Genomic DNA, 55567 nt, shown 5'->3' with positions numbered 1-55567 from the left:
GTGCAGCCGGGCCGCGGGCCGCGCCACCCGGACCGTCTTGCCCAGCGCGGCCGAGCCGTAGCCGAAGCGGCCGTAGATCGTCGGCTCGCTCGCGTGCAGGATCGCCAGCGGCAGCCCGCGCGCGGCGACGTCGGCCAGCTGGACGCGCATCAGCTCGGTCAGCACGCCGCGGCGGGTGCGGTCGGCGCGGACCCCGACTCCGTCGACCGCGGCGGCCGGCAGCGCGCGGCCGCCGGGCACGGTGAGATCGGTGTCGAAGGAACTGGCGATCCCGATCATGGTGTCGCCGTCGAACGCGCCGAACTTGTGCGCAGCCGGCCACGAAACCCCGAAGCGGGACCACAGCTCGTCGCTGACGCGGTTGCTGTGCAGTGAGCGGCCGAGCAGGTCGAACGCACCGCGGCGCTCGTCCTCGGTGATGGGGCGGACGTCGAAGGCGGTCATGCCGCCGATCTTGCCGCCCGGCCCCGGCCACGGCACCCCGTTTTAGAAGTGGGAGCCGCTCCACGGCACCGATCGCGTGCCGAACAGCACGTCCGCGGCGGCCGGCGCGGCGGGGTCGCGGACCTCGATCCGGCCCACCCCGGCCAGCGCCGACGCCTTCCACGTGCCGAGGTAGAGCATCGCGAGCGTGGTGACGTCCAGCCGGAGCGCGGCGGGCTCTCCGGTGCGCTCGGCGCCGTCCGGGCTGATCCGGTAGGTGCCGCTGTTGGCCGGCAACAGCGGATCGGTGACCTCGACCGCGACCGGCTCGGCGGCCCCGTATTCCCGCGCGGCCAAGGCCTTCGGGACGTCGACGAGCCGGACCCAGTGCTCGTCGCCGATCCGGTCGTCGCTCAGCAGGCGGTGGTCGGCCAGCAGCAGTTCGATCGGCTCGTCGAGCGGCCGCTCCTCGGCGACGATCCGGTCCACCAGGTCCACGCCGAGCAGGAACCGCCACAGCCCGGCGAACGCGGCGGGTGTGGCGGCGAACAGGTCCGGCACCTCCAGGTCCTTCGTCCACGGGTGCGCTTCCAGCCCTTCGACGAAGTAGGTCGCGAACCCGTCCGGCCCGTCGGGACCGTGGTGCACCACCGCCTTCATCGGCACGCTGCGGCGCCGGCACTGCGCCTCGTAGAGGCGCCACAGCACCTCGGGCCGGGACATCATCCCCGGCCGGTGCCCGATGCGGTCGTAGACACCGGGCAGGAGCTCCCAGGCCCGATCGGCGTCCAGCAGCTCGATCTCGCCGCCGACCGGGGCGTCGGCCCGCAGCCGGGCCCGTGACCGGTCGACGCGGTAGGTGCGGTTCCGCGTCGCCAGGCCGTACCCGAACCGGCCGTAGATGGCGGCTTCGGAAGCCAGCAGGTTCGCGCACACCACCCCGCGCGCGGCGAACTCCTCCAGCTGCGCCGCCATCAGCGCGCGCAGCACGCCACGGCGGGTGCGGTCGGCGCGGACCCCGACGCCGGTGACGCCGGCCATCGGCACCCGCGCCCCACCCGGGACGGTCAGCTCGGCGTCGAAGAACCGGGCCGTGCCGACGAGCTCCGGGTCGAACGCGCCGATCGCCCCACCGGGCTGGTACGCCAGGCCGGAGCGCTCCCACTCCGCGTCGGTGGCCGGGCGGACGTGCACGGTGTCCCGGAACAGATCGCTCGCGGCGCGGTGCTCGTCCGTGCGCAGCGTCCGGATCTCGAAGTCGCTCATCCCCGGATCATCTCCGGAAACGACGAAGTCCGGCCACCGGAATTCCCCGGCGGCCGGACTCCTCGCGAACTACTTGGTGGCGGGCGGGGAAACCTCGTAGTTCCCGCCCGTACCCTTGACCGTGATCTGCACCTGCTGCGGCTTGCCCGCGATCGTGGCGGTGCAGTCGAACTTCGCGCCGTCCTCGACCTTCTGCTCGGCCGGGCAGGTCACGCCGGTGACGCCGTCGATCTTGTACGTCTCGGTGAGCAGCTTCTGCACGTCGGTCTGCATCTGGGTGTTGTTGAAGACCTGCGTCTTGAAGAACCCCGGTGCGACGAACCCGAGCACCCCGACGACCGCCAGCACCACGACCAGCGCGACGACGCCGATCAGCAGGCCCTTCTTGGACTTCGCCGGCTGCTCGCCCTCCGGCGCGCCCGCGCCGGGGTACTGTTGCTGTTGCTGGCCGTAGTCGTACTGGCCCGGCTGCTGCCCGTACTGCGGCTGCGCCTGGGGCCCGCTCTGCGGGTACGCCCCGCCCGGCTGCTGCCCGTACTGGGGCTGGGCCTGCGGACCGCTCTGCGGGTACCCACCACCCGGCTGCTGCTGCCCGTACGGCGGCGGCTGCTGGCCCCACTGCGGCTGCTGCGGGGGCTGCTGCTGCCCGTACCCGCCCGGCTGCTGCCCATAGGGCGGGGGTTGCTGCGGCTGACCCCACTGCTGCTGGTTCGGGTCGTAGGAAGGCGGCTGCTGCTGGCCCCACTGGGGCTGCTCCTGCGGGCCGCTCGGCGGGTACCCACCGCCCGGCTGCTGCCCGTACTGGGGCTGCTGTGGGTCGTTGCCGCCATACGGCGTGCTCATCGTCTGCCTCCGCCTGCTTCGCTCAACTGGCTCTCCACCCCGAAACCGCCGTAAAGCCGCGTACGCACGGTGTTCCCCGCGATCCAACCACAGGTCGGACCCGAGCACACGTGTCCCACGCTCACCGTTGTGCCCCGTCCGAGCAGGCCTAACACGGAGTTCACGCGGCGCCCGCGGCCACGACACCACGGCGCAGCGCTTTCACCGCGTCGGCCGCCGCCGCGCCCACCGGGTCGGCCTTGCCCAGCACGTCCCGGATCTGGTCGAGCAGGTCGATCACCTGGCGCGACCACCGCACGAAGTCACCCGCCGACAGCTCCTGCCCGTTCGCCTCGGCCGCCGTGAGCACCTTCTCCAGCGATTCGCCGCGCGCCCACCGGTAGACCGGCCACGCGAACCCGGCGTCGGGCTCGCGCGTGCGGTCGAGCCGGTGGCGCCGCTCGTCCTCGGTCAGCTCGACCCACAGCCGCGCCGTCTCCTGCCACGCCTCGGGCACCGCGCCCCCGGGCAGCCGCGGCTCGCCCGCGGTGTCCCGGCGCGCCTCGAACACCAGCGTGGAGACGACGGCGGCGAGTTCGGCCGGGCCGAGACCACGCCACACGCCGTGCCGGATGCACTCGGCGGCCAGCAGATCGGACTCGCTGTAGAGCCGGGTCAGGCGCCGGCCGTGCTCGGTGACGCGGTCTTCGCCGTCCCCGGCCGACTCCGGGCCCAGGTACCCGCGCTCACCCAGCAGCGCCAGGATCCGGTCGAACGCGCGCGCCAGCGAGTGCGTGGTCGCGGCCACCTTCCGTTCCAGCTGCTGGGTTTCCGCGGTCAGCCGCTGGTACCGCTCGACCCAGCGCAGGTTCGCCTCGCGCTCGGCCAGCCCGTGACCCGGGTGGGCGCGCAGGGCCCGCCGCAGCGCCGCCAGCTCGCCGTCCTCGTTGGCCCCGGACCGCCGCTTCTGCCTGCCCGGCAACGAAATCCCGGCGTTGCGCAGCGTCGAAGCGATGTCGCGCCGGGTCTTCGGCGAACGCAGCTCGATGTGCCGCGGCAGCTTGATGTGCCCCAGCGCCTCGACCGGCGCCGGGAAGTCGGCCACCGACAGCGGCCCGGACCAGCGGTCCTCGGTCACCACGACCGGACGCGGTTCGCGGATCGGGTCCAGCCCCGGGTCCACCACCACGGCGAGCCCGGCGCGGCGCCCCGCGGGCACCGCGATGACGTCCCCCTTGCGCAGCTTCTCCAGCGACTCCGCGGTCCCCGCCCGCCGCGCCGACGTGTTCTGCCGAGACAGCGCCTTCTCCCGCGCCGAGATCTTCGCCCGCAGCTCGACGTACTCCAGCATCTCGTCGAAGTCGCCGGTGATGGCGGCCGCGTACCCCTTGAGGGCTTCCTTGTTCCGCTCGATCCGGCGCGCCGTGCCGACCACCGACCGGTCGGCCTGGAACTGCGCGAAGGACTGCTCCAGCAGCTCCCGCGCCTCGGCCGCGCCGACCTGCGCGACCAGGTTCACGGCCATGTTGTAGCCCGGCCGGAACGACGACCGCAGCGGGTAGGTCCGGGTCGACGCGAGCCCGGCGACCTGCTTCGGGTCCACCCCGGGCTGCCAAGCGACCACCGCGTGGCCCTCGACGTCGATCCCGCGCCGCCCGGCCCGGCCGGTCAGCTGCGTGTACTCCCCCGGCGTCAGGTCGACGTGCGCTTCGCCGTTGTACTTCACCAGGCGCTCCAGCACGACGGTGCGCGCCGGCATGTTGATCCCCAGCGCCAAGGTCTCGGTCGCGAACACGACCTTCACCAGGCCGCGGACGAACAGCTCCTCGACGGTCTCCTTGAACGCCGGCAGCAGCCCGGCGTGGTGCCCGGCGATGCCGCGCTCGAGCGCTTCCCGCCACTCCCAGTAGCCGAGCACGCCCAGATCGCCCTCGGGCAGCTCCGACGTCCGCGCGTCGATCACCCGGCGGATCTCCTCGACCTCGCCGGGACCGTTCAGCCGCAGCCCGGACCGCACGCACTGCGCCACCGCGGCGTCACAGCCCGCACGGGAGAAGATGAACACGATCGCCGGCAGCAGCCCGGCCCGGTCCAGCTGCTCGACGACCTCGACGCGCGAGGGCGGCCGGAACCGCGGCATCCGCGACGGCGCACCCCGGCGCCCGCGCGGCCCGCGGAACCCGGCCGGCGCGTACTGGCGGCCGATCTCCTCGGTACGGCGCAGCAGGGTCGGGTTGATCCGCAGCTCGGCGCCGGGCAGGTGGACGTCTTCGCCGGCGAACAGGTCCAGCAGCCGGTTCCCGACCAGCATGTGCTGCCACAGCGGCACCGGCCGGTGCTCGTCGACGACGACCGCGGTGTCGCCGCGCACCTCGACCAGCCACTCGCCGAATTCCTCGGCGTTGCTGACGGTCGCCGACAGCCCGACCACGCGGACGTGCTCGGGCAGGTGCAGGATCACCTCTTCCCAGACCGCGCCGCGGAACCGGTCGGCGAGGTAGTGGACCTCGTCCATGACGACGTAACCGAGGTCGGTGATCGTCGAGGAGCCGGCGTAGAGCATGTTCCGCAGCACCTCGGTGGTCATCACGACCACCTGGGCGTTGCCGTTGATCGAGGAGTCCCCGGTCAGCAGGCCGACGGCGTCGGCGCCGTGGCGCGCGACCAGGTCGGTGTACTTCTGGTTCGACAGCGCCTTGATCGGCGTGGTGTAGAAGCACTTGCGGCCCTCGGCCAGCGCCAGGTGCACGGCGAACTCGCCGACGACGGTCTTGCCCGCCCCGGTGGGTGCGCAGACCAGCACACCGTGGCCGCCTTCGAGGGCTTCGCACCCCCGGATCTGGAAATCGTCGAACTCGAAGGACGCCTCCGCGGCGAAGCGCGTCAGCTGGGGGTACTTCCCACGGCGCGAGGAGGCCGCATAGGCCTCGGCCGGGGACGGAGAAGGGCTACTGGCCACCTCGTCAGGGTTTCACATCTCCCTGTCGTTCCGCACGCCGCGTGACCGACGGCGTGGCGTGCGCCGCAGTATAGGGCGTTATACACATGGATGTTCACCGGGAACCGGATCGCCGGCGGGTGCGTCGGAGCGGCGGAAGGAGGTCCCGATGACCGAACCGTGCCCGAGCTGCGGGCAGCTGGACCAGGTGCAGCACGTGCCGGCGGTCTACCACGGCGGGCACTCCTTCTACCGTGGCCAGGGCCCGATGGTCGCCGTCCCCGCCGGCGACAGCGTCGTCTACACGCGCAGCCAGGTCAGCGGGATCTCGGTCACCGCGGTCGCCCGCTCCCTCGACCCCTTTCCCCCACCGCGCCGCAGCGGCGGCCTGATGGCGGCCGTGATCGTGCTGGCGCTGGTCGGCGGCTGTTTCCTGCTGCTGCCGTTCTCGGCGGCCGACGACCCGCCGCCCGGCGGGGAGGGTGCCCGGGCGCTGGGCTACGCGGTGCTCTCGCTGCCGGCGTTCGGGGTGTACCTCGCCGTGGGCGTGCTGGTCTGGCTCTACGTCCGCCGCGTGCGGGCGCACCGCAAGCAGCAGAAGGGCGTGCCGGCGGCCCAGCAGGTGTGGGAGCAGGGCTGGTTCTGCCACCGCTGCGGCGGGGTGTACTTCGCCGACACGGGGCGGCTGCTGACCCCGGCCCACTTCCGGCAGCTGGTGGCCCGCGCGGGCGGCTACGACAGCTAGGGCCTGTATCGATCAACGACCAAGAAGATCGAGAACACCGGGGACCTCGTGGTCGGCTCGCCCTGACGTGACGTCCCGCCCGCATCGGCTGCTGGCAAACCGTCTACGGCCTGTTCGGCGCCGGCAGCGCACCGGTGTGTGGGCGCTGATCCTGGCGGCGTTGCAGACCCGGGCGGCTGGACCACCAAGCTGCACCTGGCCACCGAGCAAGGACACAAACCACTCTCGCTGCTGGTGACCGTGGGGCAGCGAGGTGATTCGCCGCAGTTCGAGGCGGTATTGGCCGGGATCAAGATCACCCGTGCCGGCGGTGGACGGCCACCCACGTTCGATCCGCAGATCTACAAGCAGCGGCACGCGTTCGAGTGTGAGATCAACCGGGGCGTGGCCACGCGGTTCGACAAGCTCGCGGTTCGCTACGAGGCGACTGTGCACGTCGCGGCGATCAACGAGAAACTGGCCCTAAGCGAGCACGGTCAGGGCGCCCGCGACGCAGCTGACCGTTACCGGGACCGTGCCCTGGGGCTCGCCGTCGGCGTACGCGGGCCAGCTGTTGCCGGTCAGGGCGACCGAGCGGGCGCGCAGCGTGCGGACCGCCGGGTGGGTGACGTGCTTGCCCGTGCGCAGGCCCGGGAGCATCCGCATCAGGCCGCGGCGGGTGGCGTGGCCGATGATCGTCACGTCGAAGACGCCGTCCTCGGGGTCGGCCGTCGGGCAGATCGGGACGCCGCCGCCGTAGAAGCGCGTGTTGCCGATCGCGACCAGGGTCGCGTCGAGCTCGATCCGCGCGGTGCCGGTGTCGATGACCACCGGGCGGGAGCGGAAGGACGCCAGCTCGGCCAGGATCGCCAGGTCGTAGCGGCGGGGCCCGGACGGCCAGCGCATCCGGTTGGCGCGTTCGTTGACGCTCGCGTCGAAGCCGGCGCACAGGACGGTCGCGAACCAGGTGTCGCCGATCCGGCCGAGGTCGAGCCGTCGCCGCGCGCCCGATTTCAGGGCCGCCACCAGCGCGTCGACCGCCGTCAACGGCTCGGCCGGGACGCCGAGGGCGCGGGCGAAGTCGTTGCCGGTGCCCGCCGGGACCAGGCCGAGGGCCACGTCGTGGTTCGCGCAGAACTGGACGCCCTGGTGGGCGGCGCCGTCACCGCCGAGGACGATCAGCACGTCCAGGCCCGCGTCGTGGGAGGTCCGCATCAGCTCGCGGGACTCCTCGACGGAGTTGGCGACCAGCACGTCGAGCCGGTCCACGGCGGCCCGCAGCCGCTCCGCGACCGTGTCGGCGATCCGGGCGGCGGCGCCGTGCCCCGAGGCCGGGTGCACGGCGAGCGCGGCGTGGATCCCCACTACGTGACGTCGTCGGTGCTCGACCGGCCGCCGGAAGCGGTCGGCGTGGACGGCTCGTCGTCGACGGTGCTCGGCGTGTAGTCGAACGGCGCGGCCTCGTCGTCGGCCAGCTTGTCCCAGCCCTCGTCGCCGCGGGCCTTTTCGAGCTTGCGGTCGTGGAAGCGCGCCATCTGCACGGCGATCTCGAACAGCACGGTGAGCGCACCGGCCAGGCCGAGCATGGAGAACGGGTCCGAACCCGGGGTGGCGAAGGCCGCGAAGACGAACAGCGCGAACACGATGCCGCGCCGCCACTTCTTCAGCTGCGCGTACTTGACCACGCCGACGCGGTTGAGCATCACCACCAGCAGCGGGAGCTCGAAACTGATCCCGAAGATGATCAGCAGCGACAACAGGAACGAGATGTACTTGTCCGCGGTGAGCGCGGTGACGAACGCGTCCTGCCCGAAGCCCATGAGCAGCTGCAGGGCGTGCGGGAACAGGATGTAGGCGAGCACAGCGCCCGCGGCGAACAGCACCGACGCGAACCCGACGAACGTCAGCGCGTACTTGCGCTCCTTGCTGTACAGACCGGGCGCGATGAACGCCCAGAGCTGGTACAGCCAGGCCGGCGAGAGGAGCACGGCGCCGGCGGCGATGCCGACCTTCAGCTGCGTCATGAAGGCCTCGAACGGCACGGTCTGCAGCAGCCGGCACCCTTCGGCGCTGTCCAGCCGCCGGTTCGGCGGGATGGCGCAGTACGGGTCCTTGACGAGGTCGCCGAGCGACGGGATCGGGCCGACCTTGGTGCCGAACCAGATGAACCCGAGGATCCCGCCGATCACGACCGCGAGCATCGCGAAGCCGAGACGGCGGCGGAACTCGTAGATGTGCTCGATGAGCGTCATCGTGCCGTCGGGGTTGGTCCGACGGCTGCGCTTGCGCCGCTTGGACCGGCGGTTGTCACCGTTTCCGGAGGCGGATTCCGCCACGGGTTGTTCCGTTCTCGTCGGAGTCCGCCGGAGCGCGCCGCGACGGGCGCGCTCCGTGGACCGGGGACCGGGTGCGGCTCAGCCGCTCAGCTGGCGTTCTTCTGCGGCTGGTCGGCGGCCTGCTGCTTCTTCAGCTCGTCGAGCTGCCGCTGCAGGTCGGCGACCTGCTGGTCGGTCGAAGCCGGTGCGACGGGCTTGGCCGGGATCTGCTTCGTCTCGACCGGCTCCGCGTCTTCGGCCGCCGCGGCCTTGTCGCCGGTGAGGTCCTTGGTCTCGGCCTTGAAGATCTTCATGGACTTGCCGATGGACCGGGCCGCGTCGGGAAGCCTCTTGGCCCCGAACAGCAGCACGACGACGAGCACCAAGATGATCAAATGCCACGGCTGCAATCCGTTCAGCATGGTGGCCTCCTATCTGCGTCTGGTAGGGATGTTACTGGTTTTCGGGTTTCCGGCGGCGCTCCGCGAAAGCGACGCGCAGCGCGGCCGACCGGGCGCGGATCAATCCCGTCCGATCCTGGGTGTTCTCAGCCACCATGCTTGCGGTCCGCCGGAAGGCACGCAAGACCTTGACGGTCCGGACCAGCAGGACGACGAGCAGCAGCAGGCCGATCGCGGCGAGCACGACGGTGGGCAGGTACGGCACGCGGACCAGCCTAGTGGTCACAGGTTGACGGAAGGTGACGGGCTCGGGCCACCGCGTCGGCGGCGCGGCGGCCGACTTCGGACGCGAGGTCCGCCGGGCTCTCGACCAGCACTTCCCCGCCCTGGCCGAGCACCAGGCGCACCATCCAGGACTGGTCGGCGTAGCGCATCCGGATCCGCAGCCGGCCGCCCTCGAGCTCGTCGAGCTCCTCGCACGGGTAGTACTCGGCTACCCAGCGTGCGTCCGGGTCGAGGACCAGCACCGCCTCCCGCTGATCGGGACGCTGGCGGAAGACACCGTCGGAGATGTCGGTCGGGTGGGCGTGCGCGGGCGGCCGCGACGGCTCGCCGAGGACCGTGAGCTCGTCGATCCGGTCGAGCCGGAACAGCCGGACGCCCTCGGCGCGGCGGCACCAGGCTTCGAGGTAGCCGACCGCCTGGACGATCAGCAGCCGCATCGGGTCGACCGTGCGCTCGGTGATCTGGTCCTTCGACGCGGTGTAGTAGCGGATCCGCAGCGCCCGGCCGTCCTGCAGGGCCCGGGCGACCTGCTCGCGGGTCCGCGCGGTCTTCTCGCCCTCGCGCACTCCCCCGCCGACGACCACGCCGGCGGGCTGCGCCTGTCCCGCCGCGGCCTCGATCTTGGCGATGGAGCGGCGGACGGCGTCGCCGTCGACCACGCCCGGCGTCTCGGCCAGCGCCCGCAGCGCCACGAGCAGCGCGGTCGCCTCACCGCCGGTGAGCCGCAGCGGGCGGTTCATGCCGGCGTCGTGGGTGACGACGATCGTGTCGCCTTCGAAGGACAGGTCGATCAGGTCGCCGGGCCCGTAGCCGGGCAGCCCGCACATCCACAGCAGCTCGAGGTCCTTGCGCAGCTGCTTCGGCGTGACGTCGAAGTCGTGCGCCGCCTCGTCGATGCGGATGCCGGGGCGCGCCAGCAGGTACGGCACGAGCGCGAGCAGTCTCGGCATCCGGTCGGTGGACCCGCTCACAGCGCGCTCACCTGCCGGGCGACGACGGCTTCCAGCCGGTCCTGGACCGACTTCGCCAGCACGTCCGGTTCGAGGACGACGACATCGGGGCCTTGCGCGCTGATCCAGTCGGCCGCCGACTCCGGGTAGAGCAGGCCGATCTCGACCAGGTCGCCTTCATCGCCGTCGACGGTCGCGCGCCCGACCACGGTGCCGCGGCGGCGGACGCCCGCGGCGCGGCCGTCGGCGACCCAGACCCGGGCGGTGGTGACCGGCGCGGGTTCGCTGCCGCCGGTGGCCGTGACGAGCTTGAGCAGGTTGACGCCCTCGGGGCGGCGCACCTCGCCGGGCTTGCCGACCGGGCGGACCTGGCCGGTGACGCGGGAGAGGCGGAAGCAGCGGGTGGCGCCGCGATCGCGGTCGTGCCCGACGACGTACCAGCGGGCCCGCCACGACACCACGCCCCACGGCTCGAGCGTGCGCATGATGCGCTCGGGCGAGCCGCTGCGGCGGTACTCGAAGCGCACGGCCTGCCCGCTCTGCACCGCGGCCAGCAGCGGCCCGAACGCCGGTTCGGCGCGCACCCGCGGCTCGACGACGGTGGGCGCCTGGTCGTCGACCTCCAGGCCGGCCGCGCGCAGCTTCACGAGCGCGCCCTGCGCCTGCCCGGTTAGCTCCGGGGAGTCCCACAGCCGCGAGGCGAGCGCGACCGCGGCGGCTTCGTCGGGGGCGAGGTCGATCTCGCCGAGTTCGTAGTCGCGGCGGGCGATGCGGTAGCCCTCGATGGCGTCGAAGGCGGAGTTGCGGCCGGTCTCCAGGGGGATGCCGAGTTCGCGGAGCTCGGTCTTGTCCCGCTCGAACATCCGGAAGTAGGCCTCGTCGCTCGCCGCGTCGCCGTAACCGGGCACGATGCCGCGGATCCGCTCGGCGGTCAGGTACTGCCGGGTGGACAGGAGGGCCAGCACGAGGTTGACCAGCCGTTCGGCGCGGGCGGTGGACACCCGGTAGAGCCTAGCCCGCGCCGCCCGGCCCGATCGTGAGGTCCGGTGTACGCGCGTCGTAATCGGTGCGCGCGGCGTCGACGGCGTCGAAGTTCGCCTCCGCCCAGTCCTTGAACCCGGCCACCAGCGCGCGCAGCGATTCCCCCAGTGGCGTAAGGGAATAGTCGACGCGGACGGGCACCGAAGGCGTCACCTCGCGGTGCACGAGACCGTCGCGCTCGAGCACCCGCAGGGTCTGGGTGAGCATCTTCTGGCTGACGCCGGCGATGCGCCGCGAAAGGTCGCTGTAGCGCTGCGGCCCGTCACCGAGCGCGACCAGGATCAGGCTGACCCACTTGCCGGCGATCTCGTCCAGCAGCTTCCGGGTCGGGCAGGCGGCGAGGTAGGCGTCGTAGGCGGCCTTTTCGGCGTGCCGCCGCTGTTCCGCCGTGCGCGTGGGCACCGGGCGAACCTCCTGGTACGGGGGGGGGAACCTGCGAGTGCGTACTTCCCGTTGGAGAGTAGCTCCCCATACGGTCGCGGGGAAGGAGGTCCGATCGTGAGGGAGCAGAGGATGCGCGCGGTGGTGGTCCGGCGGTTCGGTGGCCCGGAGGTGCTGGAGGTGGCTGAAGTCCCGGTGCCGGAGCCGGGTCCGGGGCAGGTGCGGATCCGGGTGGCGGCGGCCGCGGTCAACCCGGTCGACCTCGCGACGCGGGCCGGGGTCCTGACCGCAGCGGGCGTGATCCCGCCGCGGAAGGTGCTCGGCCTGGGCTGGGACGTCGCGGGTGAAGTCGACGCCGCGGGCCCGGGCGCGCGGTTCCGGCCCGGGGACACCGTGCTCGGCCTGCGCGACCGGATCGCGCTCCCGCTCGGCGCCTACGCCGACTACGTCGTTCTCGACGCCTCCGCCGTCGCTCTCGCGCCCCCTGGCGTCTCCCCCGTCGAAGCCGCGACCCTCCCGCTCAACGCGCTGACCGCGGCCCAGGCGCTCGACCTCGTCGAGAGCACCGGGACCGTGCTGGTCACCGGGGCGGCGGGCGCGGTCGGCGGGTACGCCGTCGCCCTCGCGCACGCCCGGGGGCGCCAGGTCGTCGCCGTCGCGGGCGAAGCCGACGAGGCCATCGTCCGGGGGTTCGGCGCCGACGAATTCGTCCCGCGCGGCCGGGACCTCGGTGAACGCGTGCGAGCCCGGGTCCCCGGTGGGGTGGACGCCGTCCTCGACACCGCGCTCCTCGGGCTGGACGCGCTCGACGCCGTCCGGGGCGGCGGCGAGTTCGTCGCTTTCGCCGCCGGGGCCGCCCCGATCCCGCTGCGCGGCGTCCGCGTCCGCACCGTGTGGATCCGCGCCGACGGCGAACAGCTCGCCGGGCTGGCCACGACCCTCCGGCCACGGGTCGCCGGCGTCCTCCCGCTCGAGAAAGCCCCGGCAGCGCACGAACGGCTGGCCGCGGGCGGGGTGCGTGGCAGGCTCGTCCTGACTCCCTAGCCTGGACGGCATGGATGATCGCGTACTCCTCATCACCGGTGCCTCGCGCGGGCTCGGCGCCGCCACCGCGCGGCTGGCCGCCGAAGCCGGGTTCAAGGTCGCGCTCGTGGCGCGCAGGGCCGAGTCCGTCACGGCGCTCGCCGCCGAGCTGGGCGAAGACCGGGCCCTCGCGCTCGGCGCCGACGTCGGCGACTGGCCGAGCGTCTCCGGGGCCGTCACGCGGGCCGTCGAGCGGTTCGGGCGGCTCGACGCGGCCTTCGCCAACGCCGGGATCGGCGTCGGGACGTCGTTCTTCGGCGACGACGACCCCGATCCGCGGGCGTGGGAGGAGATGGTGCGCACCAACGTCCTCGGCGCCGCCTACACCGCCCGCGCGGTGCTGCCCGCGCTGAAGGGAACCGCCGGGCACCTGCTGATCACCGGCTCGGTCGCGGGCCGCTACATCCGCAACGCCAGCCTCTACTCGGCGACGAAGTGGGCGGTGACCGGGATGGCCGGCGCGATCCGCGAGGAGGCCGTCGGCACCGGCGTCCGGGTCACGCTGATCAACCCGGGCATCACCGACACCGACATCCTCACCGACGAGCAGCGCACGAAGCCGATGCTGGCGGCCGGGGACATCGCCCGCGCGGTGCTCTACGCCCTCCAGCAGCCGCCCTCGGTCGACGTCAACGAGATCATGGTCCGCCCGACCGGCCAGGTGCTCTAGCGGCTCAGGCGGGCGACGCGGCCTTGGACACCACTGGCCCAGCAGCCCGCGCCGGCGCAGTCGACGCTGTCGAAGCTGCCGTCGTCGAACCGGGTCCAGTGCCGGCCGCCGTCGGGGCTGAGGTCGCTGCCACCGGGGCCGACGGCGAGCACGGTCCCGCCGCGCCAGGCCAGCCCGGAGCGGTACCCCGCGGGGTACTGCCCCGGGGTGGTCCAGGTGCGGCCGCGGTCGCGGGTCAGCGCGACGGCCGGGCCGGGCGCGTCCGGGCTCGCGAAGTCGCCGCCGATCGCGACCCCCTGCGACGGCGAGCGGAAGGTGAGGGCGAACACGCCCGCCGAGGGACTGCTCGGCAACGGCGTGCCGGAGGCGGTCCAGTGGCGGCCGCCGTCACCGGAGTGCAGGACGCGGGCGGTGGCACCGCCGCCGGTCGCGAGCCAGGCGTCGAACGGCCCCGACGTGGTGATGCACTGACCGCTGGCCGCGAAGCCCGCCTCGCCGGGCAGCGCGGGCGGGAAGCCGCTGTCGGGGACCTGCCGCCAGCTGCGGCCGCCGTCGAAGGTGGCCTGCACGCGGAAGTGCCCGTCGACCGGGTCGCTCATCGCCAGGCCGCGCCACGGATCGAAGAAGGCGAGGCAGTCGTAGAACGCGGCCGCGTCGGTGTTCTGGAACGCAAGGCGCCAGTGCGCACCGCCGTCGTCGGTCCGGTAGACGCGCGAATCGGTGCCGGGACCGATCGACAGCGTCACGGCGTGGTCGGCGTCGAAGGCCTCGATGTCGCGGAACTGGAGGGTCTCGGTGCCGGGCGGCCCGACGGACTTCCAGGTGGCCCCGCCGTCGGTGGTGCGCAGGACGGTCCCCTGGGTCCCGCTGACCCACGCGACGCGGGCGCTGACCGCCGAGAGGCCGCGGAACTGAGCGGTGACGCCCGTCGGTTTCAGCTCCCACTTCGGCGGGTGCTCCCCCGCCGAAGCCGGTGCCGCGACGGAGACCAGCAGGGCGAGCACGAGCAGCACGACACGCATGAGGCGATCCTGCCGCACCCGCCCGGCGACTTTCGTAGGGACACCGGGCGGGTGCGCCGGACTAGAGCGAGCTGATCAGGCGTTCCACGCGCTCGTCGACCGAGCGGAACGGGTCCTTGCACAGGACCGTGCGCTGGGCCTGGTCGTTCAGCTTCAGGTGCACCCAGTCGACCGTGAAGTCGCGGCCCGCGGCCTGGGCGGCGGCGATGAAGTCGCCGCGCAGCTTCGCGCGGGTCGTCTGGGGCGGGGTGTCCTTGGCGGCCTCGATCTCGCCGTCGTCGGTGACCCGGCGGACCAGGCCCTTGCGCTGCAGCAGGTCGAAGATGCCCCGGCCGCGGCGGATGTCGTGGTAGGCGAGGTCGAGCTGCGCGATCCGCGGGCTGGACAGGTCCAGGTCGTGCTTGTGCCGGTAGCGCTCGACCAGCCGGTGCTTGATCGCCCAGTCGATCTCGGTGTCGATCTTGCCGAAGTCCTGCTGCTCGACCGCGTCCAGCGCCCGGCCCCACAGCTCGATCACGCGCTCGTTCGCCGGCGTCGTGCCGTTCTCCTTGAGGTGCTGGACGGCCCGGGCGTGGTATTCGCGCTGGATGTCCAGCGCCGACGCCTCGCGCCCGCCGGCGAGGCGCACCTGGCGGCGGCCGGTGAGGTCGTGGCTGATCTCGCGGATCGCCCGGATCGGGTTGTCCAGGGTGAAGTCGCGGAACTGGACGCCGGCCTCGATCATCTCGAGCACCAGGTTCGCCGAGCCGACCTTGAGCATGGTCGTCGGCTCGGCCATGTTCGAGTCGCCGACGATGACGTGCAGGCGCCGGTAGCGCTCGGCGTCGGCGTGCGGCTCGTCGCGGGTGTTGATGATCGGCCGCGAGCGGGTGGTCGCGCTCGAGACGCCCTCCCAGATGTGTTCCGCACGCTGGGAGAGGCAGTAGACCGCCCCGCGCGGCGTCTGGAGCACCTTCCCGGCCCCGCAGATGAGCTGCCGGGTCACCAGGAACGGCAGGAGCACGTCCGCGATCCGGGAGAACTCACCCGCGCGGGTCACCAGGTAGTTCTCGTGGCAGCCGTAGGAGTTGCCCGCGGAGTCGGTGTTGTTCTTGAACAGGAAGATGTCGCCGCCGATGCCCTCGTCGGCGAGCCGCCGTTCGGCGTCGACCAGCAGGTCCTCGAGGATGCGCTCCCCGGCCTTGTCGTGCGTGACCAGCTGGACGAGGTCGTCGCACTCGGCCGTCGCGTACTCGGGGTGCGACCCGACGTCCAGGTAGAGCCGTGAGCCGTTCGACAGGAAGACGTTCGATGAGCGTCCCCAGGACACGACCCGCCGGAAGAGGTAGCGCGCCACCTCGTCGGGCGAGAGCCTGCGCTGTCCGTGGAAGGTGCACGTGACCCCGAACTCGGTCTCGATGCCAAAGATCCGCCGCTGCATTCCACCAGAGTAGGCGCTGGACCCCCTTCGACGGTGCGCCGTTCGGGCGTCGACACGCCCCCGGTATGCCACAGACGGTGAAAACTCCCCGATTCAGGCACGATTGGAGCACTGCTCTTGACGTACCGGGGAAGGCGACTCCTTGACACACCAGCTCATCCAGGCCTTCCGGCGGGTCGGGCGCACCGACCGCGCCCTGATGCACCGCAGCGCCTCGCTACCGGCCACCACCGCCGACGACGCGCTGATGGTGCTGTCCAGATCGGCGAACAAGTCCCGCCTGTGGTGGGGCGTCGCGGCGCTGCTGGCCGCGCGGAAGGGCCCCACCAGGCGGGCCGCGCTGCGCGGGGTCGTCGCGATCGCCGGTGCCAGCGCCGTCGCGAACCTCATCGGGAAGCCGTTGTTCCCGCGCCGCCGCCCCGCCGAGGAAGAAGTGCCCATGCACCGCCGCCTGCGGAAACGCCCGACCTCCTCGTCGTTCCCGTCCGGGCACTCGGCGTCCGCGGCCGCGTTCGCGACGGCGGTGGCGCTGGAGTCGCCGCGCGCCGGGCTCGCCGTGGCCCCGCTGGCGCTGGCCGTCGCCTACTCGCGGGTGCACACCGGGGTGCACTGGCCCTCCGACGTCGGCGTCGGCCTGGCCATCGGCACCGGAGTGGGCCTGGCCACCCGGCACTGGTGGCCGCTGCACGACGACGTCCCCGCCCGCACGGCCCACGACGCCGACGCGCCCGAGATGGTCGACGGCGACGACATGCTCGTGCTGGTCAACCCGAAGTCCGGGATCGACGGCCAGGACCCGACCGAGGACGCCCGGCACGCCTGGCCGAAGGCCGAGATCCTCTACCCGGACCCCGAGCAGGACCTGATCGCCCAGCTCGAGAGCGAGATCGACGCCCGCGGGACGGTCCGCGCGCTCGGTGTCGCGGGCGGCGACGGCACCGTCGCCGCGGTCGCCGCGGTCGCCGCCGAACGCGACCTGCCGCTCGCCCTGATCCCAGCGGGCACGCTCAACCACTTCGCCCGCGACGTCGGCGTCAGCTCCATGCCCGACGCGGACGCCGCGACCGAGCTCGGCAACGCCGTCGGCATCGACCTCGGCGAGGTGGAGATCGAGGAAAGCGACGGAGACACCGCGCACCGCTGGTTCGTCAACACCGCCAGCCTCGGCGGCTACCCGGAGATGGTGCGGCTGCGGGAGAAGCTCCAGGAGAAGCACCCCAAGTGGCCGTCGGCGGCGATCGCGCTGGCCAGGACGCTGCGGCACGCCAAGCCGCTGACCGTCCGGCTCAACGGCAAGCTCACGCAGGTGTGGCTGCTCTTCGTCGGCAACGGCACGTACGCGCCGAAGGGGTTCGCCCCCAGCCGGCGGCCCGCGCTCGACACGGGCCTGCTGGACATCCGGTACCTGCGCGCCGACCTGCCGTACTCCCGCGCCCGGTTCCTGGCCGCGATGCTCACGCGCACGCTGGCCGCCAGCCACGTCTACCAGGAGCTCGACCTGCCCGAGCTGGACGTCGAACTGCTCGACGGCCACCGCCGCGTGGCCACCGACGGCGAGGTCGGCCCGCTCGGCAACCGGTTCCGCTTCCGGTCCCGCCCCAGCGCGCTCACCATCTACCGGCTTTGACGGCGCTTTACCTTCTCTCAACGAACCCACAGGCACCTCTGGCTAGCTTCGTGATCGAGGTGCGGGCGATCATGCCCGCGGCCAGGGGACGAGCGGGGACGCGATGGACGGGCACGGGGTGGCGCGCGCCTTTCACGGCGCCGCCACCGATCCGGTGCTGCCGGGCGACGTGACCGCGCGGGCCCGCGACCTGGGCCCGCTCGAGTCGCCGTTCATCTGGCTGACCCTCGCTTCGGCCGCCGTCGCCGTGCTCGCCGTGGTCGTCGCGCTCTGGTACCGCCGCCGGGTGCGGCGCTGCGGGTTCACCGCGTTCGGCGTGCTCCTGCTGCTCGCCGCGGTGACCGCGCTGAACAGCTACGTCGGGTACGTCCGCACGTCCGACGACCTCGCGCGCCTGCTCCAGAAGGGCCCCGGGCCGGTCAACCTGGCCGGGCGCCTGCTCGACGACGGCAAGGAAGCCCCGTCGGCGCCGCGGCCCAGCACGGCGACCGGGACCGCGACCACGGGCGCCGGCCAGCGCGTCGACGTGCTGAACGTGCCCGACCCCGCGCACGGCGTCCCGTCGGGCAGCAACTACGTCGTCCTGCCGCCGGGCTACGACAAGGACACCGCCCGCCGCTACCCGGTCGTCTACCTCATCCACGGCTACCCGTTCGGCGGCCCCCGCGACTGGCTCACCTCCGGCGACGCGCCGGGGACGCTCCTGGCGCTGCAGCAGGCCGGCGTCATCGAACCGATGATCGTGGTCAGCGTCGACCTGACCGCCGGCGTCCCCAGCACCGACTGGGAGTGCCTCGACGTCCCGAACGGCCCCCAGCTGGAGACGTACCTGACGGCGACCGTGGTCCCGGCCGTCGACCACCACTACCGCACCCTCGCCGACCGCGGCCACCGCGCGCTGGGCGGCATGTCCGGCGGCGGCTTCGGCGCGCTGAACATCGGGCTGCACCACGTCGACGAGTTCGCGACCCTGGTGATCGCCCTGCCCTACGACGACCTCAACGACTCGGTCGGCATCCTGGCCGGCAACCAGGCCGTGATCGCCGCCAACACCCCGCGCCGCTACCTGCCGACCATGAAGTTCACCGCGCCGATCTCGGTGATGCTGGCGGTCGGCACCGGCGCACCGACCGACGTGACGACGGCCCGCCGCATCGCGGACGCCCTGCGCGCCCGGGGCCAGGAGGCGGTGGTGCACGCCGAGCGCGGCTTCAACCACACCTGGCACACGGCGCGGGCGACGCTGCCGTACCTGCTGGCGTTCGCCGACCAGAACTTCCGGGCCTCCCCCGCGACGTCCTGAAAGCCGGTTGCGCCGCCCGAGACCCTGGAGCATGGACCTCGCGATGCACTACGCCACCGGACCCGACGAAGCCCGCCGCCTCACCCGCACCCCGCACGGCAGGCTCGAGTTCCTCCGCACCCGGGAGCTGATCCGCCGCTTCCTCCCCCCGCGCGCCCGGGTCCTCGACGCCGGGGGCGGGACCGGCGTCCACGCGGCCTGGCTGGCCGCCGACGGGCACGAGGTGCACCTGCTCGACCCGGTACCGGCCCACGCCGGCCAGGCACGCCGGCACCCCGGCGTCACCGCCGTGGTCGCCGACGCCCGCGCGCTGCCCGTGGCGGGTTCCCGCTGCGACGCCGTGCTGCTCCTCGGTCCGCTGTACCACCTCGTCGAGCGGGCGGACCGCGCTCGGGCGCTCGCCGAAGCCCGCCGGGTGCTGCGCCCGGGCGGCCTCCTCGTGGCCGCGGGCATCAGCCGCTACCTGTCCCTGCTGGAGACCGCCACCGCGGGCACCCTCACCCCGGACCGGGAGGAGCGGATCCGGGCGGTGATCACCACCGGCGCGTACGACGGCCACGCCGGGTTCGTCCCCACCCACTGGCACACCGCCACCGAACTCCACGGCGAAGTCTCGGACGCGGGGTTCACCGGCACGGCCGTCTTCGGCGTCGAAGGCCCCGCCTGGCCCGCGCTCGACGTCGCGGGCCTCGACCGCTTCGACGACCTGGCCGAGCCGGCCCTGCGCGCGGCCCGGATCGCCGAACGGGACCCGCACCTCGTCGACACGAGCGCCCACCTGCTCGCCTTCGCCCGCCGCTGAACGCGGAAGCGGGGCGCGGCCACCGGCCACGCCCCGCTTCCGTGCTTCTGAGTTACTCGCCTTCCGGCTTCGCCTCAGGCTCCTCGCCCGCCGGGTCCGGGACCGGGAGCAAGGCGTCCAGCGCTGTGCCGGTCAAGCGGCGGAACGCGCGGCGCGGGCGGTCGCGGTCCAGGACCGCCACCTCCAGCTTGATCGGGTCGGCTTCGCCGTTGCCGTTCGCCGCCGCCGCGGTCGACGAGCCGGACGAAGACGACGTCGCCGCCGTCGACGGCTGGGTCGGCGTGCGCAGCGCGGCCACCGCCACGCCGAGCGCCGCCTGCAGGTCCAGGCCGTCTTCGAAGGTTTCCTTCAGCTTCGCCGCGATCTTCTCGTTCTGCCCGCCCATGACCACGTACTGCGGCTCGTCGAAGATCGAGCCGTCGTAGGTCAGCCGGTACAGCTGGTCCTCCGCCGCGCTCGCGCCGACCTCCGCGACGCAGACCTCGACCTCGAACGGCTTCAGCTGCTCGGTGAAGATGCTGCCCAGCGTCGCCGCGTACGCGTTCGCCAGCGCCCGCGCGCTCACGTCGCGCCGGTCGTACTGGTAGCCCTTGAGGTCGGCGTGGCGGATGCCCGCCACGCGCAGGTTCTCGAACTCGCTGTAGCGCCCGACCGCCGCGAACCCGATGCGGTCGTAGATCTCGGACACCTTGTGCAACGTCGCCGACGGGTTCTCCGCCACGAACAGCACGCCGCCCGCGTACTTCAGCACCACCACGCTCCGGCCGCGCGCGATGCCCTTGCGCGCCAGCTCGGAACGCTCCCGCATCAGCTGCTCGGGAGAGGCATACAACGGCATCGTCACGGTGTGCGCTCCAGGTCTTCCGGTGTTCCCATGTTCACTGTCGGCTCCGCGTCAGGCGAGCCGGCGCTGCTGGCGCTCGATCCGGCCGGCCACGACGGCCTCGGCGACCGCCGCGGTCTCCGACTCCGGCAGCTGCACGGCGCCGTGCTCCGCGGTGATCGTCACGACGCTCGGGAAGATGCGCCGCACGAGGTCCGGGCCGCCGGACGCGGTGTCGTCGTCCGCCGCGTCGTACAGCGCCTCGACCGCCACCCGGATCGCGCCTTCGACGTCGGCGTCCGGGTCATGCAGCTTCTTCAGCGCCGACTTCGCGAACAGCGAACCCGAGCCGATGCCCGCGTAGCCGCCGTTCTCCTCGTAGCGGCCGCCCGCGGCGTCGTACGAGACGATCCGGCCCGCGTGCTTGGCGTCCTCGGCCTCGAGGTCGTACCCCACGAACAGCGGGATCGCGGCCAGCCCGGCCATCGCCATCTCGAGGTTCGCCTTGACCATGCCGGCCAGCTTGTTCGTCTTGCCGTCCAGCGACAGCGAAACGCCCTCGATCTTTTCGTAGTGCGCCAGCTCGACCGCGTACAGCCGGACCATTTCGACGGCCAGCCCCGCCGTGCCCGCGATGCCGACCGCCGAGTACTCGTCGGTGACGTGCACCTTCTCGATGTCGCGGCTCGCGATCAGGTTCCCCGACGTCGCCCGCCGGTCACCCGCGATCAGCACACCGCTCGCGAACGTGCAGGCCACGATCGTCGTCCCGTGCGGCACGCCCAGATCGGCCACACCGCCCGTCACGCGCCGCTCCGGAAGCAGCTCCGGCGCCTGTACCCGCAAGAAGTCCGCAAACGACGACGTCGCCGACGAGAAGTACGCGGCAGGCAGCGCGGGACCCGAGATGCCCCTGGTGTTGTCCATACGTGCTCAAAAGTCCCATCTGTGCGGGCCGGAGCCCCGCGCGCGCCAACGGCCACGCGGAACCCCGGCCGCCGGCTGAACGGTCGGCAAGGGCGCAGTGCCCCGGTGCGGCTACTCGCCGCCCTTCTGCACGTAGGCCCGGACGAAGTCCTCGGCGTTCTCTTCGAGCACGTCGTCGATCTCGTCGAGGATCGTGTCGACGTCCTCGCCTAGCTTTTCGCGCCGCTCCTGACCCGCCGCGCCGGTGTCGTCGAACTCCTCGTCGGAGTCACCACCGCCGTGCTTTTCGATCTTTTCCTGGGCCATCTCGCCTCCCGGTGTGGCTGATGTTTCCTAGCCTACCCAGCGGCCCCGACATTCGGGGTCACGCCGCGATCGCTGGTGCGTCCCGCCTAGTCCGAACCGGTGAGCGCTTCGACCAGCTCCTCGGCGGTCGCCGCGTTGTCCAGCAACTTGCCGACGTGCGCCTTCGTCCCCCGCAACGGCTCCAGGGTCGGGATCCGCACCAATGACTCCTTGCCCACGTCGAAGATGACCGAATCCCACGACGCGGCCGCGATCGACGCCGCGTACTTCTCCAGCGCCCGGCCCCGGAAGTACGCCCGGGTGTCCGACGGCGGGGTCGTGACCGCGGCGAGCACCTCCTCCTCGGAGACGAGCCGCTTCATCGAGCCGCGCGTCACCAGGCGGTTGTAGAGGCCCTTGGCCAGCCGCACGTCGGAGTACTGCAGGTCCACCAGGCGCAGCCGCGGCGCGCCCCAGGCCAGGCTGTCGCGCTGGCGGTAGCCCTCGAGCAGCCGCAGCTTCGCCGGCCAGTCCAGCCGGTCCGCGCACTCCTGCGGGTCGCGGGCCAGCGCGTCCAGCACCTCGCCCCAGACCCGGAGCACCTCTTTGGACGCCTGGTCGGCGTCGATGCGCTCCAGGTTCTGCGAGGCGATCTCGTGGTAGGCGAACTGCAGGTCGAGGCCGGAGTACTTCTTGCCGTTCGCCAGCGCGACCTGCACCTTCAGCGTCGGGTCGTGGCTGATCTGGTGCACGGCCTTGACCGGCTCGTCGAGCTTCAGGTCGTCGAAGCGGATGCCCGACTCGATCAGGTCCAGCACCAGCGCCGTGGTGCCGACCTTCAGGTACGTCGAGTACTCCGACATGTTCGCGTCGCCGATGATGACGTGCAGCCGGCGGTACTTGTCCGCGTCCGCGTGCGGCTCGTCGCGCGTGTTGATGATCCCGCGCTTGAGCGTGGTCTCCAGGCCGACCTCGACCTCGATGTAGTCCGCACGCTGGGAGAGCTGGAACCCGGCCTCTTCACTCTGCTGGCCGATCCCGACCCGGCCCGAGCCGGTCACGACCTGCCGCGACGCGAAGAACGGCGTCAGCCCGGCGATCACCGCGGTGAACGGCGTCGACCGCGCCATCAGGTAGTTCTCGTGCGTGCCGTAGCTCGCGCCCTTGCCGTCGACGTTGTTCTTGTACAGCTGCAGCTGTGGCTGGCCGGGGACGGACGCCGCCTTCAGCGCGGCCTCCTCCATCACCCGTTCACCCGCCTTGTCCCAGATGACCGCGTCGCGCGCGTTCGTCACCTCGGGCGCCGAGTACTCCGGGTGCGCGTGGTCGACGTACAGCCGCGCCCCGTTGGTCAGGATGACGTTCGCCGCGCCCAGGTCCTCGACGTCCGGGTCGTGGCCCGGCCCGCCGGGGCCGGTCAGGTCGAACCCGCGCGCGTCCCGCAGCGGGCTCTCCACCTCGTAGTCCCACCGCGCCCGGCGGGCCCGCGGGATGTCGGCCGCGGCCGCGTAGGCCAGCACGACCTGGGTCGAGGTGAGTACCGGGTTCGCCGTCGCGTCGCCCGGCACGGAGATGCCGTACTCGACTTCGGTTCCCATGATCCGCCGCATGTCCCCACCCTACGGGGTCGGCCTAGTGGAACGATGCACCCATGCCAGGCAGTGACGAACTCGTTGCCCTCTATGACCAGGCGGGCTCGGTGGTCGGCGAGACCACCCGCGCCCGCGTCCGCGCCGAGGGCCTGTGGCACGCCGCCGGCGTCGTCCTGGTCCGTTCGGGTGACGGAAAAGCCGTTTACGTGCACCTCCGCACCCCGGGGAAGGACGTGTTCCCCTCCACCTGGGACTGCTGGGCCGGCGGCGTGGTCGCCGCGGGCGAGACGCCGGCCGAGTGCGCCCGCCGCGAACTCGCCGAAGAGCTCGGGGTCCAAGGGGTGGAACCCGTTCCGCTGTTCACCAAGGTCTACGACGACGGCCGCAACCGCTGCCACAACTTCGCCTTCGAGGTCCGCTGGGACGGCCCGATCCACCACCAGGCCGAAGAGATCGTCGAAGGCCGCTGGATCCCGCTCGAAGAGCTGCGCGCCTGGATCGACGACCCGGCGCCGGCGCTGCCCTTCATCCCCGACGGCCGCGAAGGCGTCCAGGAGTGGTTCCGCCGCTACGGCTGAGCGGTGAGCTTCGCGGTCATGGCGGGCAGCAGGCGCTTGGCCGCGTCCACGGCCCGCGTCCCGGTGCTCGCCGAGACCGTCAGCTCGGACACGAGCGCTCCCTTGGCCAGCAACACCGTGCAGGTCTTGCCGTCGCTCCAGGCCTGCTGCCGCTCGACCCCGGGCTGGACGGGAACTCCCACCAGCTTGCCAGGGGGGCACTCGTTGTCCGCGACAGCCTGGGCGGCCGAGGAGTCCGGGAACACCACGACGCGGTGGCTCAGCACCGACCCGCTGGGGTAGCGCCAGGTCGCCGTCCGGCTCCCCGCCGACGGCCCGTCCGCCAGACATCCCGCCACCTCGTTCGAGGCCGGTTGCACACCTTCCTCCGCGACGTCCGCGTCGGACAGCAGCGCGGGCTCCGCGAGCAGACCGGGATCGGGTTCCGGCGGCGTGACCGGGACGGCTTCCGCGGGGCTCACCGGCGTTTCGACGGTCGTGACCGGCGCGGACGTCGGCGCCGGATCGTCGTAGTACGTCTCGAGGTTGTTCGGATCGGGCCCTTCGCAGGCCGTCAGGCCCACCAGCGCGACGGCGGCCAACGCGACCACCTGACGATGACGCACCCGGCCTCCTGTCGTCGGTTTCGTGCCTGCGAAGGGTAGTGCAGCCGCTCAGTCCCACTGCAACGAGGACCGGTGTCGCCAGTACTCCTGCGGATCCTCGGCGAGGTCCGCGAGCGCTCCTCGCTCCTCGGCGCTCAAGGCAAGCGTGGTGGCCCGCAGGTTCGCCGCCAGCTGGGCCGGGCTCGCCGGGCCGATGACCGCGCGGTCCGCCCAGTCCTGGCCCAGCACCGCGGCCACGGCGACCGCGTCCGGCCCCGTGCCGTGCGCCGCGGCGATCTCCCGCACCGCCGCCGGCGCCTCGACCGCGAGCCGGCCGTTGGCCAGGGTTTCCTTGACCAGCACCCGGTTTCCGGCCGCGTGCGCCGCTCCGAGGGCACGTCCGGCGGAGGGCTCCAGGAGGTTCCACGTCGACTGCACCGCCGAAAACACCGGCCGCCCGGCCACTTCCAGCGCGAACGCCCGCTCGATCGCGTCCGCCTGCCGCGGCCCGGACGTCGAGAACCCGACCGCCACGCCGTTCGCGGCGAGCTCCGCCAGCGCCTCCACCAACGGCTCGTCGGTGAACAGTGGACTGTCCACAGTGAGCGAATGGACCTGGTAGAGCCCGACCCGTTCCCCCAGCAGCGCCAGGGTTTCCGCCCACTGCGCGGCGAACCGCGCCGCCGAGTGCTCCTTCACCTCGTGCACTTCGGCGTCGAGCCGCCACTCCCCGACGTAGGCGTAGCCCCACTTGCTCGAGACCTCGACGTCGGCGTGGCCGCGCTCGGCGAGCCAGCCGGCCAGGAACTCCTCCGAGCGCCCGTAGGACCGCGCGACGTCGACGTGCCGGACCCCGGCCGCATAGGCGTCGTCGAGCACCTCGAACGTCGCCGCGCGCATCGATTCGACGTCCCGCGCCGGCGGCAGCGCCCCCTCGCGGCCCAGGTTGATGTACGCGGGCCTGCCGAGCGCCGCCAGGCCGAGCGCGATGCGGTTCACGCCGTGGCCTTGTGCCGGAGGATGGCCAGCCACTGGCCGGAGTTCTGCGCCTGGCGGTGGAGTTTTTCGAGCCGGGCGGCCGGGGCCCGGACGTAGCCCTTGCCGAACACGGGAGCGATCTGGCGGAGGCTCGCGCCGCCCTCCCGCGCGGCCAGGAGCAGCCAGTCCGAGGCGTCCGCGCAGGCGGCCGACGCGCGGCGAAGCTCCCCGAGCAGGTCGATGAGCTCCTGGGCGCCCACCTCCCCCGCCTCGACGGCGGCGGCCGTCGTCTCGAGCCAGGCCAGGACGTCCGATTCGGTGATGGGCGCGCGCGGCCGCCCGGTTTCTTCGCTCACGGCCCGGAAGTATAGGTCGTTATACGCCGGTATGGTGGGAGGGAAGCCATGACGACACGCACCGAATCCGAGCCCGGCGTCGAGCACCTGCTCGACGTCTTCAAGGCGTTAGCGAACCCCGTGCGGCTGCAGGTCCTGCAGTGGCTGCGGGAGCCGGAGCGGCACTTTCCGGTCGAGCGGGCGATCGCCGACCCGGTCGAGGTCGGCGTGTGCGTGAGCCACATCCAGGAGAAGCTGGGGCTCGCGCAGTCGACCGTGTCGGCCTACATGGCCTCGCTCCAGCGCGCCGGGCTGGTCCGGGCGACGCGCGTCGGCAAGTGGACGCACTACAAGCGCGACGAGGCCCGGATCGCCGAGTTCGTCGCCGTTCTCGGCCACTCCCTCTGACCTCTCCCCCGTCCGTTCGGCGACTCCCGTCGGCACGTCACATCGTAAATATGCGATACTTCGATTCATGGGTACGATCGAGGGCATGCGGCTCGGCCGCTACGGGATCTGGACGTTCGACTTCGAGGACCAGCCGGCAGGCCTGATCCGGGACTCCGTGCAGGAGCTCGAAGAACTCGGCTGGCCGGCGATCTGGGTCCCGGAACGGGACGGGCGCGAGGCCCTCACCCACGCCGGGTTCCTGCTGTCGGTCACCGAGCGGCTCACCGTCGTCAACGGGATCGCGCAGATCTGGTCGCGCGAGCCGCGCTGGACCCGGGCCGGCGCACAGCTGCTGGCCGAGGCCTACCCGGACCGCCACCTGCTCGGCCTCGGCTACGGCGCCGGCAAACCCGGCACCCGCCCGCTGCGGGCGATGAACGACTACCTCGACGCCATGGACGCCGTCCCCGCACCGGGAACGCGGCGCCTGCTGGCCGCGTACGGCCCGAAGATGCTGGAGCTGGCCCGCGACCGGTCGGCGGGTGCGCACACCTACCACGTGACACCCGAGCACACTGCCCAGGCACGCGAAATCCTCGGCGAGGAACCGTTCCTCGGCGTCGAACACGCCGTGCTGTTCGAGCCGGACGCGGCCAAGGCCCGCGAGCTCGCCCGCGCGCACCTGCACCCGTACCTGACCTCGGAGTACAACGTCGCGAAGTTCCGGCGCCTCGGCTACTCCGAGTCCGACATCGACGGCGGCCGCGGCAGCGACCGGCTCGTCGACGACCTCGTGTTCTGGGGCGAGCCGGAGCAGGTGATCGGCAAGCTGCGCGCGCACCTCGACGCCGGCGCCGACCACGTCGGCATCCAGATGATCGGCCTCGAAGCGGGCACCACCGCGATGCCGCACTGGCGTCGGCTGGCCGAAGCACTGCTGCCCGCGGCAATATAGGGCGTTATACACAACGGTGAGGTCCGAAAACCGCTGGCTTCGAAACCCGCTGTCCGGTTTGACTGCGCCCATGCGACTGGCGGGTTTCGGGGTCACGGTGCGGTTCGCGCTGCTGGCCGTGGTCTGGGGTGCGAGTTTCCTGTTCATCAAGGTGGGCCTCGGCGGCCTCTCACCCGCCCAGGTGGCGCTCGCCCGCGTCGCACTGGGTGCGCTCGCGCTGGCCTTCGTGCTGGCCGTGCGCCGCCGCCCGCTGCCCCGCGATCCCGTGCTGTGGGGCCACCTCGCGGTCGTGTCGGTGCTGCTGTGCGTGGTGCCGTTCCTCTTGTTCTCGTGGGCGGAACAGTACATTTCGTCCGGTTTGGCCAGCATCTTCAACGCCACCACGCCGCTCATCACGATGCTGCTGGCGGCCGCGGCGCTGCCCGAAGAACGGTTCACGCCCCCGAAGGTCGCCGGGTTGCTGCTCGGCTTCCTCGGGGTGCTCACGATCGTCGGCGTGTGGCACGGCGTCGACGTCTCGCACCAGCTGACCGCGCAGCTCGCCTGCCTCGGCGCGACGACCTGCTACGGCGCTTGTTTCGTGTACATGCGCCGGTTCGTCTCACCACGCGGGACGGACCCGGTCGTCGTCGCGTTCGGGCAGACCGCCTCCGCGACCGTCCTCTTGGGGCTGCTCGCCCCGGCCATCGCCACCGCGCCGGTGCACCTGGACCTCGCGGTGGTGGCGAGCATGGTGGCGCTCGGCGTGTTCGGCACGGGTCTCGCCTACGTCTGGAACGTCCGCATCATCGCCGCCTGGGGCGCGGCCAACGCCTCGGCGGTCACGTACCTGACACCGGTCGTCGGGGTGCTGCTCGGCGTGCTCGTGCTGGGCGAACCGGTGAGCTGGAACCAGCCGGCCGGCGCCCTGCTCGTGGTGCTGGGCATTTTGGCCGCCCACGGACGGCTACGGGTGCGCCGCCCCGCCGGGCCGGAACTCATCCGCCGCTAGACACGCCGATGGGACGGTCGCCGAAGCGGCCGCCCCATCGAGCGCTCGAACCTACAGGTACTGACCGGTGTTCGTGGCGGTGTCGATCGCCCGCCCCGAATCCTGGTTCTTGCCGGTGACGAGCGTGCGGATGTAGACGATCCGCTCGCCCTTCTTGCCGGAGATCCGGGCCCAGTCGTCCGGGTTGGTGGTGTTGGGCAGGTCCTCGTTCTCCGCGAACTCGTCGACGATCGCGTCGAGCAGGTGCTGCACGCGCAGACCCGGCTGCTGGGTCTCCAGCACCGACTTGATCGCCGACTTCTTCGCCCGGTCCACGATGTTCTGGATCATCGCGCCCGAGTTGAAGTCGCGGAAGTACAGGACTTCCTTGTCCCCGTTGGCGTAGGTCACCTCGAGGAACCGGTTCTCGTCGCTCTCCTCGTACATCCGCTCGACGGTGTGCTGGATCATCGCGTCGAACGTCGCCTTCGGGTCCCCGCCGAACTCGGCGAGGTCGTCGGCGTGGATCGGCAGGCCTTCGGCCAGGTACTTGGAGAAGATGTCCTTCGCGCCTTCGGCGTCCGGACGCTCGATCTTGATCTTGACGTCGAGCCGGCCCGGCCGCAGGATCGCCGGGTCGATCATGTCTTCGCGGTTGGAGGCGCCGATGACGATGACGTTCTCCAGGCCTTCGACACCGTCGATCTCCGACAGCAGCTGCGGCACGATCGTGGTCTCGACGTCGGACGACACGCCCGACCCACGGGTCCGGAAGATCGAGTCCATCTCGTCGAAGAACACGATCACCGGGGTGCCCTCGGAGGCCTTTTCCCGCGCCCGCTGGAAGATCAGGCGGATGTGCCGCTCGGTCTCCCCGACGAACTTGTTGAGCAGCTCGGGACCCTTGATGTTCAGGAAGTAGGACTTCCCGTCCTCGTTGTCGCCCCGCGCCGCCGCCACCTTCTTGGCCAGCGAGTTCGCCACGGCCTTGGCGATGAGCGTCTTGCCGCAGCCCGGCGGGCCGTAGAGCAGGACACCCTTCGGGGGCCGCAGCTGGTACTCCTGGTACAGGTCCGCGTGCAGGAACGGCAGTTCCACCGCGTCCCGGATCTGCTCGATCTGCCGGGTGAGGCCACCGATGTCCTCGTAGCGGACGTCCGGCACCTCCTCCAGCACCAGGTCCTCGACCTCCGCCTTCGGCACGCGCTCGTATGCGTAGCCGGCCTTGGAGTCGACCAGGAGCGAGTCGCCCGGCTTGAGCGGCTGCTCCGCCAGCAGATCGGAGAGCAGGACCACCCGCTCCTCGTCCGCGTGCCCGACCACCAGCGCGCGAAGGCTGCCGCCCTCGACGTCCGGCGCGAGCACCTCGCGCAACGCGCACACCTCGCCGGTGCGCTCGAAACCGCCGCCTTCGACGACGGTGAGGGCCTCGTTGAGCCGCAGCGCCTGGCCGCGGCGCAACGACGAGATCTCGACCGCGGGCGATACCGACACCCGCATCTTCCGGCCCGCGGTGAAGACGTCCACCGTGTTGTCCTCGTACGCCTCGACGAAGACGCCGTACCCGGACGGTGGCTGGGCCAGCCGGTCGACCTCTTCACGGAGAGCGAGGAGCTGTCCTCGCGCTTCGCGCAGCGTCTCGACCAGTTTGGTGTTGCGTTCGGTGAGCTGGCTCACCCGTTCCGAGGCCTCGGCGAGTCGTTGTTCGAGAACTCGGTTCTGCCGTGGCGAGTCCGTCAGTTTGCGGCGCAGCAGCGCCACTTCTTCCTCGAGAAAACGGATCTGCCGAGCCTGCTCGTCCGCCGTCGTCCCAGCTCCGGATGTTGCTGAAGGGTCGGCCTCCTCGCGCCGACCTCCGGGAAGGTCATGATGCATCGGGCACCTCCTCGGAGTGCTTTTCATTCCACGGTACCGGCGATCACCGACAAGAAAAGGCCTTTCCGGATCACAAGATCGGCGCGTCGCGGTTCGCCGGCCTTCCCCAGCACGGACATTCCCGCAGCGCAAGCGGCCATTTCGGTGCCGTGGCACGGGTGTGTCGCGGGTCTTTCCGGGCCGGGGTGAAGCAAGCACGCAGGGAGTACCCCGTCCCCGCGGTGCCCAACCGGCGGGACACCGGGCATTTCCGGCCAGTTCCGCCCTAACCGCGCGGCGGACGGGCCCGGTGGCTAGCATCGGGCCGACGTCGGCACCGTCTGCCGGGTCTTCGAAGGACGCTAGGGGGCACCACTCATGACCTACCCGCCGCAGCAGCCGGGCGGCTACGGCCAGCAGCCCGGGGGCTACGGGCAGCAGCCTGGGCCCTACGGCCAGCCCCAGCAGGGCGGCTACCCCCAGAGCGGACCGCAGCAGCAGCCGGGCTACGGCGGCACCCAGCAGTTCGGCCGGCCGGACCCGTACGGCCAGCCCCCGCAGGGCGGCCAGCCCGATCCGTACGGCCAGCCCCAGCAGGGCGGTTACCCGCCCCAGACGGGCTCTCAGCCGCAGCAGGGCTACCCGCAGTACGGCCAGCAGGACCAGTGGGGCCAGCCCCAGCAGCAGGGTTTCGGCGGCTACGACCAGTACGGGGGCGGCGGCTTCGGCGACGCGCCCCCGCCCAAGAAGAAGAAAACCGGGCTCATCGTCGGCATCGCGGTCGGCGCGGTCGTCCTGGTCGGCGGCGGCGTGACCGCAATCGTCCTGGCCACGAAGGGTGACGACACCACCACCGCCGCCCCGCCGGCCAGCAGCAGCTCGGCCGCCCCGACGTCGGCGCCCAAGACGTCCGCCTCGAAGCCCAAGGCCACCTCGCCGACCCGGCCGTCGACCAGCAGCAGCAAGCCCGCGGGCGGCCCGGCCCCCGCCGGCCAGGCCAGCTCGAAGGAGCTGTTCGACACGACGATCACGGCCTACAACGCCAGCGACGAGAAGGCGCTCGGCGACGTCATCTGCCGCAGCGTCTACGAGGGCACCACCGGCGACATCCCGAAGGTCACGGTCAAGCTGACCGGCGAGCCGCAGGAGACCGGCGACAAGGCCACCGTGCGCTACTCCGCCACCGACGGCAGCAAGACCAAGGTCGGCACCATGTCGGCGCAGAAGGAATCCGGCCTGTGGTGCCTGTCCAACGTGAAGGCGGACGGCTCGTGAGCCGCCGTCGTCGGTGAAGCGCGCGCTCGTCGCCGGGCTGGTCCTGCTCGGCGTGGCCGGCGCGGGTGTGGTGCTGGGACTGCTGCTCGTGGCGCCGTCCGGTGCCCCGCCCGCCCCGTCGAGCACGCCGCGGCCGGCCCGGCCGTCGGCGTCCCCCTCGCCCAGCGCGATGGACACCGCGGCGGTCGGGGTGCTGGCGAAGGCGATCGTCGAGGCGATCGTCCGCCACGACTCGGCGGCGTTCGGCAAGCTGACCTGCCGCCCGCAGAGCGCCGAGGCCCTCGCTGGGCTGCAGCGGACATGGGACGCGGCCGGCCCGGTCACCGCGACGCTCGCGGAACCCCCCGAGGTGCGCGGTGAGTCCGCGACCGCGAAGGTGCACGTCGAGGCGGTGGGCGGCACGAAGGACACGCCGTTCCCCCTGCACAAGGAGAACGGCCGGTGGTGCGTGCCGGGTTAGCCCTTGCCCTTCGCCGGACGGCGTGACACGCGCGGGGACACGGTGCCGTCGGCCAGCCGGCGCGCGGTGAGCAGGAACGCCGTGTGCGCGACCATCCGGTGGTCCGGGCGGACCGCCAGGCCCACGACGTGCCACGGGCGCATCAGCGTCTCCCACGACTCCGGCTCGGTCCAGCACTGCTGCTCGCGCAGCGACTCGGTGACCCGCGAGAGCTGCGTCACGGTCGCGACGTAGACTGTCAGTACGCCACCCGGTACCAGGTGCGCGGCCACGTTCGGCAGCTGCTCCCACGGCGCCAGCATGTCCAGCACGACCCGGTCGACCTCGCCCTCGTGCGAAGCCAGGTCGGCGACCGTGAGCGACCAGTTGGCCGGCTTCTCGCCGAAGAACTTCACGACGTTGTGCTCGGCGTGCGCGGCGTGGTCGTCGCGGATCTCGTAGGACTGCACGGTGCCGGCCGGGCCGACCGCGCGCAGCAGCGAGCACGTCAGCGCGCCCGAACCGGCACCCGCTTCGAGCACGCGCGCGCCCGGGAAAATGTCGCCCCACATCACGATCTGCGCGGCGTCCTTGGGGTAGATGACCTGCGCGCCGCGCGGCATCGAAAGCACGTAGTCCGGCAGGAGGGGGCGCAGCGCGAGGTACGTGGACCCGCCCGCGGACGTGACCACCGAGCCCTCGGGACGGCCGATCAGGTCGTCGTGGGCGAGGCCGCCGCGGTGCGTGTGGTACTCACCGCCGTCGGCCAGCGTCAGGGTGTAGTGGCGCCCCTTCGAGTCGGTCAACTGCACCCGATCACCCGCGCGAAACGGTCCGCTGACCGACAACACTTCCTCCTGTACCCCGAATGGCCGACGACAGATCTTCGCAGGCCGCCCGGGGCGCGGCGTCAGCGGGTGCGGCGGTTCAGCGCGGCCCGCAGGTCGTCCCGGCGCAGCACGCCCGCCGGGCGCCCTTCGTCGTCGACGACGAGGAACTGCCACGCGGCCGTCTCGCGGACCCGCTCGACGACGTCCTCCCCCGGCTCCGACGCCAGGAGCACGGTCTCGGCCCGGATCGGCTCGGCCGCCAGCTCGGCCGGCGCGTGCGGTGAGGTGCCCGCGAGCCGTTCGGCCGCACCGGTGTCCAGCAGCCCGGCGGCGACCCCGTCGGCGCGGACCAGCACCACGCCCCGGCCCGCCGACGCGGCCAGCGCGTCCGACACCGGGCTTTCGGCGGGCAGCTGCAGCACCGGCCGGACGAGTTCGCCGAGCACCAAGCCTTCGGGCCACGTGCGGCGCGCTTCGGCGGCCAGCTCCGAGCGGGCGCCGAGGATCACGAACCACGCCGTGACGACGCAGACGCCCAGCCGCAGCCAGCGGTCCGGGCTAGCCGTGGCCAGGCCCCACAGCGCCCAGACGAGCAGCCCGGCGGCCACGACCGCCCCACCGGCGACCGCGGCGCGGGTCCCCTTCGCGCGGATGCCGGTGGCCGCCCAGACCCCGGCGCGGACCAGCCGCCCGCCGTCGAGCGGAAGTCCGGGCAGGAGGTTGAACACGCCGACGGCGAGGTTCGCGACCGCGCATTCGGCGACCAGGAGCCAGACCGCGCCGTCCGACGGCACGGCGAACATCAGCAGGCCGCAGAACCCGCCGAGCAGCAGCGAGACGACCGGTCCGGCCGCCGCGACCAGACCTTCCTGGCCGGGGCGCTTCGGCGTGCGAGCCACTTCGGACAGGCCGCCGAGGAGGAACAGGCGCAGCCGCCGCACGGGGATCCCCAGCCGCAGCGCGACCAGGCAGTGCCCGAGCTCGTGCGCGAGCACGGAGAGCCCCAGCAGCACCGCGAACGCGCCGGCCAGCAGCCACGACGTCAGCCCCGAGGCATCCGGGAGCAGCCGCCCGACGAGCGGTGCGTAGAGAACTACGACGATCAGCGACCCGATCCACCAGGACGGCGCCAGCAGCACGGGCACGCCGGCGACCCGGAACAGCACGAGGCCACCGTCCGAGCGGACGGCCTGCCGGGTGCCCCCGGTGCCCTGCTCACTGGTCGCGGCCATGCGGAGAGCCTAGAGCCCCCGGTGTGGGGAGCGGGTGATCCGGCCCGGATGGTGTCGCACCCGCGTGTCCTGAGCGGTCCGCAGCGTCGTGGGGGATGTCGTGAAAGGGTCGTTCATGTCGTCTGGCGAGGTGAACGACCCTTTCATGACATGCGGGCGGGCGGCGCCGGGTCGCTTTCCCCACCTCGGCGCCGGTGCGGGCGTTGCGGTCGCCGGAACTGTCGTACCCCGGCGTTACGCTCTGCCCATGCCCGACGCCGACACCGTCACCACGGAACCCCCAGCCTCCGCCGTCGCCACGCAGGTGCGCCGGCGGCCCGCGTTGTCGCCGTCGAGGGCCAGTGACTTCAAACAGTGCCCGCTGCTCTACCGGTTCCGCGCGGTCGACCGGCTGCCCGAGGTACCCACCAAGGCGCAGCTGCGGGGCACGCTCGTCCACTCGGTGCTGGAGCGGCTGTTCGCGCTGCCCGCCGCCGAGCGCGTCCCCGCGCAGGCGCGGGAGCTGCTGGGCCCGGCGTGGACGGACCTGTCCGCGGACCGTCCGGAGTGGACCGAGCTGTTCGACACCGAAAAGCCCGACGACCACGCGGACTGGCTGCGCTCGGCGGAAAAGCTCCTCGACGCCTACTTCGAACTCGAAGACCCGCGGCGGCTCGAACCCGAAGCGTGCGAGCTGCACGTCGAAATCGAGCTCGGCTCCGGTGTCCTGCTGCGCGGCTACATCGACCGCCTCGACGTCGCGCCGACCGGCGAAATCCGGGTCGTGGACTACAAGACCGGTGCCGCGCCGCGGGAAATCGGCGAGGCCAAGGCGATGTTCCAGATGAAGTTCTACGCCGTGGTGCTGTGGCGGCTGCGCGGGATCGTGCCGCGGCAGCTGAAACTCATGTACCTGACCGACGGCCAGTCCCTCGCCTACACGCCCGACGAAGCCGAGCTGCTGCGTTTCGAGCGCACCCTCGAAGCCATCTGGCAGGCCATCCTCAAGGCGGGCAAGACCGGCGACTTCCGCGCCAACAAGAGCAAGCTGTGCAACTGGTGCGACCACCAGGCGCACTGCCCCGAGTACGGCGGCACGCCGCCCGCCTACCCCGGGTGGCCGGAGCCCGACGCGGGCGACGAGACGCCGCTGGACCGGGCCGACTGATGGCCGACGCGTTCTACGTCCCGCGCGGCGAAGGCCGCTACTCCGCGACCGCGCACACCGCCGGCCCGTGGTCTTCGGAGTCGCAGCACTTCGGGCCGCCGTCGGCGTTGCTGGTGCGGGCCCTCGAAACCGTCGAACCCGCGCACCCGGCCGAACTGGCCAGGGTCACCGTCGAAATCCTCGGGCCGGCCCCGGTCGCCGAGCTCACCGTGCGGGCCCGGGTGGAGCGCCCCGGCCGGTCGGTCGAGCTGCTGCAGGCCGAGCTGGCGAGCGCGGAGCGGGTCGTGGCCCGTGCGTCGGCGTGGCGGGTCGCGACTTCCGACACCGCCGAGATCGCCACCGACGGCGGCCCGATGCTGCCGGCGCCGGACAGCGTCACGGAGTCGCCGTGGCCGGAGGGCTGGCAGAGCGGCTACCTCGACGCGGTGGAGTGGCGCGCGGTCCGCGGCGGCATGGACGTGCCCGGCCCGGCGGCGGTCTGGGCCCGGCAGCGGGTCCCGCTGGTCGACGGCGAGGAGCCGAGCGGGCTGCAGCGGCTGTTCACCGTCGCCGACTCCGGCAACGGCGTGTCCAACTTCCTCGACCCGCGGCAGTGGTGGTTCATCAACTCCGAGCTGACCGTGCACGTGCGGCGGGTGCCCGAGGGCGAGTGGATCGGCCTGGACGCGGTGACGCTGGTCGGGCGGCACGGCACCGGCACGGCGACGAGCATCCTGCACGACGCGAGCGGCCCGCTGGCGACCGGCGCGCAGGCGCTGATGGTCCGGCCGCGACAGGCCGGGGGCGGATAGCCACCCACAACGGCCCCGGATCCAATAACCTTCGCGGAACGACCGACTTGAGGAGCGCTCCGGCATGCAGATCACCTCGGTGGTCAACCAGAAAGGCGGGGTCGGCAAGACCTCTCTGAGCGTCGGCACCGCGGCGGCGCTGGCCGAGCGGGGCCGGCGGGTGCTGCTGGTCGACCTCGACCCGCAGGGCCACGCGACGACCGAGATGCTCGGGCTGGCCGAGGTGCCACCGGACCGGCCGAGCCTGGCGAAGGCGCTGGCCAAGACCTGGAAGGGCGCGATCGAGGACCTGGTGGTCCCGCACCCGCGCAGCAACCTCGGCAAGGGCGGCGCGCTCGACGTCGTGCCGACGTCACCGGGGATGTTCGACCTGATCCGGCGGCTCGACTCGTTCCGCGTACCCGGCTGGCAGCTCGCGCGGGTCATCCAGTTCGCCAACTACGACCACTGCATCATCGACTGCCCGCCGGCGCTCGACGTGCTGACGAACAACGCGCTGGCGGCGTCGCACGGCATCCTCGTGCCGGTGCAGCCGGACAAGACGAGCATTCGCGCGCTGCGGCTGCTGGCCGACCAGGTCCGGTACGTCGAGCAGACCGTCGGGCGGCAGCCGCTGTCGTGGTTCGGGCTGGTGCCGAGCCTCTACCGGCGGCCGATCTCGCACTACGCGGCCGCGGCGCTGCAGGAGATGTACGAGTTCGGCATCCCGATGCTGTCGCACCTGCCGCTCGGCGTGGTGATGAACGAAGCGGCGGCGCACGGCGTCCCGGTGACGACCTACGCCCCGGAGACGTTGCAGGCGCTGTCGTTCCGCGAGATCGCGGGCACCCTCGACAGCTACCTGGCGCAGAACCAGGCCCCGGCCGTCGTCCCCGCCGACGAGGAGTTCGTCTTCGAGGACTTCATCTCCGAAGTCGCGGTGGCGCGCAACGTCAACGACAACGGCGTCCGCAAGGGCCTCTACGACCTGCTCCCGAAGAAGCCCAACCGGCCGCGCTCGTGAGTGTTCAGGCGGGTTAGAACCCGCCTGAACACTCACGAGGCTCAGAGGCGGCAGGAACGGATGTCGGACGCCAGGATCGCCTTGGCGCCGACCTCGGCCAGCTCGTCCATGACCCGGTTGACGTCCTTGCGCGAGACCATCGCGCGCACGGCGACCCAGTCGTCGTCGGCCAGCGGGGCGACCGTCGGCGACTCCAGGCCCGGCGTGATGGCGATGGCCCGTTCGACGAGCGTGCGCGGGCAGTCGTAGTCCAGCATCAGGTACTGCTGCGCGAACACGACCCCGCGCAGCCGCGCCGCGAGCTGCGACTTCGGCTTGCTCTCCCCCGTCCCCTTGCGCTGCAGCAGCACCGCTTCCGAGACGCAGATCGGGTCGCCGAACGCCACCAGGTTGTTCTGGCGCAGCGAACGCCCGGATTCGACCACGTCCGCGATCGCGTCGGCGACGCCGAGCTGGATCGAGATCTCCACCGCGCCGTCGAGGCGGATCACCTCGGCCTCGACGCCGTGGCGGGCGAGGTCGTCGCGGACCAGCCGCGGGTACGACGTCGCAAGCCGCTTGCCGTGCAGGTCCGCCGGCTTCCAGTCCTTGCCCGCCGGGGCGGCGTAGCGGAACGTCGAGCCGCCGAAACCGAGCGCCTGGACCTCCTCGACCGGCGCGCCGGAGTCGAGCGCGAGGTCCCGGCCGGTGATGCCGAGGTCGAGCTCGCCGGACCCGACGTAGATGGCGATGTCCTTGGGCCGCAGGAAGAAGAACTCGACCTCGTTCACCGGGTCGAGCACGGTCAGGTCGCGCTGCTCATGCCGCTTGCGGTAGCCCGCCTCGCCGAGCATCTCCGTCGCCGCGGCGGCGAGGGCTCCCTTGTTCGGCACGGCAACACGCAGCATTTCGCTTCTCTCCTCGTATCTTCGAGCGACAGTCACAGGTAGCGGTAGACGTCCTCGGTCGACAGACCGCGGCCGAGCATCAGCACCTGCACCCGGTACAGCAGCTGGGAGATCTCCTCGGCGAGGCGGTCGTCGGACTCGTGCTCGGCCGCGATCCACACCTCGCCGGCTTCCTCGAGCACCTTCTTGCCCTGGGCGTGCACCCCGGCATCGAGGGCGACGACGGTGCCGGACCCGTCGGGACGGGAACGCGCGCGCTCGGCAAGCTCCGCGAACAGCTCATCGAAGGTCTTCACGGTCTGCAGATCCTTCCACCCCGGGCCCGCGGGCGCCGCCCCGGGCTGGCCGGGATGCCGCGGATCTCACACCACCGTGGAACGTTGTTCCCGAAAGGTGGGATCAGAACAGCGAGCCGCGCTCGAAGTCGAGCAGGTACCGCTTGCGTTCCAAGCCGCCGCCGTAGCCGGTGAGCGAGCCGGTCGAGCCGACCACCCGGTGGCACGGGACGATGATGCCGATCGGGTTCTTGCCGTTCGCCAGCCCGACCGCGCGGGACGCGCCCGGGTTGCCGAGCCGGTCGGCCAGCTCGCCGTACGACGTGGTGGTGCCGTACGGGATCTCGCGCAGCTGCGCCCAGACCGACCGCTGGAACGGCGTGCCCACGAAGGCCAGCGGCAGCTCGAACCGCTCGCGCTGACCGGCGAAGTACTCCTTCAGCTCGGTTTCGGCGCGGGCGAAGATGTCCGCGCCGGGGTCGTGCGTGCCGAACGTCAGCTCGTCCGGGCGGTGGCGCTGCTCGGCCATGTACAGGCCGCACAGCGCGTCGCCCTCGGCGACCAGCGTGAGCGGGCCGCACGGGCTCTCGGCAACTGCATGGGTACGCATCGGTTCTCCTGACCTCAAGCCGCGGGCATCCGGTTGATCGCGTGGTCGCCGGTGGCCCACAGGTGCTGGGTGGCGTACGCCCGCCAGGGGCGCCACGCCGCGGACCGGGCGACGACGGCGGCCTGGCCGCCGAGGCCCAGGGTCTCGGCCGCGTACTTGATGCCGAGGTCGGTGGGGAGGAACGCGTCCGGGTCGCCGAGCGCCCGCATCGCGATGCTCTCGACCGTCCACGGCCCGAACCCCGGCAGCGCGGTCAGTGCCGCCCGGGTCGCGTCCCAGTCGCTGCCCGCGCCGAGGTCGAGGCCGCCGGTCAGCGCCTCGACCAGCGCGAGCAGCGTGCGACGGCGGCTGCGGGGCATGGCCAGCGTCTCCGGGTCCAGCGAAGCCAGCGCCTCCGGCGACGGGAACAGGTGGGTCAGGCCGCCTTCGGGGTCCTCGACCGGTTCGCCGTGCGCCACGACGAGCCGGGCGGCGTGGGTGCGGGCCGCCGCCGTCGAGACCTGCTGGCCCAGCACGGCCCGGACGGCGAACTCGGCGCCGTCGACCGTGCGCGGGACCCGGCGGCCCGGTGCGGCCGCCACCAGGGGCGCGAGCAGCGGGTCGGTGGCGAGCTGGTCGTCGACGGCGACCGGGTCGGCGTCCAGGTCGAGCAGGCGGCGGCAGCGGCTCGTCGCGGCAGGCAGGTCGCGGAGGTCGGCGAGGGTCAGCCGGGCGGCGATGTGGCCGTCCTCGGGCCGCAGCGCGACGACACCGGGGCCGTGCGGCAGCCGCAGCGTCCGGCGGTAGGCGCCGTCCCGCCACTCCTCCACCCCCGGCACACCGGTCGCCACGAGGTGCCCGAACAGGTTGTCCGGGTACAGCGGCTTCCGGTAGGGCAGCCGCAGCACGAGCGCGCCGGCGGCCGCGGGCTTGCCCTTGGCGCGCTGCCGCAGCTCGGTCGGCGAGAGGGCGAACACCTCGCGCACGGTGTCGTTGAACGTCCGGATGCTGCCGAACCCGGCGGCCAGCGCCAGCTCGGTCATCGGCAGGGCGGTCGTCTCGATCAGGATCCGCGCGGTCTGCGCGCGCTGGGCCCGCGCCAGCGCCAGCGGGCCGGCGCCGAGCTCGGCGAACACCTGGCGCTCGACCTGCCGGACGCTGTAGCCGAGCCGGGCGGCCAGCCCGCGGACGCCTTCGGTGTCCACGACGCCGTCGGCGATCAGCCGCATCGCCCGCGCCACCAGGTCGGCGCGCTCGTTCCACAGCGGCGAGCCGGGGCTGGCGTCGGGGCGGCAGCGCTTGCAGGCGCGGAACCCGGCCTGCTGGGCGGCCGCCGCGCTCGGGTAGAAGCTCATGTTCCGCGGCTTGGGCGGCACGACGGGACAGCTGGGCCGGCAGTAGATCTTCGTCGTCAGAACCGCCGTGTAGAACCACCCGTCGAAGCGGGCGTCCTTCGCCTGCACGGCCCGCACGCACCGTTCGAAGTCTTCATGCACGCGTCCCAGCATCGCCGAGCGCGGAGACGCGGGCTAGCGGAAATGCGACATGGGCGTGGGTCAGCCCAGCAGGGCCGCCAGCGCCGGGACGTCGACACCCACCAGCGAGTCGCGGAACACGCGCCGCTCCCCCGCCTCGACCGGGACGTCGTTGGGGATGACCAGGACCGCGCAGCCCGCGGCGACCGCCGACGCCGTGCCCGGCGGGGAATCCTCGACCGCGACGCACCGCGCCGGGTCGACGCCGAGCAGTTCGGCCGCCTTGAGGTACGGGCGCGGGTGCGGCTTGTTGAGCCCGTCGACCTCGTCGCCGCACACCGTGACGTCGAAGAAGCCGCGGCCGATCGTGTTCAGCGCCAGCTCGGTCAGGTCGCGCTCGGTCGAGGTGACCAGCGCCGAGCGCAGGCCAGCCGCCTTCACCGCGGCCAATGCTTCGCGGGCGCCCGGGCGCCACGGCAGCGCGTCGTCGAAGAGCCCGGCCGTGCGGCGGCGGATCTGGTCGCCGGTCGACGCGATCGCTTCGGGGGTGACGGGACGGCCGACCACTTCCAGGAGGTACTGCGCGGTGTCGTCCATGTTGGACCCGACCAGTGTCATCCGCTGTTCTTCGGAGAGCTTGCCGCCGAGGGCTTCCGCCGTCTCGTAGAGCGCGACGTCCCACAGCTTCTCGGAATCGACCAGGGTGCCGTCCATATCCCACAGCACGGCAGCGATTCCGTCCACAGTGGATTCTCCTCAGGTGTTGAAGTACTTCGCTTCCGGGTGGTGGCAGACGATCGCGTCGGTCGACTGCTCGGGGTGCAGCTGGTACTCCTCGGACAGCTTGACGCCGATGCGGCCCGGCTCGAGGAGCGCGACGATCTTCGCCCGGTCCTCGAGATCGGGACAGGCGCCGTAGCCCAGGGAGAACCTCGCTCCACGGTAGCCGAGCTTGAAGAAGTCCTCGACGTCCTCGGGGTCCGCTGAGGCGACCGCCACACCGCCGGGCAGGGTCAGCTCGCCCCGGATGCGGCAGTGCCAGTACTCGGCCAGCGCCTCGGTGAGCTGGACGCCGAGGCCGTGCGCCTCGAGGTAGTCGCGGTAGGCGTTCGCGGCGAACAGCTCGTTCGCGTAGTCGGCGATCGGCTGGCCCATGGTCACGACGGTGAACGGCACGACGTCGACTTCGCCCGCCTCCCGCGGCCGGTAGAAGTCGGCCAGGCAGAGCCGCCGGTCGCGGCGCTGGCGCGGGAAGGTGAACCGCAGCCGTTCGGGCGCGTCCGGCTCGGGCTCGGTGAGCACGACCAGGTCGTCGCCCTCGGCGACGCACGGGAAGTAGCCGTAGACGACAGCCGCGCCGGCCAGGACGCCGTCGGCGGTCAGCCGGTCGAGCCAGTACCGCAGCCGCGGCCGTCCTTCGGACTCGACGAGCTCGTCGTACGTCGGCCCGCCGCCGCCGCGGGCACCCTTGAGGCCCCACTGCCCCATGAAGGTGGCGCGCTCGTCGAGCATCGCGGCGTAGTCGGCGAGCGCGATGCCCTTGGCCACCCGCGAACCCCAGAACGGCGGCACCGGCAGCGGGACGTCGGTGGCGACGTCCGACCGGGCCGCCGGCGGGCCTTCGAGGGCTTCCTCCTCGGCCTTGCGGGCCTTGCGCGCTTCGGCGATCCGCAGGGAGCGCTCACGCCGTTCCTTGCGCTCCACGCGCTTCCGCTCGGCGTCGGCGTCCACCAGCGGCGATTCCCCGCGCTTGGCGGCCATGATCGCGTCCATCAGCCGCAGGCCCTCGAACGCGTCCCGCGCGTAGCGGACGTCGCCGAGGTAGAGCTCCGTGAGGTCGTTCTCCACGTACGACCGGGTGAGCGCGGCGCCGCCGAGCAGCACCGGCCAGCGCGCGGAGACGCCCCGGGAGTTCATCTCCTGGAGGTTCTCCTTCATGATCACGGTCGACTTCACCAGCAGCCCGGACATCCCGATCGCGTCGGCGCCCTGCTCCTCGGCCGCGTCCAGGATGGTCGTGATCGGCTGCTTGATGCCGAGGTTGACGACCTCGTAGCCGTTGTTGGACAGGATGATGTCGACGAGGTTCTTGCCGATGTCGTGCACGTCGCCGCGGACGGTGGCCAGCACGATCCGCCCCTTGCCGGCGTCGTCCTCCTTCTCCATGTGCGGCTCGAGGTGCGCGACGGCCGCCTTCATCACCTCGGCGGACTGCAGCACGAACGGCAGCTGCATCTGCCCGGACCCGAACAGCTCGCCGACGGTCTTCATGCCCGACAGCAGGGTGTCGTTGATGATCTGCAGGGCGGGCCGCTGTTCCAGCGCCGCGTCGAGGTCGTCGGCCAGGCCGTTGCGTTCGCCGTCGACGATCCGGCGTTCCAGTCGCTCGAACAGGGGCAGCGCGGCCAGTTCCTCGGCGCGCGACGCCTTCGACGATGCCGCGCTCACGCCCTCGAACAGGGCCATCAGCTCCTGCAGCGGGTCGTAGCCCTCGCGGCGGCGGTCGTGGATCAGGTCGAGGGCGACCGCGCGGCGGTCGTCCGGGATCCGCGCCATCGGGAGGATCTTCGACGCGTGCACGATCGCGGTGTCCAGCCCGGCCTGCACGCACTCGTGCAGGAACACCGAGTTCAGCACCTGCCGCGCGGCCGGGTTGAGCCCGAAGGAGATGTTGGACAGGCCGAGCGTGGTCTGGACCTCGGGGTGGCGTCGCTTGATCTCGCGGATCGCTTCGATCGTCTCGGCGCCGTCGCGCCGCGATTCCTCCTGGCCGGTGGCGATGGTGAAGGTGAGGGCGTCGACGATGATGTCGGCGGTGCGCAGCCCCCAGTTCCCGGTGATGTCCTCGATCAGCCGGGTCGCGATGTCGGCCTTCTTCCGCGCGGTCCGCGCCTGGCCTTCTTCGTCGATGGTCAGGGCGACGACGGCGGCGCCGTACTCGCTGACCAGCTCCATGACCTTCGTGAACCGCGACTCCGGCCCGTCGCCGTCCTCGTAGTTGACGGAGTTGACCGCGCAGCGGCCGCCGAGCCGCTGCAGCCCGGCGCGCAGCACCGGGACCTCGGTGGAGTCGAGCATGATCGGCAGCGTCGACGCGGTGGCGAGCCGCCCGGCGAGCTCGGCCATGTCGGCGGTGCCGTCGCGCCCGACGTAGTCGACGCAGAGGTCGAGCAGGTGGGCTCCGTCGCGGGTCTGCTCGCGGGCGATCTCGACGCAGTCGTCCCAGCGGCCCTCGAGCATCGCGGTGCGGAACGCCTTCGAGCCGTTGGCGTTGGTCCGCTCGCCGATCATGAGCACGCTGGCGTCCTGCTTGAACGGCACCGCCTGGTACAGCGACGACACGCCGGGCTCGGGCCGCGGGCGCCGCGGCACCGGAGCGGTGTCCGCGACCGCGGCCGCGAGCTGCCGGATGTGCTCGTCGGTCGTCCCGCAGCAGCCGCCGACCAGGCCGACGCCGAACTCGCGGACGAACCCGGTCAGCGCCTCGACCAGCGCTTCCGGGCCGAGCGGGTAGACGGCGCCGTCCGGGCCGAGCTCGGGCAGGCCGGCGTTGGGCATCACCGACAGCGGCACCCGCGCGTGCTTGGCCAGCTGCCGCAGGTGCTCGCTCATCTCGGCCGGGCCGGTGGCGCAGTTGAGCCCGATGACGTCGACGCCGAGCGGCTCGAGCGCGGCCAGTGCCGCCCCGACCTCGGTGCCGAGCAGCATGGTCCCGGTCGTTTCGACGGTGATCGAAGCGAGGACCGGCACCCGGCGGCCGTCGGCGGCCATCGCCCGCTTCGCGCCGATGATCGACGCCTTCGTCTGGAGGATGTCCTGGGTGGTCTCGACGATCACCGCGTCCACGCCGCCGGCCAGCAGGCCGCCGACCTGCTCCTGGTAGGCGTCCCGCAGGGTGGTGAACGGCGCGTGGCCGAGCGTCGGGAGCTTCGTGCCGGGGCCGACCGAGCCGAGCACGAACCGCGGGCGGTCCGGCGTCGCGAACTCGTCCGCGGCCTCCCGCGCCAGCCGGGCGCCGGCTTCGGCCAGCTCGAAGATCCGGCCGGTGATGTCGTATTCGGCGAAGTTGGCGAAATTCGCCCCGAAAGTGTTGGTCTCGACCGCGTCCGCACCCGCTTCGAGGTAGCCGCGGTGCACGGACCGGACGACGTCCGGCCGGGTGACGTTCAGGATCTCGTTGCAGCCTTCCAGACCTCCGAAGTCGTCCAGGCTCAGGTCGTGGGCCTGCAGCGCAGTACCCATCGCCCCGTCGGCCACCAGGACGCGCGAGCCCAGGACTTCGAGAAACGGCGACGACAGGCGGTCGGACATGCTGAACAGGGTAAGGCCGGTGGTCGTAGGCTGGGCCGGTGAGTGAGCCCGTCGACGAGACCCCGCGGCCGCCCGGCGACCGCCCCGAACCCACCCGGCCCTTGATGGTCGTCGCCTTCGAAGGCTGGAACGACGCAGGTGACGCGGCCAGCCGGGCGGTCGAGCACCTGCAGCTGAACTGGGACGCCACGCCCCTGGCCGAACTGGAGCCCGACGACTACTACGACTTCCAGGTCAGCCGCCCGACCGTCCGGATGGTGGACGGCGTCACTCGACGGGTGGACTGGCCGACGACGACGCTCTCCGTCTGCCGCCCGGTCGGGTTCGACCGCGACGTGGTCCTCGTCCAGGGACCCGAGCCGAACATGCGCTGGCGCGCGTTCTGCGCGGAGCTGCTGGAGCACATCAAGCAGCTCGACGTCGCGACCGTCGTGACGCTCGGCGCGCTGCTCGCCGACACCGCGCACACCCGGCCGGTCCCGGTCACCGGGACGGCGTACGACAAGGACACGGCGTCGCTCTACGGCCTGGACCTGAACAACTACCAGGGCCCGACCGGCATCGTCGGGATCCTGCAGGACTACTGCGTGCAGGCGGGCATCCCGGCCGTGTCGATCTGGGCCGCGGTGCCGCACTACGTGTCGCACCCGCCGTCCCCGAAGGCGACGCTGGCGCTGCTGCACAAGCTGGAGGACATCCTCGACGTCGAGATCCCGCTCGGCGCGCTGCCGGAGCAGGCCGAGGAGTGGCAGCGCACGGTCAGCGAGATGGCCGACGAGGACGAAGAGATCAGCGAGTACGTCCGCAGCCTCGAGGAGCGCGGCGACGCGCAGACCGAGGTCGCGGAGCAGGACGTCAGCGGCGACAAGATCGCCGCCGAGTTCGAGCGCTACCTGCGCCGCCGCGGCCGAGGCGGCGGACAGGAAGGCTTCGGCCTGCGCTGAGTCACCCGCGCCAGCTGGTGGCGAACGCCCGGGCGGGGTTCGCCACCAGCATGGCCGTGACGACGTCGCCGCCGAGCAGCTTCGCCAGCCGCGGCGCCAGCGTCGTGAGCAGGTACGGGAGGCCACCGGGTTCGCGCCGGGCGGTGGCGGTCGTCGTGTCGCCGCCGAGCAGCAGCTGACCGCCGTGCCCGGCGCCGACGAGGGCTTCGAGGCAGTCCGCGAGCCGCCAGTCGGTGGCCCGGTTCGCCAGTGACGGCCCGTCGAACGCCAGGAAGACGCCGGTTCGGGCGATCTCCTGCTGGATCCGCGGCTCCGGGTGGCGGTTGAGGTGCCCGAGGATCACCCGGTCGGCAGGCACGCTGAGGGTGCCGCACAGCAGCTCGGCGATCTCGAGCCCGGCGGTGCCGTGTTCGAGGTGCACCGCGATCGGCGCCCCGGTTTCTTCGTGCGCGACCGCGGCGGCGGTCAGCGTCGTGCGGGCGTGCGCGTCGATCGCGTGGAACGCGCCGGCGACCTTGATCAGCCCCGCGCGGTGCCGCGTCCGCCGGTCTTCCGGCAGGTCGGCGGGCCCGGTGCCCTCGACGAGGTCGGCGACGAAGAGCCGGACCAGGTCGTCGATCACCCGGTGGAGCAGGACCGGCGCGTAGTGCGCGGCCCGGTGCAGCCCGGTCGCGGCGACCACGTGCACCCCGGTCTCCTTCGAGAACTGGGCCAGCTCCCGGGTCCGGCGGCCGAGCCCGAACGGCGTCCACTGCACCACGGCCGAGCCACCCGCGGCCCGGAACGTCAGCAGCTGCTCCAGCGCCGCTTCCGTGTCGTCGAGCTCCTCGCCGGGCAGCAGTTTCGAGGCGAAGAAGAGGTGGTCGTGCGAGTCGGTCACGCCCAGTTCGGCCGGATCGATGTCGCCGGTCAGGGTGCGGACCTTGGGTTCCCCAGTCACGCGGCCGAGTGTAACGGCTCACCCGTTACGATGGCGAGGTGCCGGAAGACTTCCGCCTGGACATGGGCGCACCGTGGCTGAACCTGCTCGCCACCCGCGGCCGCCACTTCGGGCCGCAGCCGGTGGAGCGGCTCCCGACCGCGGCCCGGCTGCGGGACTGGCTGGCCTGCTCGGAGCTGACCCCGTTGGCCCCGGTCACGGACTTCGAGCTGGCCACCGCGCACGAGCTGCGCGAGGTGCTGCGGCCCTTGGCGCTGGGCGTGGTGGACGGTGTCGCGCCGAGTGCCGGGGACGTGCGGGCGCTGACGCGGTTCCTGAAGCCGGAGCCGGTGCACCTGGCCGCGCTCGACCGCTTGCACCGGAGCGCCCCGCCGACGGCGGATGCCGCTTTCGCCCGGCTGGCCCACCAGGCGGCGGACTGGCTCACCGGGCCGCTGCGGCACGACCTGCGGGCTTGTCCGGAGCAGGACTGCCGAGGGGTGTTCGCCGACCCGGGCGGCCGGCGGCGCTGGTGCCCGTCCCCGGCGTGCGCGAGCCGCGGGCGCGTCAGGGCACTGCGGGAACGGCGCCGCACGGAGTCGTGAAGGACAGCGGGCGCCGCAGGTCCATGAGCTTGAGGTCCGGCGCCGCCCCACGGGCTGCTGCCGGGCCCGCGCGCTTCAGGCGCCGACGGCCCGAAGTCCAGCGGGGCCCGACTGTGGGAAGGACGAGCGAGCCCACCGGGGTCACCCGGCCGCGAACCCGATTTCAGCCAAGGCCCGACCTGGGCGGCGAGCGAGCCCACCGTGTCTGCCCGCCCGAGAACCGGTGCCGGGCCGGATCGAGGCCTCGCAGCCGAACCGCGGCTCAGGAGGGCCAGAGGATGCGGCGCATCGGCACCGCGCCCCGAGTCCGCTTGCGCCACTCGCGCGGGTACCCCAGCGACACCTCTTCGAAGCGGACCCCGTCCGCCTCCGTCGTGCGCGGGATGTGCAGGTGGCCGTAGACCGCGATCTCCGCGCGGTACCGCAGGTGCCAGTCCTCGGTCTTCGTCGAACCGCACCACAGCGCGAACTCCGGCCAGTACAGCGGGGCCGTCGGGTGGCGGTGCAGGGGCCAGTGCGACATCAGGATCGTGCCGTGGTCCTCGGGGATCGCGTCGAGGCGCTCGGTGCTGATCTTCAGCCGGTCCGCGCACCACGCCTGGCGGCTCGGGTACGGGTCCGGGTGCAGGAAGTACTCGTCCGTGCAGACGACGCCGGCCTCCCGCGCCTGGCGCAGGGCCTCCTCGAGGGACTTGCCCTCGGCCTCGGGGGTCCGCCAGCTGTAGTCGTAGAGCAGGAACAGCGGCGCGATGGTCAGCGGCTTCGCGCCGTGCTCCCAGACGGGGTACTCGTCCTCCGGCGTCAGGACGCCGATCTCGCGGCACTGCTCGACGAGGTACTCGTAGCGGGCCTGGCCGCGCAGCTGGCACGGGTCGTTGTTCGTCGTCCACAGCTCGTGGTTGCCCGGCACCCAGACGACCTTCGCGAACCGCTCGCGCAGCGTCTTCAGCGTCCCGATGGTGGCTTCCGCGCGCTCGGCGACGTCGCCGGCCACGAGCAGCCAGTCGTCCGCCGTCTCGGGGACGACCGAGTCCAGGATCGGGCCGTTGCCCTCGTGGGTCACGTGGAGGTCGCTGGTGGCGAAGAGGTGTGGCACCCCTCCACCGTAGCCACCGCGCTCACGGGTTCTTCGCGAAACCTGCGAATCCGGGCCAGCATGAGCACCCCGGCGAACACGTAGACGCCCGCCTGGACGTCGAGCAGCACCGCGGGCCCGGTCGCCGCGACGAGGGTGCCCGCCAGCAGCGCGCCGACGGTCGTGAAGGTGGCGATCACGGCGAACGTCGTGCTCAGCACCCGTCCGGCCCGCTCGGGGGCCACCGCGCTCTGGATCTCCGACAGCACCCCGGCGCCGACGGCCACCCCCGGCGCACCCACGAGGACGAAGAGGCCGACGTAGACGCCCAGCGCGGTCGTCACCGAGGCGAGGTTCCAGATCACCGCGGACAGCACGCCCAGCAGCAGCGAGCCCCAGCCGAGCAGCCGGACCGGCGCCACCCGCCGCGCCACCGTCGCGAGCGCGAACCCGGCGGCCAGCCCGCCGATCGCCTGCACGCCCCGCAGCAGGCCCGCGTCGGCTTCGCTGCCGCCGAGCACGTCCAGGACGTAGACCACGAACAGCACCAGGAACATGCCCTGCGCCAGCGAGGTGAACACCAGCGCGAGCCCGGTGCGCCACAGCCGCCGGTTGTGCGTCAGCTCCCGCAGGCCGTCGAGCCACGCCCGCACGACGGGTTCGTGCCCGGCGGCGGGCGCGGGGGCCGCCACCCGCCGGAACGGCTTGGCCAGCAGCGCCGCCGCCACCACGAGGACGGCGAGGTAGCCGGTGACGACGTCGGCGAGGCCACCGAAGCCCAGCAGCGCGCCGCCCGCCCAGCCGCCGGCGAGCCGGGCGACGCTGCCGTTGACGCTCATCAGGCCGTTCGCGCCGGTCACGTCGGCGACCCCGACCAGCTCCGGCACCAGCGCGTTGCGCGCCGGCTCGAACACCGACGCCAGCGCCGCCTGGGCGGCCATCACGCCGTACACCACCGGGACGCCGGGCTCGGCCAGCAGCGGGAGCGCGACGACGGCGAGCCCGCAGCAGACGCCGAACAGCACCGCGCGGCGGTTCCACCGGTCGGCGACGACGCCGGCGACCGGGCTCAGCAGCACCGCGGGCAGCAGGCCGAGCACGATGCTCAGCGCCGTCGTCGCGGCGGAGCCGGTGCGCTGGAAGACGTAGACCGGCAGCGCCACCTGCAGCATCCATTCGGCCGTCTCGCCGAAGAACGCGGCCACCCACAGCCGCGCGAACGCGGGCACCCCCAGCAGCTGTCTCACGCCTCCGCCTTCCCCGAGTGCTCGATGCGCGGGAACGCGCGCAGGCCGACGTGCACCGACGCCGCGTCCGCCGGCGCGTCGGCCCGGATCGCGCCGACGTAGGGCCGGACAAGCGCGTCGATCGCTTCGGTCAGCTGGGTCAGCTCCGCGGGCGTGACGCGCAGCGCGTAGGTCGACATCCCGGCCGCGGCGCGCCAGGCGGGGTCGAGGTCGTCGAGGGAGTCCAGGTACCGCTGGGTCAGTTCCTGCTCGTGGCTCAGCGTCGCGCCGACGACGCCGAGCTGCGCGGCCCGGTGCGCGGGGTCGTCGGCCAGCTCCCCCACCTCGAGGCCGACCTGCCGGGCGCGCCACGGCCGTTCGCGGCCGTCTTCGGCGTCGGCCCGCTCGACGAGGCCGTACTGCGCGAGCTGCCGCAGGTGCCAGCTGCAGTTGGACGCGGTCGAGCCGACCGCCTCCGCGCACTCGCTCGCGGTGCGCGGGCCGACCGCGGTGAGGTGGTTGAGCAGCGCCGACCGCAACGGGTGCGCCAGCGCGCGCAGCAGCTCGACGTCCTCGATCCGCTTGCGCGGCGGCAGCTCGGCCATCGGTCGCCCCATTCCTGAAAGAAGTGTTTCGAAAGTCTTCTTTCATACTTGGTCCCGCCTGCGGGTTTGTCAACCGGCTGCGTTATCGTTCGCCGCGCAGCAGCTGCACCAGGCAGTGACTGCACCGTGACCCGACCTTGGATGGACGTTGCCCGACCAGCGCGAACTCGCCACCGCCGCCGCCCTCGCCCTCCCCCGGTTCGTGGGCTCGACCGCGCTCTTCCACGCCGCGGTCGCCGAGCGGATGGGCGTCACCCCCACCGAGCTGCACTGCCTGCACCTGCTCCACGGCGGCGTCAGCGACTCCCCGACCGAGCTCGCGGGCCTGCTCGGGATGTCGACCGGGGCGTTCACCCGCCTGCTCGACCGGATGGCGCTGCACCGGCTGGCCGAGCGCGCCCCGGACCCCGCCGACCGGCGCCGGCTCGTCGTCCGGCCGCTGCCCGACCGGATGGCCGAGCTCGCCGAGCTCTACGCGCCGATGGCCCGGTTCGTCGGCGAGCGGCTCGCGCGGTTCGACCGCCGCCAGCTGACGGCGTTGCTCGAGTTCCTCACCGACGGCACCGCGGCCGCTGAACGGTCGACCGTCGAGCTGCCGGATGTGACGCAGGCCATAACCCGTTGACTAACTCTACGGTTGTTGCGTTAACTTGTCTTCACTATGAAGAACTGAACCGCGCCCATCCCGCTTCCGAGGCGGCACCCGGTCGAGCCTGACGCTCCCGCGTGCCACGACGCCCGGCGGGATCTCCGCTTCTTTTCCTCCGGGCCCGGTGATGCGCAATGTCAACCCTTTTTCCCTTGCAGGCCAAGGACGTCGTCTTCGGCTACGGCACCCGCGTGGTGCTCGACGGCATCTCGCTGACCGCGTCGGCCGGGCAACGGCTCGGTCTGGTCGGCGAGAACGGCACCGGCAAGTCCACCCTGCTGCGCCTGCTCGCCGGGCTCGAAGAACCCCGCTCCGGCGAGGTGCTCCGCGGCCCCGACGTCGGGTTCCTGCTGCAGGAACTGCCGTTCGCCATGGAGGCGACGTTCGCCGACGTGCTCGACGACGCCCTCGCCGAGATCCGGGCCGCGTCGGCCCGCCTCGACGAGCTGACCGCGGCGATGACCGACCGGCCCGACGACGAAGGCGTGCTCGAGGAGTACGGCCGGGTCCTGGAGTGGGCCCAGGCCCACGACCTCTGGGACGCCGACCGCCGCGCGAAGCTCGTCTGCGACGGGCTCGGCCTCGGCGGCGTCGCACCGGACCGGCGGCTCGGCACGCTGTCGGGCGGGCAGCGGTCCCGGCTCGGGCTGGCCGCGCTGCTCGTCCGGCAGCCGGAGACGCTCCTGCTGGACGAGCCGACCAACCACCTCGACGACGCGGCGCTGGCGTTCCTCGAACGCCACCTCGCCGAGCTGACCGGGATCGTCGTGCTGTCCTCGCACGACCGGGTGTTCCTCGACGCCGTCTGCACCGACATCGTCGACCTCGACCCGGCCGCGGCGGACCGGCAGGCCGGCGGCGCGGTCCGCTACGGCGGCAGCTACTCCGACTACCTCGGCCACAAGAAGGCCGAGCGGGCGCGGTGGGAGCAGCGCTTCGCCGAAGAACAGGAGGAGCTGAAAGAGCTGCGGGAGACCGTCGCGGTCACCGCGCGGAACGTAGCCTACGGCCGCGGCCCGCGGGACAACGACAAGTTCATCCACCACTTCAAGGGCGCGCGCGTCCAGAAGACGATCTCGCGGCGGGTGCGCGACGCCGAGCAGCGGCTGGAGAACCTCGAACGCGACCAGGTGCGCAAACCCCCGGCGCCACTGCGGTTCCGGGCGGAGCTCACCGGCCGGGCGGCCGGTGAAGGACCCGCGATTTCGGTGCGTGCACTGGAAGTCCCGGGCCGGTTGCGGCTGCCGCGCCTCGACGTCGAGGGGTCGGCACGGCTGCTCGTCACCGGCGGGAACGGCGCCGGGAAGTCGACGCTGCTCTCGGTGCTGGCCGGCCGGCTGCCCCCCGCCGCCGGCACGGTCCACTTCGGACACGGCGTGCGGGTCGGGATGCTGGAGCAGGACGTCGCCTTCGCGGAGCCGCACCGATCCGCGGCCCGGGTCTACCGGGACACGCTCGGCGAGGACGCTCCCCCGCTGAGCCGGCTCGGCCTGCTGGCGTCCCGGGACCTCCGGCAGCCCGTCGGCGCGCTCTCGGTCGGCCAGCGGCGGCGGCTGGCGCTGGCGATCCTGCTCGCCGAACCACCGGACGTGCTCCTGCTCGACGAGCCGACGAACCACATTTCGCTGACCCTGGCGGAAGAACTGTTCTCGGCGCTGGAGACGGCTCCGGGCGCGGTCGTCCTCGCGTCCCACGACCGCTGGCTGCGCCGCGACTGGTCCGGCGACCACCTTCACCTGACCGACGGTCACCCCACCGCCGCGGTATAGGTCGTTATACGCTCAGGGGCCGCACTTTCACGTGAAAGTGCGGCCCCTGGTCGGGTTTCAGAGGTCGATGCCGAGGAGGGCGTCGACCGCGATGCGGATCAGGCCGGGAGCCGTCGAGTCGGTGCCGTCGCGGCGGAGGGCCTCGTTCGCCCACGCGTCGATCGCCGCCAGCGCCTTCGGCGTGTCCAGGTCGTCGGACAGGTGGTCGCGCAGCCGGACGATCGTGTCCGCGGCGGACGGCCCGGTGGCCAGCGAGACGGCCTCGCGCCAGCGCGCCAGCCTCGTCTCGGCGTCGGTGAGGAGCGAGTCCGTCCACGGGCGGTCGGCGCGGTAGTGGCCGGCGAACAGGGCCAGCCGGATCGCGCCCGGGTCGACCTGGTCGGCCCGCAGCCGCGAGACGAACACCAGGTTGCCGCGGGACTTCGACATCTTCTCGCCGTCGAGGCCGATCATGCCGGCGTGCACGTAGTGGCGGGCGAACTGGCCGTCCTTGGCCACGGCTTCGGCGTGCGCCGCGCTGTACTCGTGGTGCGGGAAGATCAGGTCCGAGCCGCCGCCCTGCAGGTCGAACCCGAGGCCCAGCCGGTTGACCGCGATCGCGCTGCACTCGATGTGCCAGCCGGGGCGGCCCGGGCCGAGCTCGGACTCCCACGAGGGCTCGCCCTCGCGGGCCACGCGCCACAACAGCGCGTCGAGCGGGTGGCGCTTGCCGGCGCGGTCGGGGTCGCCGCCGCGCTCGGCGAAGAACTTCGCCATGGTCGGCTCGTCGTAGTTCGACTCGTAGCCGAACCGGCCGGTCGCCGCGTGGTCGAAGTAGATGTCCGGGAACTCCGGGTCTTCGGCCCGGTAGGCGGCGCCGTTGGCCAGCAGCTTGGCGATGACCTCGACGATCTCCGGGATGCTCTCCACGGCGCCGACGAACTGCTGCGGCGGGACCACCCGCAGCGCCGTCATGTCCTCGCGGAACAGCGCCGTCTCACGCATGCCGAGCACGACCCAGTCGTCCTTGTCCCGCGCGGCGCGCTCCAGCAGCGGCTCGTCGATGTCCGTGACGTTCTGCACGTAGTGGACGTCGTGTCCGTTGTCGCGCCACACGCGGTTCACCAGGTCGAACGCGAGGTACGTCGCGGCGTGCCCCAGATGCGTCGCGTCGTAGGGCGTGATGCCGCAGACGTACATCCGGGCGGTGGCCCCGGGCGCGGTCGGGCGGACCTGCCCGGTGGCCGTGTCGTGGAGCCGCAGCGGGCGGGGGGTGCCCGGGATGCGGGGCACGTCGACGGATGACCAAGTCTGCATACCTCGACTGTAAGCGCTGCCCCGCACCCCCTCCCGTCCGGTGGGACTCCTCCCCCACCTGGCGGAGTCATTCCTCCCGGCGGGCCGCGTTCGCTTCGATGGCGTCGCGGACGAACGCGCCCACGCCGGGACGCTGCTCGTCGGCCCGGACCAGGAACTCCAGCTGCGCCGGCTCGGTGGCGTACAGCACACCGATCCGCCGCTGCGTCTCGTAGGAGCACTCGCCCATCACGCGGGACAGCATCTCCCGGTGTGCCTCAGCCAGCTCCCCGGCTTCGGGGCTGTCCGGCGCGGCCCCGGCGTCCAGGACGGCGCCGAGCCGCGCCACCCAGTCCTTGCGGGCGGCCTCCCCGGCCGCCAGGTCCTCCTTGGACGGGGTGGCGGCACCCCGCCACTCGGGGGTGTGCGCCCAGCGGCGGGCGGCTTCTTCCGCGTAGCCGTCCGGTTCGCGGAACCCGCCGAACACTTCGAACTTCTCCTCGGGCGTCAACGCGCTGCCCATGGCTCTCGCCTCCATCACGCGGTCGACGGCCGCGACCATCCGCCCGAGCTCGCCGATCCGCGCCACCAGCAGCTCACGCTGCCGCTTGAGGTGCGCTTCGGCGTCGGTGCCCGGGTCGTCGACGAGAGTCGCGATCGTCTCGAGGGGAAAGCCGAGCTCCCGGTAGAACAGGATGCGCTGCAGCCGGTCGAGGTCGTCGTCGGCGTAGCTGCGGTACCCCGCCGCGGTCCGCCCGCTCGGGCTGAGCAGGCCGATCTCGTCGTAGTGGTGCAGCGTGCGGACGGTGATCCCGGCCAGTGCGGCGACCTTGCCCACCGGATGCCCCATCGTTCCCCTCCTCTTTCGGTGGCCGTTCGGCCCTTGCGAAGACCACCGTGCTGCCTGACGTGACGTGAGGGTCAAGCATCACCCTTCCTCAACCTTCGACACGCGGCTCGCGCGGTTAGCCTGGCCGGATGAGCACCGTGATCGTCGCAGGCGGCGCGATCGTCGTGCTCGCGCTGGTCACGGCGGTGGTGCTGCGGCTGCGCCGTCCTCGCCCCCGGTTCGTGTCCGGCGCCGTTCCCGCCGAACCGGTCGCCGCTGTGGCGCGCGGCACGCTGCTGGCGAAGATCGACTCGACGTTCCGGGACGGCCGGTTCTGCGTCCTGCTCGGCCGCGGCGGAGCAGGCAAGACGCACCTCGCCGCCGCCTACGTCCGGGCCGGCCGCTCGCCCGTGGTCTGGGTGCCTGCCGAGGACCCCGCGCGTGCCTTCGCGGCGCTGGCCAGTGGTCCCGACGCCGAAGCGGCTGCCCGCGAGGGTCTCGCGTGGCTCGACGGTCTCGAAGACGCGCTCGTCGTCTTCGACGGCGCGACCGACCCGGACGCGCTCAACCGCTGGCTGCCCGCCCGCGCCCGCGTCCTCGTGACCACGACGGTGCCGGACTTCGAAGTCCTCGGCCCCACGCTGCCGGTGCCCGCGTTCGACGAGCCCGAAGCGGTCGGCTTCCTCCGTGCGCGATCGGGCCGGGACGCCGCCCCGGCCGAGGTCGCGCGGGAACTCGGTGGCTTGCCGCTGGCGCTGGCCCAGGCGGGCGGCGTGATCCGGACGTCGGGCTTCGGGGAGTACCTCGACCGGCTGCCGCACACCCCGCCGCTGGAGCGGGACCCGGGCGAAGACCACTCCCCGTGCGTCGAGGACACGACGATCGCGGCGCTGCGAGCGGTGGCGGCCCGGGACGGCCGGGCGTCGGTCGTCGCGGAACTCCTCGCCGTGCTGGGATCGCCGGGCGTCCGGCGGGCGCTGGTGCACCGGGTGGGCCCGGACCCGGTGGCGGTGGACGCGGCGCTGGCCGGTCTGGCGTCGGCGTCCCTCACGGAGTTCGACACCAGCGGCGAGGTCGTGACGATGCACCGCTTGACCCGCCGCGCGATCCTGGGCCGGCTGCACGCGGAAGACCGGATGGCCGCGGCTCTGGACCGGGCGTTCGCCGTGGTGGCGGCGGAGGAGACGGCGGACCTGACCGGCCACGCCGCCGCGTTGTGGCGCCACTTCCGCGCCCTGCCGTCGGCGGAGTCGGGTCCTCGGCTGGGCACGGTCCTGCGGCTGCGGCGCCGGTCGGTCGACCTGCTGACGGCCGAGGGCGCCCACGGGCAGGCTCGCGCGCTCGGCCGGGAGGTGCTGGCCGACCACGAGGCGTACCTGCCGAGGGGCCACGAGGACACGGCCCGCGCCGCCCGGGCACTGGGCCGGGCGAACGAGGACCGGACGGGCACCGGCCGTCATCGACGCGCTTAGGGAATGTCTGACCATGCCTTGGTCCAGGTGACCACGGCGTGGAGGACGACCGCTGACCGATAGACGATGGCCAACTTGATGCCCCTATCGATGTCAAGCGATCGCTGGCAGACCAGTGTGCTGCGTGGCCTGGGCGATGAGGTTGAAGAGCTCTCGCGCGACATAGCGTTTCAGGCAGCGGATCGCTTCGCGCCTGGTCTT

At 72.5% G+C, this 55567-nt stretch carries 55 protein-coding genes (1 of these 55 cut by a window edge); 20 read left to right on the top strand and 35 right to left on the bottom strand.

What is annotated here, in order from left to right; all coding sequences use genetic code 11:
* The 4 genes from ACLJQM_RS45085 to ACLJQM_RS45070 all read right to left on the bottom strand — a co-directional run.
* Positions 1-444: the beginning of a GNAT family N-acetyltransferase gene (locus ACLJQM_RS45085; RefSeq protein WP_410636285.1), read on the bottom strand. Its footprint begins 771 nt before the window's first position; only the first 444 of its 1215 coding nucleotides appear in the window; the start codon lies at positions 442-444; the stop codon falls past the left edge of the window.
* A gap of 42 nt (positions 445-486) precedes the next feature.
* Positions 487-1689: a GNAT family N-acetyltransferase gene (locus tag ACLJQM_RS45080; protein WP_410636284.1), complete on the bottom strand. Its 1203-nt coding sequence runs from the start codon at positions 1687-1689 to the stop codon at positions 487-489.
* Positions 1690-1758: 69 nt separating this feature from the next.
* Positions 1759-2532, bottom strand: coding sequence for a DUF4333 domain-containing protein (locus ACLJQM_RS45075; RefSeq protein WP_247023280.1), 774 nt, complete (start codon positions 2530-2532; stop codon positions 1759-1761).
* Between the two features lie 160 nt (positions 2533-2692).
* The gene (locus ACLJQM_RS45070) at positions 2693-5470 is read right to left on the bottom strand and encodes a DEAD/DEAH box helicase (RefSeq protein ID WP_360781928.1); all 2778 of its coding nucleotides are present in this window, start codon (positions 5468-5470) and stop codon (positions 2693-2695) included.
* Between the two features lie 148 nt (positions 5471-5618).
* On the opposite strand from ACLJQM_RS45070, the gene ACLJQM_RS45065 reads away from it, so the two are divergent.
* A complete protein-coding gene (locus ACLJQM_RS45065; protein ID WP_360781926.1) occupies positions 5619-6194 on the top strand; it encodes a hypothetical protein in 576 nt (191 codons plus the stop codon).
* A 462-nt stretch (positions 6195-6656) separates the two neighbouring features.
* On the opposite strand, the gene ACLJQM_RS45060 is transcribed toward ACLJQM_RS45065, so the two are convergent.
* The 7 genes from ACLJQM_RS45060 to ACLJQM_RS45030 all read right to left on the bottom strand — a co-directional run bounded on the left by ACLJQM_RS45060 (position 6657) and on the right by ACLJQM_RS45030 (position 11567).
* On the bottom strand, positions 6657-7538 hold the full coding sequence (locus tag ACLJQM_RS45060) for a diacylglycerol/lipid kinase family protein (protein WP_410636283.1): 882 nt from the start codon (positions 7536-7538) through the stop codon (positions 6657-6659).
* Positions 7538-8509 carry a twin-arginine translocase subunit TatC gene (gene tatC, locus ACLJQM_RS45055; protein ID WP_360781922.1) on the bottom strand — a complete coding sequence of 324 codons (972 nt, stop codon included), beginning with the start codon at positions 8507-8509 and terminating at the stop codon, positions 7538-7540. The genes ACLJQM_RS45060 and tatC overlap by 1 nt, the downstream gene beginning before the upstream one ends.
* Before the next feature lie 86 nt (positions 8510-8595).
* Entirely contained in the window at positions 8596-8910 is a 315-nt protein-coding gene (tatA, locus tag ACLJQM_RS45050; protein ID WP_360781920.1) for a Sec-independent protein translocase subunit TatA, read from the bottom strand.
* 31 nt (positions 8911-8941) lie between these two features.
* Complete coding sequence (locus tag ACLJQM_RS45045) at positions 8942-9154, bottom strand: bacteriophage holin (protein ID WP_360782022.1); 213 nt, start codon at positions 9152-9154, stop codon at positions 8942-8944.
* Positions 9155-9164: 10 nt separating this feature from the next.
* Positions 9165-10145, bottom strand: coding sequence for a helix-turn-helix transcriptional regulator (locus tag ACLJQM_RS45040; RefSeq protein ID WP_360781918.1), 981 nt, complete (start codon positions 10143-10145; stop codon positions 9165-9167).
* Positions 10142-11125 (bottom strand): helix-turn-helix transcriptional regulator, encoded by a 984-nt coding sequence (locus ACLJQM_RS45035; protein WP_247023273.1) that lies wholly within the window; start codon positions 11123-11125, stop codon positions 10142-10144. Before ACLJQM_RS45035 ends, ACLJQM_RS45040 begins: the two co-directional genes overlap by 4 nt.
* Before the next feature lie 10 nt (positions 11126-11135).
* Positions 11136-11567, bottom strand: a complete 432-nt coding sequence (locus ACLJQM_RS45030) for a winged helix-turn-helix transcriptional regulator (protein ID WP_247023272.1) — start codon at positions 11565-11567, stop codon at positions 11136-11138.
* Between the two features lie 111 nt (positions 11568-11678).
* Between ACLJQM_RS45030 and ACLJQM_RS45025 the strand changes: the two genes are divergently transcribed.
* Together ACLJQM_RS45025 and ACLJQM_RS45020 are read left to right on the top strand one after the other, a co-directional pair.
* Positions 11679-12590: an NADP-dependent oxidoreductase gene (locus ACLJQM_RS45025; protein WP_410636361.1), complete on the top strand. Its 912-nt coding sequence runs from the start codon at positions 11679-11681 to the stop codon at positions 12588-12590.
* 10 nt (positions 12591-12600) lie between these two features.
* Positions 12601-13299: an SDR family oxidoreductase gene (locus tag ACLJQM_RS45020; protein ID WP_360781914.1), complete on the top strand. Its 699-nt coding sequence runs from the start codon at positions 12601-12603 to the stop codon at positions 13297-13299.
* Here ACLJQM_RS45020 and ACLJQM_RS45015 read toward each other — a convergent pair.
* Positions 13296-14321: a WD40/YVTN/BNR-like repeat-containing protein gene (locus ACLJQM_RS45015; RefSeq protein ID WP_410636282.1), complete on the bottom strand. Its 1026-nt coding sequence runs from the start codon at positions 14319-14321 to the stop codon at positions 13296-13298. The genes ACLJQM_RS45020 and ACLJQM_RS45015 overlap by 4 nt on opposite strands.
* A gap of 61 nt (positions 14322-14382) precedes the next feature.
* Positions 14383-15741, bottom strand: a complete 1359-nt coding sequence (pafA, locus tag ACLJQM_RS45010; RefSeq protein WP_247023269.1) for a Pup--protein ligase — start codon at positions 15739-15741, stop codon at positions 14383-14385.
* Positions 15742-15940: 199 nt separating this feature from the next.
* On the opposite strand from pafA, the gene ACLJQM_RS45005 reads away from it, so the two are divergent.
* From ACLJQM_RS45005 to ACLJQM_RS44995, 3 genes are all read left to right on the top strand, one after another.
* Positions 15941-17368: a bifunctional phosphatase PAP2/diacylglycerol kinase family protein gene (locus ACLJQM_RS45005; protein ID WP_410636360.1), complete on the top strand. Its 1428-nt coding sequence runs from the start codon at positions 15941-15943 to the stop codon at positions 17366-17368.
* 103 nt (positions 17369-17471) lie between these two features.
* Entirely contained in the window at positions 17472-18671 is a 1200-nt protein-coding gene (locus ACLJQM_RS45000) for an alpha/beta hydrolase (protein ID WP_410636281.1), read from the top strand.
* 31 nt (positions 18672-18702) lie between these two features.
* A complete protein-coding gene (locus ACLJQM_RS44995; RefSeq protein WP_410636280.1) occupies positions 18703-19473 on the top strand; it encodes a class I SAM-dependent methyltransferase in 771 nt (256 codons plus the stop codon).
* Positions 19474-19525: 52 nt separating this feature from the next.
* On the opposite strand, the gene prcA is transcribed toward ACLJQM_RS44995, so the two are convergent.
* The 4 genes from prcA to dop all read right to left on the bottom strand — a co-directional run bounded on the left by prcA (position 19526) and on the right by dop (position 23118).
* On the bottom strand, positions 19526-20317 hold the full coding sequence (prcA, locus tag ACLJQM_RS44990; protein WP_360781903.1) for a proteasome subunit alpha: 792 nt from the start codon (positions 20315-20317) through the stop codon (positions 19526-19528).
* A gap of 51 nt (positions 20318-20368) precedes the next feature.
* The gene (prcB, locus tag ACLJQM_RS44985) at positions 20369-21223 is read right to left on the bottom strand and encodes a proteasome subunit beta (RefSeq protein WP_410636279.1); all 855 of its coding nucleotides are present in this window, start codon (positions 21221-21223) and stop codon (positions 20369-20371) included.
* A 111-nt stretch (positions 21224-21334) separates the two neighbouring features.
* On the bottom strand, positions 21335-21529 hold the full coding sequence (locus tag ACLJQM_RS44980; RefSeq protein ID WP_013226725.1) for a ubiquitin-like protein Pup: 195 nt from the start codon (positions 21527-21529) through the stop codon (positions 21335-21337).
* Between the two features lie 86 nt (positions 21530-21615).
* Positions 21616-23118 carry a depupylase/deamidase Dop gene (dop, locus tag ACLJQM_RS44975; protein WP_247023263.1) on the bottom strand — a complete coding sequence of 501 codons (1503 nt, stop codon included), beginning with the start codon at positions 23116-23118 and terminating at the stop codon, positions 21616-21618.
* 41 nt (positions 23119-23159) lie between these two features.
* Between dop and ACLJQM_RS44970 the strand changes: the two genes are divergently transcribed.
* Positions 23160-23678 carry an NUDIX domain-containing protein gene (locus ACLJQM_RS44970; protein ID WP_247023262.1) on the top strand — a complete coding sequence of 173 codons (519 nt, stop codon included), beginning with the start codon at positions 23160-23162 and terminating at the stop codon, positions 23676-23678.
* Here ACLJQM_RS44970 and ACLJQM_RS44965 read toward each other — a convergent pair.
* Genes ACLJQM_RS44965 through ACLJQM_RS44955 form a run of 3 tightly spaced genes read right to left on the bottom strand, consistent with a single transcriptional unit; the run spans position 23669 to position 25596 of the window.
* Positions 23669-24283: a hypothetical protein gene (locus tag ACLJQM_RS44965; RefSeq protein WP_410636278.1), complete on the bottom strand. Its 615-nt coding sequence runs from the start codon at positions 24281-24283 to the stop codon at positions 23669-23671. The two genes, ACLJQM_RS44970 and ACLJQM_RS44965, sit on opposite strands and share 10 nt — an antisense overlap.
* Before the next feature lie 48 nt (positions 24284-24331).
* Positions 24332-25261, bottom strand: a complete 930-nt coding sequence (locus ACLJQM_RS44960) for an aldo/keto reductase (protein ID WP_410636277.1) — start codon at positions 25259-25261, stop codon at positions 24332-24334.
* Positions 25258-25596, bottom strand: a complete 339-nt coding sequence (locus tag ACLJQM_RS44955; RefSeq protein WP_247023259.1) for a hypothetical protein — start codon at positions 25594-25596, stop codon at positions 25258-25260. Before ACLJQM_RS44955 ends, ACLJQM_RS44960 begins: the two co-directional genes overlap by 4 nt.
* 48 nt (positions 25597-25644) lie before the next feature.
* Here ACLJQM_RS44955 and ACLJQM_RS44950 point away from each other — a divergent pair, with 48 nt between their 5' ends.
* The 3 genes from ACLJQM_RS44950 (at position 25645) to ACLJQM_RS44940 (ending at position 27911) form a co-directional block, all read left to right on the top strand.
* Complete coding sequence (locus ACLJQM_RS44950; RefSeq protein ID WP_360781895.1) at positions 25645-25983, top strand: ArsR/SmtB family transcription factor; 339 nt, start codon at positions 25645-25647, stop codon at positions 25981-25983.
* A 67-nt stretch (positions 25984-26050) separates the two neighbouring features.
* The gene (locus tag ACLJQM_RS44945) at positions 26051-26920 is read left to right on the top strand and encodes a TIGR03620 family F420-dependent LLM class oxidoreductase (RefSeq protein WP_410636276.1); all 870 of its coding nucleotides are present in this window, start codon (positions 26051-26053) and stop codon (positions 26918-26920) included.
* 70 nt (positions 26921-26990) lie between these two features.
* The gene (locus ACLJQM_RS44940) at positions 26991-27911 is read left to right on the top strand and encodes a DMT family transporter (RefSeq protein WP_410636275.1); all 921 of its coding nucleotides are present in this window, start codon (positions 26991-26993) and stop codon (positions 27909-27911) included.
* A gap of 51 nt (positions 27912-27962) precedes the next feature.
* On the opposite strand, the gene arc is transcribed toward ACLJQM_RS44940, so the two are convergent.
* Complete coding sequence (gene arc / locus ACLJQM_RS44935) at positions 27963-29765, bottom strand: proteasome ATPase (protein ID WP_247023256.1); 1803 nt, start codon at positions 29763-29765, stop codon at positions 27963-27965.
* Positions 29766-30122: 357 nt separating this feature from the next.
* Here arc and ACLJQM_RS44930 point away from each other — a divergent pair, with 357 nt between their 5' ends.
* Positions 30123-31019, top strand: a complete 897-nt coding sequence (locus ACLJQM_RS44930; RefSeq protein ID WP_410636274.1) for a hypothetical protein — start codon at positions 30123-30125, stop codon at positions 31017-31019.
* Between the two features lie 13 nt (positions 31020-31032).
* Entirely contained in the window at positions 31033-31479 is a 447-nt protein-coding gene (locus tag ACLJQM_RS44925) for a hypothetical protein (RefSeq protein ID WP_360781888.1), read from the top strand.
* Here the strand turns inward: ACLJQM_RS44925 and ACLJQM_RS44920 are convergent.
* Together ACLJQM_RS44920 and ACLJQM_RS44915 are read right to left on the bottom strand one after the other, a co-directional pair.
* Positions 31476-32306, bottom strand: coding sequence for a tRNA (adenine-N1)-methyltransferase (locus ACLJQM_RS44920; protein WP_410636273.1), 831 nt, complete (start codon positions 32304-32306; stop codon positions 31476-31478). The two genes, ACLJQM_RS44925 and ACLJQM_RS44920, sit on opposite strands and share 4 nt — an antisense overlap.
* A gap of 62 nt (positions 32307-32368) precedes the next feature.
* On the bottom strand, positions 32369-33520 hold the full coding sequence (locus ACLJQM_RS44915) for a M50 family metallopeptidase (protein ID WP_410636272.1): 1152 nt from the start codon (positions 33518-33520) through the stop codon (positions 32369-32371).
* A 247-nt stretch (positions 33521-33767) separates the two neighbouring features.
* On the opposite strand from ACLJQM_RS44915, the gene ACLJQM_RS44910 reads away from it, so the two are divergent.
* The 3 genes from ACLJQM_RS44910 (at position 33768) to ACLJQM_RS44900 (ending at position 36461) form a co-directional block, all read left to right on the top strand.
* On the top strand, positions 33768-34667 hold the full coding sequence (locus ACLJQM_RS44910) for a RecB family exonuclease (protein ID WP_247023251.1): 900 nt from the start codon (positions 33768-33770) through the stop codon (positions 34665-34667).
* Complete coding sequence (locus ACLJQM_RS44905; protein WP_410636271.1) at positions 34667-35458, top strand: thioesterase family protein; 792 nt, start codon at positions 34667-34669, stop codon at positions 35456-35458. Before ACLJQM_RS44910 ends, ACLJQM_RS44905 begins: the two co-directional genes overlap by 1 nt.
* Before the next feature lie 64 nt (positions 35459-35522).
* On the top strand, positions 35523-36461 hold the full coding sequence (locus ACLJQM_RS44900) for a ParA family protein (RefSeq protein WP_247023249.1): 939 nt from the start codon (positions 35523-35525) through the stop codon (positions 36459-36461).
* Positions 36462-36502: 41 nt separating this feature from the next.
* Here ACLJQM_RS44900 and hisG read toward each other — a convergent pair whose 3' ends face one another.
* From hisG to metH, 6 genes are all read right to left on the bottom strand, one after another.
* A complete protein-coding gene (gene hisG / locus ACLJQM_RS44895) occupies positions 36503-37348 on the bottom strand; it encodes an ATP phosphoribosyltransferase (RefSeq protein WP_247023248.1) in 846 nt (281 codons plus the stop codon).
* Positions 37349-37380: 32 nt separating this feature from the next.
* Complete coding sequence (locus tag ACLJQM_RS44890; RefSeq protein WP_247023247.1) at positions 37381-37644, bottom strand: phosphoribosyl-ATP diphosphatase; 264 nt, start codon at positions 37642-37644, stop codon at positions 37381-37383.
* Positions 37645-37747: 103 nt separating this feature from the next.
* Positions 37748-38233: a methylated-DNA--[protein]-cysteine S-methyltransferase gene (locus ACLJQM_RS44885; RefSeq protein WP_410636270.1), complete on the bottom strand. Its 486-nt coding sequence runs from the start codon at positions 38231-38233 to the stop codon at positions 37748-37750.
* A 14-nt stretch (positions 38234-38247) separates the two neighbouring features.
* Complete coding sequence (locus tag ACLJQM_RS44880) at positions 38248-39708, bottom strand: AlkA N-terminal domain-containing protein (protein WP_410636269.1); 1461 nt, start codon at positions 39706-39708, stop codon at positions 38248-38250.
* 60 nt (positions 39709-39768) lie between these two features.
* Entirely contained in the window at positions 39769-40431 is a 663-nt protein-coding gene (locus ACLJQM_RS44875) for an HAD family hydrolase (RefSeq protein ID WP_410636268.1), read from the bottom strand.
* 12 nt (positions 40432-40443) lie between these two features.
* Positions 40444-43998 carry a methionine synthase gene (gene metH, locus ACLJQM_RS44870; RefSeq protein ID WP_410636267.1) on the bottom strand — a complete coding sequence of 1185 codons (3555 nt, stop codon included), beginning with the start codon at positions 43996-43998 and terminating at the stop codon, positions 40444-40446.
* A gap of 38 nt (positions 43999-44036) precedes the next feature.
* On the opposite strand from metH, the gene ACLJQM_RS44865 reads away from it, so the two are divergent.
* Positions 44037-44942, top strand: a complete 906-nt coding sequence (locus tag ACLJQM_RS44865) for a PAC2 family protein (protein ID WP_410636266.1) — start codon at positions 44037-44039, stop codon at positions 44940-44942.
* 1 nt (position 44943) lies between these two features.
* On the opposite strand, the gene ACLJQM_RS44860 is transcribed toward ACLJQM_RS44865, so the two are convergent.
* Positions 44944-45882, bottom strand: coding sequence for a phosphotriesterase (locus ACLJQM_RS44860; protein ID WP_410636265.1), 939 nt, complete (start codon positions 45880-45882; stop codon positions 44944-44946).
* A gap of 38 nt (positions 45883-45920) precedes the next feature.
* On the opposite strand from ACLJQM_RS44860, the gene ACLJQM_RS44855 reads away from it, so the two are divergent.
* The gene (locus tag ACLJQM_RS44855; RefSeq protein WP_360781867.1) at positions 45921-46466 is read left to right on the top strand and encodes a CGNR zinc finger domain-containing protein; all 546 of its coding nucleotides are present in this window, start codon (positions 45921-45923) and stop codon (positions 46464-46466) included.
* Between the two features lie 262 nt (positions 46467-46728).
* Here the strand turns inward: ACLJQM_RS44855 and ACLJQM_RS44850 are convergent, their stop codons facing one another.
* Genes ACLJQM_RS44850 through ACLJQM_RS44840 form a run of 3 tightly spaced genes read right to left on the bottom strand, consistent with a single transcriptional unit; the run spans position 46729 to position 49372 of the window.
* Complete coding sequence (locus ACLJQM_RS44850; RefSeq protein ID WP_247023239.1) at positions 46729-47562, bottom strand: metallophosphoesterase family protein; 834 nt, start codon at positions 47560-47562, stop codon at positions 46729-46731.
* Entirely contained in the window at positions 47526-48788 is a 1263-nt protein-coding gene (locus tag ACLJQM_RS44845) for an MFS transporter (protein ID WP_360781865.1), read from the bottom strand. Before ACLJQM_RS44845 ends, ACLJQM_RS44850 begins: the two co-directional genes overlap by 37 nt.
* Entirely contained in the window at positions 48785-49372 is a 588-nt protein-coding gene (locus ACLJQM_RS44840) for an ArsR/SmtB family transcription factor (RefSeq protein ID WP_410636264.1), read from the bottom strand. Before ACLJQM_RS44840 ends, ACLJQM_RS44845 begins: the two co-directional genes overlap by 4 nt.
* Positions 49373-49520: 148 nt before the next feature.
* Here ACLJQM_RS44840 and ACLJQM_RS44835 point away from each other — a divergent pair, with 148 nt between their 5' ends.
* Both ACLJQM_RS44835 and ACLJQM_RS44830 read left to right on the top strand, forming a co-directional pair.
* Positions 49521-49997, top strand: a complete 477-nt coding sequence (locus tag ACLJQM_RS44835; protein WP_247023236.1) for a MarR family winged helix-turn-helix transcriptional regulator — start codon at positions 49521-49523, stop codon at positions 49995-49997.
* A 158-nt stretch (positions 49998-50155) separates the two neighbouring features.
* Complete coding sequence (locus tag ACLJQM_RS44830) at positions 50156-51790, top strand: ABC-F family ATP-binding cassette domain-containing protein (RefSeq protein WP_410636263.1); 1635 nt, start codon at positions 50156-50158, stop codon at positions 51788-51790.
* A 57-nt stretch (positions 51791-51847) separates the two neighbouring features.
* Here ACLJQM_RS44830 and mshC read toward each other — a convergent pair whose 3' ends face one another.
* Together mshC and ACLJQM_RS44820 are read right to left on the bottom strand one after the other, a co-directional pair.
* Positions 51848-53086, bottom strand: coding sequence for a cysteine--1-D-myo-inosityl 2-amino-2-deoxy-alpha-D-glucopyranoside ligase (gene mshC / locus ACLJQM_RS44825; RefSeq protein ID WP_410636262.1), 1239 nt, complete (start codon positions 53084-53086; stop codon positions 51848-51850).
* 67 nt (positions 53087-53153) lie between these two features.
* Positions 53154-53915, bottom strand: a complete 762-nt coding sequence (locus ACLJQM_RS44820) for a MerR family transcriptional regulator (protein WP_410636261.1) — start codon at positions 53913-53915, stop codon at positions 53154-53156.
* A gap of 128 nt (positions 53916-54043) precedes the next feature.
* Between ACLJQM_RS44820 and ACLJQM_RS44815 the strand changes: the two genes are divergently transcribed.
* Positions 54044-55366, top strand: coding sequence for a hypothetical protein (locus ACLJQM_RS44815; RefSeq protein ID WP_410636260.1), 1323 nt, complete (start codon positions 54044-54046; stop codon positions 55364-55366).
* Positions 55367-55567 lie beyond the last annotated feature (201 nt).

The sequence above is a fragment of the Amycolatopsis sp. cmx-4-83 genome (assembly GCF_046548815.1).
Classification (GTDB): domain Bacteria; phylum Actinomycetota; class Actinomycetes; order Mycobacteriales; family Pseudonocardiaceae; genus Amycolatopsis; species Amycolatopsis pretoriensis_A.
This window is presented reverse-complemented; position numbering and strand designations above follow the sequence as displayed.

What these genes read in the sequence shown, in the direction of transcription:
- ACLJQM_RS45025 (WP_410636361.1), top strand. Translation starts at nt 11,679, where the DNA reads ATGCGCGCGGTGGTGGTCCGGCGGTTCGGTGGCCCGGAGGTGCTGGAG.
- metH (WP_410636267.1), bottom strand. Translation starts at nt 43,998, where the DNA reads ATGTCCGACCGCCTGTCGTCGCCGTTTCTCGAAGTCCTGGGCTCGCGC.
- ACLJQM_RS45065 (WP_360781926.1), top strand. Translation starts at nt 5,619, where the DNA reads ATGACCGAACCGTGCCCGAGCTGCGGGCAGCTGGACCAGGTGCAGCAC.
- ACLJQM_RS45000 (WP_410636281.1), top strand. Translation starts at nt 17,472, where the DNA reads ATGGACGGGCACGGGGTGGCGCGCGCCTTTCACGGCGCCGCCACCGAT.
- ACLJQM_RS44970 (WP_247023262.1), top strand. Translation starts at nt 23,160, where the DNA reads ATGCCAGGCAGTGACGAACTCGTTGCCCTCTATGACCAGGCGGGCTCG.
- ACLJQM_RS44980 (WP_013226725.1), bottom strand. Translation starts at nt 21,529, where the DNA reads ATGGCCCAGGAAAAGATCGAAAAGCACGGCGGTGGTGACTCCGACGAG.
- ACLJQM_RS45005 (WP_410636360.1), top strand. Translation starts at nt 15,941, where the DNA reads ATGCACCGCAGCGCCTCGCTACCGGCCACCACCGCCGACGACGCGCTG.
- arc (WP_247023256.1), bottom strand. Translation starts at nt 29,765, where the DNA reads ATGCATCATGACCTTCCCGGAGGTCGGCGCGAGGAGGCCGACCCTTCA.
- ACLJQM_RS45020 (WP_360781914.1), top strand. Translation starts at nt 12,601, where the DNA reads ATGGATGATCGCGTACTCCTCATCACCGGTGCCTCGCGCGGGCTCGGC.
- tatA (WP_360781920.1), bottom strand. Translation starts at nt 8,910, where the DNA reads ATGCTGAACGGATTGCAGCCGTGGCATTTGATCATCTTGGTGCTCGTC.
- ACLJQM_RS44840 (WP_410636264.1), bottom strand. Translation starts at nt 49,372, where the DNA reads ATGGCCGAGCTGCCGCCGCGCAAGCGGATCGAGGACGTCGAGCTGCTG.
- ACLJQM_RS44950 (WP_360781895.1), top strand. Translation starts at nt 25,645, where the DNA reads ATGACGACACGCACCGAATCCGAGCCCGGCGTCGAGCACCTGCTCGAC.
- ACLJQM_RS44930 (WP_410636274.1), top strand. Translation starts at nt 30,123, where the DNA reads ATGACCTACCCGCCGCAGCAGCCGGGCGGCTACGGCCAGCAGCCCGGG.
- ACLJQM_RS44830 (WP_410636263.1), top strand. Translation starts at nt 50,156, where the DNA reads ATGTCAACCCTTTTTCCCTTGCAGGCCAAGGACGTCGTCTTCGGCTAC.
- prcB (WP_410636279.1), bottom strand. Translation starts at nt 21,223, where the DNA reads ATGGACAACACCAGGGGCATCTCGGGTCCCGCGCTGCCTGCCGCGTAC.
- ACLJQM_RS45015 (WP_410636282.1), bottom strand. Translation starts at nt 14,321, where the DNA reads ATGCGTGTCGTGCTGCTCGTGCTCGCCCTGCTGGTCTCCGTCGCGGCA.
- mshC (WP_410636262.1), bottom strand. Translation starts at nt 53,086, where the DNA reads ATGCAGACTTGGTCATCCGTCGACGTGCCCCGCATCCCGGGCACCCCC.
- dop (WP_247023263.1), bottom strand. Translation starts at nt 23,118, where the DNA reads ATGCGGCGGATCATGGGAACCGAAGTCGAGTACGGCATCTCCGTGCCG.
- ACLJQM_RS44910 (WP_247023251.1), top strand. Translation starts at nt 33,768, where the DNA reads ATGCCCGACGCCGACACCGTCACCACGGAACCCCCAGCCTCCGCCGTC.
- hisG (WP_247023248.1), bottom strand. Translation starts at nt 37,348, where the DNA reads ATGCTGCGTGTTGCCGTGCCGAACAAGGGAGCCCTCGCCGCCGCGGCG.
- ACLJQM_RS45080 (WP_410636284.1), bottom strand. Translation starts at nt 1,689, where the DNA reads ATGAGCGACTTCGAGATCCGGACGCTGCGCACGGACGAGCACCGCGCC.
- ACLJQM_RS44995 (WP_410636280.1), top strand. Translation starts at nt 18,703, where the DNA reads ATGGACCTCGCGATGCACTACGCCACCGGACCCGACGAAGCCCGCCGC.
- ACLJQM_RS44820 (WP_410636261.1), bottom strand. Translation starts at nt 53,915, where the DNA reads ATGGGGCATCCGGTGGGCAAGGTCGCCGCACTGGCCGGGATCACCGTC.
- ACLJQM_RS44905 (WP_410636271.1), top strand. Translation starts at nt 34,667, where the DNA reads ATGGCCGACGCGTTCTACGTCCCGCGCGGCGAAGGCCGCTACTCCGCG.
- ACLJQM_RS44915 (WP_410636272.1), bottom strand. Translation starts at nt 33,520, where the DNA reads ATGGCCGCGACCAGTGAGCAGGGCACCGGGGGCACCCGGCAGGCCGTC.
- ACLJQM_RS44815 (WP_410636260.1), top strand. Translation starts at nt 54,044, where the DNA reads ATGAGCACCGTGATCGTCGCAGGCGGCGCGATCGTCGTGCTCGCGCTG.
- ACLJQM_RS44940 (WP_410636275.1), top strand. Translation starts at nt 26,991, where the DNA reads ATGCGACTGGCGGGTTTCGGGGTCACGGTGCGGTTCGCGCTGCTGGCC.
- ACLJQM_RS44945 (WP_410636276.1), top strand. Translation starts at nt 26,051, where the DNA reads ATGGGTACGATCGAGGGCATGCGGCTCGGCCGCTACGGGATCTGGACG.
- ACLJQM_RS44900 (WP_247023249.1), top strand. Translation starts at nt 35,523, where the DNA reads ATGCAGATCACCTCGGTGGTCAACCAGAAAGGCGGGGTCGGCAAGACC.
- pafA (WP_247023269.1), bottom strand. Translation starts at nt 15,741, where the DNA reads ATGCAGCGGCGGATCTTTGGCATCGAGACCGAGTTCGGGGTCACGTGC.
- ACLJQM_RS45075 (WP_247023280.1), bottom strand. Translation starts at nt 2,532, where the DNA reads ATGAGCACGCCGTATGGCGGCAACGACCCACAGCAGCCCCAGTACGGG.
- ACLJQM_RS44885 (WP_410636270.1), bottom strand. Translation starts at nt 38,233, where the DNA reads ATGCGTACCCATGCAGTTGCCGAGAGCCCGTGCGGCCCGCTCACGCTG.